The organism is Nocardiopsis ansamitocini, from assembly GCF_030268225.1.
Lineage (GTDB): Bacteria > Actinomycetota > Actinomycetes > Streptosporangiales > Streptosporangiaceae > Nocardiopsis_D > Nocardiopsis_D ansamitocini.
Genome location: NZ_BSQG01000011.1, coordinates 99,219 through 143,237, shown reverse-complemented (window position 1 = coordinate 143,237; position 44,019 = coordinate 99,219). Strand labels below are relative to the sequence as shown.

At 66.2% G+C, this 44,019-nt stretch carries 46 protein-coding genes, 3 tRNA genes and 1 pseudogene; 29 read left to right on the top strand and 21 right to left on the bottom strand.

Translation table 11 applies throughout. The features are described 5' to 3' along the window. The 3 genes from QSJ59_RS22225 to QSJ59_RS22215 form a co-directional block, all read right to left on the bottom strand. Window positions 1–1,207 (bottom strand): nitrate- and nitrite sensing domain-containing protein (locus QSJ59_RS22225; protein ID WP_285761678.1); only part of this gene is annotated, 1,207 nt, incomplete at its 3' end. Between the two features lie 500 nt (window positions 1,208–1,707). Next, window positions 1,708–3,672, bottom strand: coding sequence for a sensor histidine kinase (locus QSJ59_RS22220; RefSeq protein ID WP_285761677.1), 1,965 nt, complete (start codon window positions 3,670–3,672; stop codon window positions 1,708–1,710). Next, entirely contained in the window at window positions 3,665–4,366 is a 702-nt protein-coding gene (locus tag QSJ59_RS22215; protein WP_285761676.1) for a response regulator transcription factor, read from the bottom strand. The genes QSJ59_RS22220 and QSJ59_RS22215 overlap by 8 nt, the downstream gene beginning before the upstream one ends. Window positions 4,367–4,656: 290 nt before the next feature. Here QSJ59_RS22215 and QSJ59_RS22210 point away from each other — a divergent pair, with 290 nt between their 5' ends. Together QSJ59_RS22210 and QSJ59_RS22205 are read left to right on the top strand one after the other, a co-directional pair. Next, complete coding sequence (locus QSJ59_RS22210; RefSeq protein WP_285761675.1) at window positions 4,657–5,394, top strand: L,D-transpeptidase; 738 nt, start codon at window positions 4,657–4,659, stop codon at window positions 5,392–5,394. A gap of 637 nt (window positions 5,395–6,031) precedes the next feature. Next, window positions 6,032–6,202, top strand: a complete 171-nt coding sequence (locus QSJ59_RS22205; RefSeq protein ID WP_285761674.1) for a hypothetical protein — start codon at window positions 6,032–6,034, stop codon at window positions 6,200–6,202. Window positions 6,203–6,226: 24 nt separating this feature from the next. Here the strand turns inward: QSJ59_RS22205 and QSJ59_RS22200 are convergent, their stop codons facing one another. After that, complete coding sequence (locus tag QSJ59_RS22200; RefSeq protein ID WP_285761673.1) at window positions 6,227–6,436, bottom strand: hypothetical protein; 210 nt, start codon at window positions 6,434–6,436, stop codon at window positions 6,227–6,229. A gap of 672 nt (window positions 6,437–7,108) precedes the next feature. Between QSJ59_RS22200 and QSJ59_RS22195 the strand changes: the two genes are divergently transcribed. From QSJ59_RS22195 to QSJ59_RS24440, 4 genes and pseudogenes are all read left to right on the top strand, one after another. Further along, entirely contained in the window at window positions 7,109–7,717 is a 609-nt protein-coding gene (locus QSJ59_RS22195) for a hypothetical protein (RefSeq protein ID WP_285761672.1), read from the top strand. Next, window positions 7,714–8,844 (top strand): PrsW family intramembrane metalloprotease, encoded by a 1,131-nt coding sequence (locus QSJ59_RS22190; protein ID WP_285761671.1) that lies wholly within the window; start codon window positions 7,714–7,716, stop codon window positions 8,842–8,844. Before QSJ59_RS22195 ends, QSJ59_RS22190 begins: the two co-directional genes overlap by 4 nt. An 843-nt stretch (window positions 8,845–9,687) precedes the next feature. Further along, window positions 9,688–9,987 (top strand): GIY-YIG nuclease family protein, encoded by a 300-nt coding sequence (locus QSJ59_RS22185; RefSeq protein ID WP_285761670.1) that lies wholly within the window; start codon window positions 9,688–9,690, stop codon window positions 9,985–9,987. 161 nt (window positions 9,988–10,148) lie between these two features. After that, a pseudogene (locus tag QSJ59_RS24440) lies at window positions 10,149–10,473 on the top strand (site-specific integrase); the annotation flags it as partial. Window positions 10,474–10,561: 88 nt separating this feature from the next. Here the strand turns inward: QSJ59_RS24440 and QSJ59_RS22175 are convergent. Then, window positions 10,562–10,642, bottom strand: a tRNA-Gly gene (locus QSJ59_RS22175). 563 nt (window positions 10,643–11,205) lie between these two features. Between QSJ59_RS22175 and QSJ59_RS22170 the strand changes: the two genes are divergently transcribed. From QSJ59_RS22170 to QSJ59_RS22115, 12 genes are all read left to right on the top strand, one after another. Beyond that, on the top strand, window positions 11,206–11,733 hold the full coding sequence (locus tag QSJ59_RS22170) for a hypothetical protein (protein ID WP_285761668.1): 528 nt from the start codon (window positions 11,206–11,208) through the stop codon (window positions 11,731–11,733). Next, a complete protein-coding gene (locus tag QSJ59_RS22165; protein WP_285761667.1) occupies window positions 11,730–12,167 on the top strand; it encodes a hypothetical protein in 438 nt (145 codons plus the stop codon). The genes QSJ59_RS22170 and QSJ59_RS22165 overlap by 4 nt, the downstream gene beginning before the upstream one ends. Window positions 12,168–12,204: 37 nt before the next feature. After that, window positions 12,205–12,999 (top strand): helix-turn-helix domain-containing protein, encoded by a 795-nt coding sequence (locus QSJ59_RS22160; protein WP_285761666.1) that lies wholly within the window; start codon window positions 12,205–12,207, stop codon window positions 12,997–12,999. 79 nt (window positions 13,000–13,078) lie between these two features. After that, on the top strand, window positions 13,079–13,477 hold the full coding sequence (locus tag QSJ59_RS22155; protein WP_285761687.1) for an ATP-binding protein: 399 nt from the start codon (window positions 13,079–13,081) through the stop codon (window positions 13,475–13,477). Between the two features lie 128 nt (window positions 13,478–13,605). Continuing rightward, on the top strand, window positions 13,606–14,448 hold the full coding sequence (locus QSJ59_RS22150; RefSeq protein WP_285761665.1) for a sigma-70 RNA polymerase sigma factor region 4 domain-containing protein: 843 nt from the start codon (window positions 13,606–13,608) through the stop codon (window positions 14,446–14,448). Between the two features lie 4 nt (window positions 14,449–14,452). After that, window positions 14,453–15,268: a protein phosphatase 2C domain-containing protein gene (locus QSJ59_RS22145; RefSeq protein ID WP_285761664.1), complete on the top strand. Its 816-nt coding sequence runs from the start codon at window positions 14,453–14,455 to the stop codon at window positions 15,266–15,268. Between the two features lie 127 nt (window positions 15,269–15,395). Further along, complete coding sequence (locus QSJ59_RS22140; protein ID WP_285761663.1) at window positions 15,396–15,815, top strand: plasmid replication, integration and excision activator; 420 nt, start codon at window positions 15,396–15,398, stop codon at window positions 15,813–15,815. Between the two features lie 114 nt (window positions 15,816–15,929). After that, on the top strand, window positions 15,930–16,178 hold the full coding sequence (locus QSJ59_RS22135) for a hypothetical protein (protein WP_285761662.1): 249 nt from the start codon (window positions 15,930–15,932) through the stop codon (window positions 16,176–16,178). After that, complete coding sequence (locus QSJ59_RS22130; RefSeq protein ID WP_285761661.1) at window positions 16,178–17,614, top strand: FtsK/SpoIIIE domain-containing protein; 1,437 nt, start codon at window positions 16,178–16,180, stop codon at window positions 17,612–17,614. Before QSJ59_RS22135 ends, QSJ59_RS22130 begins: the two co-directional genes overlap by 1 nt. Further along, entirely contained in the window at window positions 17,595–19,259 is a 1,665-nt protein-coding gene (locus tag QSJ59_RS22125) for a replication initiator (protein WP_285761660.1), read from the top strand. The genes QSJ59_RS22130 and QSJ59_RS22125 overlap by 20 nt, the downstream gene beginning before the upstream one ends. After that, window positions 19,259–19,486, top strand: a complete 228-nt coding sequence (locus QSJ59_RS22120) for a helix-turn-helix domain-containing protein (RefSeq protein WP_285761659.1) — start codon at window positions 19,259–19,261, stop codon at window positions 19,484–19,486. The genes QSJ59_RS22125 and QSJ59_RS22120 overlap by 1 nt, the downstream gene beginning before the upstream one ends. Then, window positions 19,486–20,667: a tyrosine-type recombinase/integrase gene (locus QSJ59_RS22115; RefSeq protein ID WP_285761658.1), complete on the top strand. Its 1,182-nt coding sequence runs from the start codon at window positions 19,486–19,488 to the stop codon at window positions 20,665–20,667. The genes QSJ59_RS22120 and QSJ59_RS22115 overlap by 1 nt, the downstream gene beginning before the upstream one ends. Window positions 20,668–20,767: 100 nt before the next feature. On the opposite strand, the gene QSJ59_RS22110 is transcribed toward QSJ59_RS22115, so the two are convergent. After that, window positions 20,768–20,838, bottom strand: a tRNA-Gly gene (locus QSJ59_RS22110). 152 nt (window positions 20,839–20,990) lie between these two features. Between QSJ59_RS22110 and dcd the strand changes: the two genes are divergently transcribed. Then, window positions 20,991–21,581 (top strand): dCTP deaminase, encoded by a 591-nt coding sequence (gene dcd / locus QSJ59_RS22105; RefSeq protein WP_285761657.1) that lies wholly within the window; start codon window positions 20,991–20,993, stop codon window positions 21,579–21,581. A 22-nt stretch (window positions 21,582–21,603) separates the two neighbouring features. Here the strand turns inward: dcd and QSJ59_RS22100 are convergent, their stop codons facing one another. Next, window positions 21,604–22,185 (bottom strand): rhomboid family intramembrane serine protease, encoded by a 582-nt coding sequence (locus QSJ59_RS22100; protein ID WP_285761656.1) that lies wholly within the window; start codon window positions 22,183–22,185, stop codon window positions 21,604–21,606. A 537-nt stretch (window positions 22,186–22,722) separates the two neighbouring features. Between QSJ59_RS22100 and QSJ59_RS22095 the strand changes: the two genes are divergently transcribed. The 3 genes from QSJ59_RS22095 (at window position 22,723) to QSJ59_RS22085 (ending at window position 26,248) form a co-directional block, all read left to right on the top strand. Next, a complete protein-coding gene (locus tag QSJ59_RS22095) occupies window positions 22,723–23,979 on the top strand; it encodes a quaternary amine ABC transporter ATP-binding protein (RefSeq protein WP_432707523.1) in 1,257 nt (418 codons plus the stop codon). After that, the gene (locus tag QSJ59_RS22090) at window positions 23,976–25,235 is read left to right on the top strand and encodes an ABC transporter permease (RefSeq protein ID WP_285761655.1); all 1,260 of its coding nucleotides are present in this window, start codon (window positions 23,976–23,978) and stop codon (window positions 25,233–25,235) included. The genes QSJ59_RS22095 and QSJ59_RS22090 overlap by 4 nt, the downstream gene beginning before the upstream one ends. Before the next feature lie 71 nt (window positions 25,236–25,306). Further along, entirely contained in the window at window positions 25,307–26,248 is a 942-nt protein-coding gene (locus tag QSJ59_RS22085) for a glycine betaine ABC transporter substrate-binding protein (protein WP_285761654.1), read from the top strand. Between the two features lie 96 nt (window positions 26,249–26,344). Here the strand turns inward: QSJ59_RS22085 and QSJ59_RS22080 are convergent, their stop codons facing one another. From QSJ59_RS22080 to QSJ59_RS22070, 3 genes are all read right to left on the bottom strand, one after another. After that, on the bottom strand, window positions 26,345–26,824 hold the full coding sequence (locus QSJ59_RS22080) for a hypothetical protein (RefSeq protein ID WP_285761653.1): 480 nt from the start codon (window positions 26,822–26,824) through the stop codon (window positions 26,345–26,347). A 467-nt stretch (window positions 26,825–27,291) separates the two neighbouring features. Then, a complete protein-coding gene (locus tag QSJ59_RS22075; protein WP_285761652.1) occupies window positions 27,292–27,621 on the bottom strand; it encodes a hypothetical protein in 330 nt (109 codons plus the stop codon). Window positions 27,622–27,815: 194 nt separating this feature from the next. Beyond that, complete coding sequence (locus QSJ59_RS22070; protein WP_285761651.1) at window positions 27,816–28,217, bottom strand: hypothetical protein; 402 nt, start codon at window positions 28,215–28,217, stop codon at window positions 27,816–27,818. 641 nt (window positions 28,218–28,858) lie between these two features. On the opposite strand from QSJ59_RS22070, the gene QSJ59_RS22065 reads away from it, so the two are divergent. The 5 genes from QSJ59_RS22065 (at window position 28,859) to QSJ59_RS22050 (ending at window position 32,291) form a co-directional block, all read left to right on the top strand. Continuing rightward, on the top strand, window positions 28,859–29,638 hold the full coding sequence (locus QSJ59_RS22065; protein WP_432707521.1) for an NAD(P)H-dependent oxidoreductase: 780 nt from the start codon (window positions 28,859–28,861) through the stop codon (window positions 29,636–29,638). A gap of 139 nt (window positions 29,639–29,777) precedes the next feature. Beyond that, window positions 29,778–29,945 (top strand): Rv1352/Rv1906c domain-containing protein, encoded by a 168-nt coding sequence (locus tag QSJ59_RS24435; RefSeq protein ID WP_490247823.1) that lies wholly within the window; start codon window positions 29,778–29,780, stop codon window positions 29,943–29,945. A gap of 484 nt (window positions 29,946–30,429) precedes the next feature. After that, entirely contained in the window at window positions 30,430–31,128 is a 699-nt protein-coding gene (locus QSJ59_RS22060; protein ID WP_285761650.1) for a carbonic anhydrase, read from the top strand. 439 nt (window positions 31,129–31,567) lie between these two features. Next, window positions 31,568–31,762, top strand: a complete 195-nt coding sequence (locus QSJ59_RS22055) for a sigma factor-like helix-turn-helix DNA-binding protein (RefSeq protein ID WP_285761649.1) — start codon at window positions 31,568–31,570, stop codon at window positions 31,760–31,762. An 82-nt stretch (window positions 31,763–31,844) separates the two neighbouring features. Beyond that, window positions 31,845–32,291, top strand: a complete 447-nt coding sequence (locus tag QSJ59_RS22050; RefSeq protein WP_285761648.1) for a hypothetical protein — start codon at window positions 31,845–31,847, stop codon at window positions 32,289–32,291. On the opposite strand, the gene QSJ59_RS22045 is transcribed toward QSJ59_RS22050, so the two are convergent. Beyond that, window positions 32,288–33,043: an alpha/beta fold hydrolase gene (locus QSJ59_RS22045; RefSeq protein ID WP_285761647.1), complete on the bottom strand. Its 756-nt coding sequence runs from the start codon at window positions 33,041–33,043 to the stop codon at window positions 32,288–32,290. The genes QSJ59_RS22050 and QSJ59_RS22045 overlap by 4 nt on opposite strands. A 71-nt stretch (window positions 33,044–33,114) precedes the next feature. On the opposite strand from QSJ59_RS22045, the gene QSJ59_RS22040 reads away from it, so the two are divergent. Continuing rightward, the gene (locus QSJ59_RS22040) at window positions 33,115–34,269 is read left to right on the top strand and encodes an MFS transporter (protein WP_285761646.1); all 1,155 of its coding nucleotides are present in this window, start codon (window positions 33,115–33,117) and stop codon (window positions 34,267–34,269) included. 93 nt (window positions 34,270–34,362) lie between these two features. Here QSJ59_RS22040 and QSJ59_RS22035 read toward each other — a convergent pair whose 3' ends face one another. The 4 genes from QSJ59_RS22035 to QSJ59_RS22020 all read right to left on the bottom strand — a co-directional run bounded on the left by QSJ59_RS22035 (window position 34,363) and on the right by QSJ59_RS22020 (window position 37,355). After that, window positions 34,363–34,965, bottom strand: a complete 603-nt coding sequence (locus QSJ59_RS22035) for an HD domain-containing protein (protein ID WP_285761645.1) — start codon at window positions 34,963–34,965, stop codon at window positions 34,363–34,365. A gap of 153 nt (window positions 34,966–35,118) precedes the next feature. Then, window positions 35,119–35,610 (bottom strand): SRPBCC family protein, encoded by a 492-nt coding sequence (locus QSJ59_RS22030; protein WP_285761644.1) that lies wholly within the window; start codon window positions 35,608–35,610, stop codon window positions 35,119–35,121. Then, complete coding sequence (locus tag QSJ59_RS22025) at window positions 35,607–35,951, bottom strand: ArsR/SmtB family transcription factor (RefSeq protein ID WP_285761643.1); 345 nt, start codon at window positions 35,949–35,951, stop codon at window positions 35,607–35,609. Before QSJ59_RS22025 ends, QSJ59_RS22030 begins: the two co-directional genes overlap by 4 nt. 360 nt (window positions 35,952–36,311) lie before the next feature. Beyond that, window positions 36,312–37,355, bottom strand: coding sequence for a DUF5954 family protein (locus QSJ59_RS22020; protein WP_285761642.1), 1,044 nt, complete (start codon window positions 37,353–37,355; stop codon window positions 36,312–36,314). Between the two features lie 351 nt (window positions 37,356–37,706). Here QSJ59_RS22020 and QSJ59_RS22015 point away from each other — a divergent pair, with 351 nt between their 5' ends. Continuing rightward, complete coding sequence (locus tag QSJ59_RS22015) at window positions 37,707–38,636, top strand: ferritin-like domain-containing protein (RefSeq protein ID WP_285761641.1); 930 nt, start codon at window positions 37,707–37,709, stop codon at window positions 38,634–38,636. Between the two features lie 603 nt (window positions 38,637–39,239). Here the strand turns inward: QSJ59_RS22015 and QSJ59_RS22010 are convergent. The 6 genes from QSJ59_RS22010 to QSJ59_RS21985 form a co-directional block, all read right to left on the bottom strand. Continuing rightward, window positions 39,240–40,181 carry a transketolase family protein gene (locus tag QSJ59_RS22010; protein ID WP_285761640.1) on the bottom strand — a complete coding sequence of 314 codons (942 nt, stop codon included), beginning with the start codon at window positions 40,179–40,181 and terminating at the stop codon, window positions 39,240–39,242. Further along, the gene (locus QSJ59_RS22005; RefSeq protein ID WP_285761639.1) at window positions 40,181–40,882 is read right to left on the bottom strand and encodes a thiamine pyrophosphate-dependent enzyme; all 702 of its coding nucleotides are present in this window, start codon (window positions 40,880–40,882) and stop codon (window positions 40,181–40,183) included. Before QSJ59_RS22005 ends, QSJ59_RS22010 begins: the two co-directional genes overlap by 1 nt. Before the next feature lie 895 nt (window positions 40,883–41,777). Next, window positions 41,778–42,026: a PLDc N-terminal domain-containing protein gene (locus QSJ59_RS22000; RefSeq protein WP_285761638.1), complete on the bottom strand. Its 249-nt coding sequence runs from the start codon at window positions 42,024–42,026 to the stop codon at window positions 41,778–41,780. Between the two features lie 87 nt (window positions 42,027–42,113). Continuing rightward, window positions 42,114–42,644, bottom strand: coding sequence for an HAAS signaling domain-containing protein (locus QSJ59_RS21995; protein ID WP_285761637.1), 531 nt, complete (start codon window positions 42,642–42,644; stop codon window positions 42,114–42,116). Window positions 42,645–42,693: 49 nt separating this feature from the next. Beyond that, window positions 42,694–43,005, bottom strand: coding sequence for a PadR family transcriptional regulator (locus QSJ59_RS21990; RefSeq protein ID WP_285761636.1), 312 nt, complete (start codon window positions 43,003–43,005; stop codon window positions 42,694–42,696). Window positions 43,006–43,410: 405 nt separating this feature from the next. Continuing rightward, window positions 43,411–43,483 (bottom strand) — tRNA-Lys (locus QSJ59_RS21985). Window positions 43,484–44,019: the final 536 nt, after the last annotated feature.

Here is a 44,019-nt window from a genome sequence, read left to right as displayed (position 1 = left end):
CGACTTCGCCGATTTCGTCGTTGGCGACGTCGAGGTCGGGGACTTCGGTGTGGAGGTCGACGGGTTCGTTGCGGCCGAGGCGGTCGATGAGGGCGGGCAGGCGCCGGTCGGCCAACTCCTGCGTGCCTTCGCGAAGATCGCTCAACCGGCCGACCAACTGCTGGGAGGACCGCGTGGAGATCATCAGCGCAAGAACGGTTGCCGCGGCCACTCCCAGGCTGCCCAGCACGGCCACCAGCACCGACTGGTTGGCGAACCCCTCCTGGATGCCTGCCGACGCGATCGCCTCGTCGGTGCCCACCTCGGTGTAGTCGCGCATGACAGGCGCGTAGGCGCCGCGCCACTCCTGTTCGCCCACCGGCATGGACAGGTCCTCGTCTGACGCACCGGTGAACGGGTCGGTCGTGGAAGTGACCTCGCGGGAGGCGATCACGTTCGCGAGTTCGGTGAGGCGGACGTAATCGGGGTCCTCCCACATGTCCGAGACCGCGGTCTCGTGCTCGGGGGACAGGTACTTCTCCACCGTCTGCACCTGCTCGCGGTAGGCGCCGTAGAGCCGGATGAACTCCTGCTGGTCCTCGCGGCTCAGCTCGCCGGTGGCGAATGCCTGCGACAGTTGCGCGTCGGCCTGGGCGAACAGGTCGAGTGCGCGGAAGGTGTAGGTCGCCGTGATCGCCGGGCCCACGGCCGCGGCAGCCGGCACGGAGCGGGACTGCTCGTCGAAGAGGTCGGCCCCCGACGTGATCAGGCCGTTGTAGAACTCCAGGACCTCGGCCCGGGACGCCTGGCCGTCGTCAACGCGAAGACGCAGGTCCGAGATGGCCCCGAACTGCTCGTCCAGGTCGGTGATGCGTTGCTGGACCGGTTCCGGTGACAGCGGCAGCACCCCTTCGAATTTGCCGAGAACGTCGGTCATGAAGGCGTCGGAGGTCTCGCGGGCGCGGTTCAGGTCGTCCCCGGTCTCCGCGGGGGCCTCGATGTAGGCGATGGTCGCCGAGCGCTCGTCCATCACCGCCACGAGCGCATGCGCGGCCGGAACCAGGATCTCGTAGCTGCCCCGACTCACCGCGTACTGCAAAGCGGCGTTGTAGCCGAGGTAGCAACTGACGATCAACCACAGGACGACGAGGGCTGCCGTGGGCGCGAGGACGATTCTGCGAAGGCGGGACCTGATCGACTGGTTCCGTCGCGTGCGTGCTGACGGCACTGCGCTTTCCTCCAGACCTTGGATCGCCGGGCGCGCCGCGTCGCGGGGGCGGTCTGCGGCGCGCCGCGGTGGGGCGGCTGCGACCGATGCCGGTCCCGCGACTGTCGGGGGTTCGTCATCGGGTCGCTACCTTGAGTAAAGACCACCGACCCGGTGTGGCGTAGCCGATTTCGGTATCCGCTGGAATATGGGTCCGGTGCTGCGCCCGTGTCGTCCTTAGCAGAAGCGTCCTCGACGGGCCAATGGGCAGAGCGGAAAGTCATTCAATGGCGGGTTAAGTGTGCTTTGTTCCTTCTGGGGTCCGGCAGTCCCACTCGGCGCCGCCGTGCGTAATTTGGCTATCGACCTGCAATGAGTACAGAGAGTTTTTCAATAGTCACTCAAAGGGCTGATTTGGGGAGGTGAAGTCGAAGCGGATTGATAACCACTTCCGGAATACGTGACGACACGCTCAGGGCCCAACCGGAAACCCCCTCAAACAGCGGTACCGCCCCGGCCCGCTACCGTGCATCGGTGTCCACCGGTTCCGGGGTGTCGGCAGGCAGGGCAAGGGTGAACACGCTTCCCTCGCCGGGAGTGCTCGCGGCCGTGGCCCGGCCGCCGTGCAGCTCCACGATCTGGCGCACGATCGCCAGCCCCAGGCCGCTGCCACCGGTCCGGCGGCTGCGTGACTTGTCGGCCCGCCAGAACCGGTCGAACAGCAGAGGGAGATGGTCGGAGGCGATCCCCTCTCCAGTGTCCTCGACCTCGACCACGACCTCGCGGTGCACCCGGAAGGCGCGCACGGTGACCCGGCCGCCCGGAGGTGTGTGGCGCAACGCGTTGGAGACCAGGTTGCCCAGTGCCTGACGCATCCTGGACGGGTCGGCGGAGACGGTGACGTCGCCGCTGTGGGTGCCGGCCAGGTTCACCGAGCCGCTCTCGGCTCCCCTGCGGTGTCCCGCGACCACCTGGGCGACGATCTCGCTCATGTCGACGGGTTCCGGATAGAGCCGCAGTTTCCCGGCATCGGCCTGCGCCAGATCCTGGAGGTCGTCGATGAGACGTTGCAGCAGCAGGGCCTCACCGATGAGGGTGGCCCTGCGCGCGTGGTCGAGGTCGGCCAACCCGTCCTGCGCCGCCTCCAGCCAGGAACGGATGTTGGCCAGCGGTGTGCGCAGTTCGTGTGAGATGTCGCTGATCATGTCCTTGCGCTGGCGTTCCAACCGGGCCAACCGATGCGACATGTTGTTGAACGCCTCCGCCAACTGTCCGATCTCCCCGCGATCGGACACGCTGACACCGGTTGCCCCTTCGCCGGAGCCCACGCGCTGCACCGCGTCGGTCAGGATGCGCAACGGCCGGGTGAGACGGGAGGACAGCATGATGCTCGCCCCTACCGCCAGGGCGAGGACGACCGCCACGAGTCCGACGATCCGCGTCATCCCCTCCCGGGACAGGGCCAGCCCCGAGGATTCCTCCTCGACCGGGTCACTGATGAACAGCAGCGCGGCCGGTGCGGTGAACGGGCCCAGCAGTTCGCGCCGAGCCGACTCCACGCACGGATCGGACGGGTGGTCGCTGCTCCCGGCGTCGGACGGTTCCAGCAACGGCAGGGCATCGGCCAGGTCCAGGGCCGGGGTTCGCGCCTCCGCTCCGACGCACTCGGAGAACAGCGCATTCAACTCCTCCAGAGCGTCGCGTTCCGTTGTGGTGGGTAAGGCCAGTTCGGCCAGGCCGTCGTTCATCGGGAACCCCTGGACCAGGAGATCTTCGTCGAATTCCGTCGGCTCCTCCGGTACGGGTACCACGGGGAGGGGTGAGGCCACCGGAAGCGCCTCGACGCAGTGGCCCGGCGGCGGACGCTCCGCCGCCTCCGCAACGGTCCGCCGAATACCGCTCAGCGACGTGGACCGGGTGTCCACGCCGGGACGCCCGCTGGGGTTGACGACCACCCGCGACTCGACGCCCAACAGTGTGAGGCAGTCGACGATGGCCTCGGCCAGCTCCAGTTTCTCCGCCCTCTCCTCGTCGGTCAGGGCGAACGGCCCCACCGCGCGGGAGTCGATGGGCGACGCCTCCGCGACCAGGGCCGCGTCGACCGCCAGCGGATCGAGCACCGAGGACACCCGCCCCCGGAGAGGAGTCCCCTCCACTGCGGAGTCGGCGATGGTCCGTCGCTCCTGCGTGGTCAGCGTGATGCGGCGCCCGGTGTCGTCCGCCAGTTCCGACACGAGTCCGCCGGAGTCCGCCCAGTCCGAATGCGTTGCCGCGTACCCCAGCAGCTCGTCGTAGATGCGGGTGTCATCGGCCAGGGTCTGGCCCTGCTCGGTGAGGATCGCCCCCGACGTGCCCTGGACGGCGACCCACGCGGTGGCGGTCACCGAGGAGACCGCCACCAGTACGAAGCCGCCCATCAGCCGGACGGAGAGCCGGTTGTGGGGGCGGGGACCGGGCGTTCGCGTACGGGGCCGGCGTCTACGCATGTCCGGACTCCGGGTCCACCAGTTTGTAGCCGACCCCGTAGACGGTCAGCAGGCGCACCGGCCGTCGCGGCACGGGTTCGATCTTTCGGCGCAGGTTCTTGATGTGTGCGTCGACGCTGCGTTCGGTGATGTAGAGCGCCGCCCCGTGCACGCGCTCCAGCAGCTGGGCCCGGGTGAACACCCGCCCGGGCTCCGCGCACAGCGCCTCCAGCAGCTGGAACTCCACCGGCGTGCAGCCCACCCGGCTCCCCGCGACCTCTACCAGGTGACGCACCGGGTCCACGGTCACGGCGCCGACCCGAAGCGTGCGGTCCTCGGGGCGCTGGGTGCGCCGCACCCGACGCAGCAGTGTCCGCACCCGTGCCATCAGCTCCCGCGGATTGTAGGGCTTGGTCATGTAGTCGTCGGCGCCCAGGTCGAGCCCGGCGAGCAGGTCGTCCTGGGTCGAGCGCGCGGTCAGCATCAGGACCGCGACGTCGGACTCCGCGCGCAGGATCCGGCAGACCTCCAGGCCGTCGGTCCCCGGCATCATCACGTCCAGGACCATGAGGTCCGGACGGTGTCGGCGGGCCGCCGCGATCGCGGCGTGGCCGTCGTGCACCACCAGCACCGCGTGGCCGTCGTGCTCCAGGTAGCGCCGGATCACCTCCGCCTGCATGGTGTCGTCCTCGGCCACCAGCACGTGTGCGCACACGCGTTTTCCCTTTCCGCTTTCCGGGACCGCGCCGGGGGAAGGCCGAGCGCGAAACCGATCGTATGTTCCCAAACGTGCGGATAACCGGCGTCGGGCGCGAACGCACGGGTTGCGCACGCTTTCCTCGCGGGTTCTTCACATTCATCGGTGAAGCTTCCAGCGGGCCGGAGGAAACCCTCCCGGCAGTAGAACCGAAATTGGTCCCGCCGGCCGTCGAGCCTTGTGCGACACGGCTGTAGCGGCAGTGGCACCCGCTCGACCGCTGTGGTCGCCGACCAGATTGGACCCCCATGCCCACCAACCGCTTCCCGCGTTCCGCAGGAGCCGCGGCCGTGCGAACCGTCGCGGGACTGCTCCTGGCGCTCACCCTCGCCGCCTGCGGCGCGCAGTCCGAGGCCGCCCCCGTCGAGGAGTCCGCGCGGCAGGGTGAGGAACTCTCCGTCGAGATCGCCACCGTGACCGGAGACGGCATCGATGTCCACACGGAGAAGGGGGGCGGTGAAGTCACCACGATGGCCAGCCCCAACGAGTACGGGGCGCCGCTCACGTTCCTGGTCGGAGCCACCGATGGGGACTGGTTGAACGTGCTCCTGCCGGTGCGGCCCAACGGCAGCACCGGGTGGGTGAAGGCCGCCGACGTCGAGCTCGTCCGGACAGACCAGCGTCTGGAGGTCGACCTCGACGAGCACCGCTTCACCGTCTACCAGGGCGACGAGGTGATGCGGGAGGGCGACATCGCCTCCGGAGAGGAGGAGACGCCCACCCCGCCCGGGACCTACTACTTCACCGAGCTCATCAAGCCGCCCACCGACGACACCCCCTACGGCGCCTACGCCTACGGGCTGAGCGGTTTCTCCCCGACACTGGAGTCCTTCGCCGGCGGTCCCGGCCAACTCGCCGTCCACGGCACCAACGAGGACGACGCGCTCGGCGGACCTGCCAGCCACGGGTGTGTACGGGTGACCAATGCCGACATCACCTGGATCGCGGAGAACCTCGGACTGGGGACCCCGGTCGTCATCAGCTGAGCGCGCCGCGGCCCGGTCCGCGCGACACGCTCCACATACCTTCCAGGACGCCGGGGCGGGGTCTGAACCCCGTCCCCTCCACCCAACACAGAAGCACAAAGGACAAGGACACATGACACTCAAGTCGACGTTGGTCAACGGCGCAGCGATCGTCGCCCTGTGCGGCGGCATGCTGGGGTTCGGCGCACTCGGAACCGCTCTCGCGGAGGACTCCGCCCCCCGTCCGGTGGCCGAGTCGGAGGAGCCTACCCCGGTTGAGTCGGAGCGGCCTACCCCGGTTGAGTCGGAGCGGCCTACCCCGGTTGAGTCGGAGCGGCCTACCCCGGCCGAGCCGGAGGAGCCTACCCCGGTTGAGTCGGAGCGGCCTACCCCGGTTGAGTCGGAGCGGCCTACCCCGGCCACCCCCGTCGAAGACGTCCCCACCTACACCGGCTGACCCCGAACCGAACAGAGTTGCCGACCGTGGGTCGGGCGGGCCTCCTAGCCGCCCGACCCGCGGTTCCCTGTCGTGTGAGCGGGGATGGTTGGCCGAGAGGCCGACCGGTGTGCCGGTCGCAACGGCGGGTCATTCGCAGACGGTGGCCGCTGAGGGCGTTGGAGAAGAAGGTCCGGTCCCCGTCAGGAGGAAGTGCGACGGGTGTTGTCGTACCCAGCCGTCGGCGCTTCCGATCCATCAGGCGAGCGCTTCGAGGCAACGGTGGAGGCCCGGGTTCTCCCACTCGTCTCCGCGCTCCTGGTGGTCCCGGCCGAGCCGGAGGGCGAACGCGGCGAGGTCGTCCCGGCGGCGAACGACCCGCGTCCTCGGTGAGGGCGTCGCCGCCGCGCCCCCGGCCTACGGCGCGGGCTGTTCGGGATCGGGCGAGCCGGCGTGATTGCGGTGCTTGATCCACTGCGTGACGCCCAGGAAGACGAAGATCGCGGAAACCGCGAACGACAGCCACGTCATCCAGTTGGCCTCGGACAGCCGCATCACGCCGATCACCAACCAGGCGAGACCGACCGCCAACAACATCACCGCGGACTGCTTTGTCTTGTCGCGCACGCTAACGAACCTGTTTCCCATCGCATGATTCCTGCCGGCAAGAAGAACCCGTGCCGCACTGATCGGCAAAAGCACTCGCGCCGAGCGTAGAGCCCAACCCCTCGCACGGGAAGCCATCAAACCGATCGTTTCCGGCAAAAGGTGCACTTGGCGAGTGTCGCCGTGCCATCCCGACCCGGTGGTCGGGGTGGTCGCGCATCGGGGGAGCGGGCCGAGAAGAACCCGAACCGGGTGGTGGGGAAGAGTCGACTCGGCCTTCCGGACGAGAACGACAGCGACTGTCCATGGCCAGGCCACCGCTGTGTGCGCCTGGGGCTTCACGGTGCACGCCGCTGCCCGCCGTCACGTTTCCCGGTCAGCCGCCGACGTCGCGTCGGTCCTGTGCGCCGACTGGGGTACGGAGTCCGTTGGGCTCCGGCCCGGACCTCTGATCCCGGTCAGCCGCCGACGTCGCGTCGGTCCTGTGCGCCGACTGGGGTACGGAGTCCGTTGGGCTCCGGCCCGGACCTCTGAACTTTTGTTCCCATGCGATCGAGTCTCCCGATCATCGATCGATTCGCCATGAAGAAGTGAAATATGCGCAAAAGGCGCCGTGTCCTTTTGGGCTGATCGCTCCACGGTTGTCTCCTCAAAAAACGGAAGCCGGTAACCGTGTGGATGGAGGAGCACAGCATGGCGCAACCGACAGAGTCGGGCACGCGGTCGACGGGAAGGCAGTGGGCTGTGATGGGTGTGGCCCTGGCGGTGGTGGTCCTTCTGGTCGGGGGCGCCCTCGCGGTCAACACGATTTTGCCGGGGACCAAGCCCGTGCCCGTCGGGGCGGAGGTCGTCCTCGAAGAGGACGCGCAACGCCGGATCTCCCTGACCCTGGCCGAGGGCGGTTGGGTGCGCGATTTCGACGCCGAGAGGTTTACGAACGAAGCCCAACTGTTCGTACGGGGGCCGCTCCGACTTCAGGTCGTTCCCGTGACTCTGGCCGGGGGGACCACAGCCGACGCCGCCCGGTTGTGGAAGGGCATGGGAGACATCCTCCGGACAAAGGCTCCCGGAACCCGATTGGCAACGCCTTCACCGATCACCTCCGACCAGGGGGTGGAAGGGCTCACGGGCGCGGTCCGGGGAGGCGGGCACGAGGCGGTAGCGGTGCTGTATCCGGCCCCTGACGGTGAAGCGGCCGTGCAGATGCTTCTCAGCGCGCAAGAGCACTCGACGGACGTGGAAGAGGTCCTGGGCGCAGCCTCCAGGTCCGTGGTCTTCGCCGACAAAAAGGAGGATGCATGAGCCAAGCGCAGGAGAACCCCTTTCTCCCCAGGGACACCGTCGATGCGGTTCCCGGCCCGCGAGGCGACTTCCCCGTCTCCACCACGGAACCGGCAGGCACCGAAAAAAGCGACGTTGAGGGCCGGACGTCGGTGGCTCCGGCCGCGAAACTCGCGCTGGCATTCCTGTGTCTGTTCAGCGCGGGAACACTGGCTTTCCAGTTCTGGGGACAGATCCGCGTCTTCCCCGGCGTTGCCGCCCTGGCCTTCGTGGTCTGCGCCTTGACCCTGCTCTTCGGTTACTGGGTACTACGGCGGATCCGACCGGTCCGCCCTCCCGCCGCGAGCGTCTCACTGATAGCGGTGGCCTGGGGTTTCACGGGTGCCGCCGGTCTGGCCCTAATGGCCAACAACGAGCTGTCCGGGATTTTGGCCAAACTCGACGGTGCAACCGCGTGGGAGGCGGCGCTGACCGGTCCTTTCAACGAGGAACTGCTCAAGCTTGTGGGGATCGTCCTGATCGCTCTCGCCTTCCCGCGCGTGGTGCGCGGGCCGGTGGACGGGTTTGTGATCGGGGCCCTGGCCGGTTTGGGTTTCCAAGGCGTCGAGAACTTCCTCTATGCGCTCATCTCGGTTATCCAGACCGGAGCGGTGAACGGTCTTCTCGCGGCGACGCTGTCGTCGGTCGTGCGGGTGCTGGTCACCGGGCTGGGTACCCATTGGGCGCTGTCGGCTCTTACCGGTACGGCCGTCGGACTGCTGGCCGCGAGCGGTTGGCGGCCCGATCCCCGCCGCGCGGTGACTGCGGCCCTGTTGGTGGTGACGGCGATCGGCCTGCATTTGCTCTTCAACTCGCCCCTGTTGCCGGATGGGGCAGGCATCCTGCTCAAGGTGCTGCTCAACTTCACGGTCGTGATGGTCCTGTATTTCGTTATCCGTCGCTCCTATCGTCGTCGTGTTCTCGCGGCCTTGGCCGAGGAAGGCGAGAAGGTCGGCATGGAACGTTCGCACGCCCTGGCTTTGGCGCGAAGGGGCAGCCGACGCAAGGCACTGCGCACCGTGCCCGAAAGCGGGCGTGCCGAGGCTGCGAGGCGTCAGGAACAGTTGATCGACGCGGTCGAGGCTCGCGCCGTCATGCGGAGCGGCTGACCGGCGCAACGCGATCTTTCACGGAGAGTCGGCGCACACGTCCGGATCTGGTTTCAGCCGACCTGGTGGAGCGCCAGATCGGCTGAAGGGTTCGGACCTGTCAGGGCTCGCCGCTGATCCCTCGCGTCCGGTGTGTGGCACGTATGTGGCACGGAAGCGCTGAAACGCCCCTGGAACGACGAAGGCCCAGGTTCGGGAAACCATCCCTGACCTGGGCCTTCGTGCTGCGGAGCGGATGACGGGAATCGAACTGCCCGCCGGTAGCGGCGTGAACTGCCAAAATACGAGAATCCGCAGACGGCGGCACTGCGCATCCCCCGTTGCGCCGAGTTCCTCCACGTTGCACTGGACCCCGTGCACCCTCCGGGTGTACGACCTGCGCCGCCCAGGTCACCCTCACGGGTCACAGCTTGAATCGAATATTCAATTGACGGAGTGCTGTGTGGAAAGGAGGTAATGGGAATGATGCTCGTTTCGTCAGTTTGGATAGCCGGAAACTCTTCTGGAGGTTTCCAGTGCGCTTCGTTTCCTGAAGCGATTTTCTTTAGTTCTCCGCTATGGCCAATGTCCCCGTTTTTGGCTGCCAGGTGTGGCATGGACTCACGGGTTCGGTGAGAAACGCACGTCTCTCCTAAGCGGGAGGAAGAGGCGAGCTGGAACCCTGCTGCCAGCGGACAGGCGCCACCATCTCGTTCCCTCAGGGGTCTGGCGTGAACTCTGTGAGCGCAACGGGATCGGTCACATTTCCAAGGCCCATCGGGGTGTGAGCCCTCTGATGCCGCTGGTGGTCAGACTGTCAACCGCACTGGGGTTTTTGTCAGCTTGGGTTGTTAAAGTTATCGCATGAAGGTCATTTACAAGATCACTTATCCCAACGGGAAAATCTATGTCGGTTCAGATCTCACTGATAGTCGACTGACCTACTTTGGGAGCCCTTCGAAGGAGTTTCTTTATCGAGACTTCGACCATGCCGAACTTCAGGATTTCGTGATTCGCAAACAGATTCTTTGGCAGTCCGAGACCGCCACAGATGGCGAAGTTCGTCGACGTGAGAACGTATTGATCGTCGAACACGGTGCGAACAACCCGGAGTATGGATACAACCAGCGGCCACGGTACCGGGAGGCTGGTGAAATGGGATGATTTGACGGCGCGGCTTGGGTCGAACGGATGCCACAGCCGCCAACCGAGGCCTGCCAAAGGTTGGACAGTTTGCCAGCAGGTGTTGGTCTTGCCGGTTGCGGAGGAGTCGGCAAGGACAACCAGCCCGCTTCCTCCTTCACCTGCGGCTTCGGTGTGTCCGATTCGTTGATGTGCGCGGTAATCGGCTTCGTCGGGTCAACTTCTCGAAGTACTGGGGGACGCCTGCACGGCCGTGGGCCTGGAGGACGTCCGCCCCCGGGAACACCTACGCGGTAGAAGGTCGGGGCGTTCGTGTGCGAACTCGCGTGGCGGATGGGTCACTCCAGCACGCGAGCGGCTCTGGTCTACCTCCACGCGCGGGACGACCGGGCTCGGGAACTGGCCGACGCGCTGGGGGAGCGGGCCGAGAAGGAGCTGAACCAGTGGCGCGAGAGTCGGCCCGACCCGTCGGAAGAGGACGGCGGCGACAGGCCATCGGGCACGTAGCGGGCACGCGGCCCTGAAAACGCCTCTGGAACGACGAAGGCCCAGGTTCGGGAAACTATCCCTGACCTGGGCCTTCGTGCTGCGGAGCGGATGACGGGAATCGAACCCGCGCTATCAGCTTGGGAAGCGTCCTACGGACATCAGTGCTGACCTGGTACTTCGCTGAACTGCGGTTATTTGAAGACGTGTCTGCTGAGTCCCCGCCAGTCACCTTGTTTGGCCGCTGCATCTGGCAAGAATCTGGCACGACGACAGTTCCAAGTGATGTCACCCACTGTGTATAGCCTTCTCGGAAGGGGGCGGTGCGGTGAGCGAACGGGGATGGGCGACGGGAACGGTCACCCGTGCTTCGGGTCACCACAGCGGCGGCTCGCCACGGCCTCGGGGCGTGGTGCTCGGTCGCGCTGAGGACGGAACCACAGACAGACAGTGTCGCGCGAACGAGTGCCACGCGATCCGAGGACGCCATCAGCCACAAGCGGCCACAGCAGACGTAGAGCTTGCAAGAAACGTCAGTTTTAGCGATGCCTTGGCGTCAAGCAGAGTGCTGGGATGCTCAAAAAACCGAATAAACCATTTACGTGGGGCGGCTGGGCCCAGGACCGGGCGGCAGCCCGCAGCCTGGGCCCAGCCGCCCCACTGCGAAGGCGCGAAGCGCCGGAGCCTTGATTTCATATAGAATAATTCGGCAGACTTCGATTTTAAATTACTATTTGATTGGATTCGGGGAATATGAAAGAAGATTTTCATAGAGAGAGAAAGGGGAGTTTTGTTTCGAATATAAGTAAACGTCGAAAAATCTGGGAAATGATTTTACTTACAGGCTTCCTGCTTGTTTGCTCACTTTCTCTTCTTCTAGCTAATCCGGGACCAACTTTGAGTGCCATGCTTCAAGTGGCTTCAGCAGTGGCGGGAGCACGCTTGGGGAGCACTTTTCAAAAAGACAAGACTTCTGAAATTATCTCAAGTCATGTTCAAGGTTCTATTAGGCATCTATTTGACGTCCTACTTTATTTGAAAAAGATTATAAAAACAGTTCAGATTGGACGAGCCGATTTTCTGGAAGGTTTTAAAGAAAGACAGATTATGCTAGATAGAATTAATAATATTTTAGAAAGAGTTGGATCTGATTTGGATAACGTCCATCATCAGACAACGACTGCAATCCAAAATTGGGGAGATATTGCTCCCGAAGCTCTTGATTATGCCACTCGCGAACAAGAATTGCGGCTAGAGAAGATGAATGGAGAGCGAGAATGAGTAATTCGATTTCTGGAAAAGTAGTCCGGATCCTTAGTGAGAGGGAGATGCTGATCAATAAGGGGGAAGAGGACGGGGTCGACCTTGATTTTGTATTTGTTGTCCTACCTAAAGAGATAGAGGTTATTGAAGATCCAGATACTGGAGAAAAGCTTGGGGGGATGCGTAAAGTCAAACTCCCACTAAGAGTAGTCAAGGTCTCTGCAAGAATGGCGCTACTTCGGACTTACCGGTCGGAAACCGTTAATGTTGGCGGAAGTGGTGTGGCGATTAGTCAGCTATTCTCTTCGCCAAAATGGGAGAAGAGGGTCGAGCGGATTAATTCCGGGGTAGATTTTGAAGACGATGATATTGAGCCTGGTGATCCGGTTATTCTGGTTGAAGGGGGTGCAGCGGAGGTGCCTAGCGTCCTTTTTGTTGACGAAGAAAATTAGGATGAGTGAAGCTTTTTAACTGGCGGGAAGTTGAAATTTGGAAAATGCTGAACTTAAAAAAATAGGCGAAAAAATAAAGCAATTAAGATTGGAAGTCGGTTGGTCGGGTCGGGAGTTGGCTCGGCGGGCAGAAATTGACCAGTCTACGCTCTCACGAGTTGAAAATGGCTACAAAATTCGGTCTTTCAGAGTGCTTGATCGGATCATTTCGACTTTGCCGATGCGCGATCGGAGAATAGAGACCCTTTTCTTTGACGCTCGTTTGGTTTATGAAGCTAAAAATGTACGTCGAATTGATTCGGGTTTTTCTCTAAAGTCTGAAAATATTCGAGGGTTTGAGAAATCTGCCACCTTTGTGGCAGAATTTCAATCTGCCGTTATTCCTAGACTGCTCCGCATTTCTGAATATTCTGATTTGGTTAAAGCTGGCCGTCGAGTCGAATGGAATCTTTTTCGTGATCCTGATTGTTTTTTCGAATTTTTAGTTACTGAGGGTGCGCTTCGAACTTGGCCTGGTTCCGTAACAATTATGCCTGGTCAGATTGATTATCTAATTTCAGTTATGGAACAAAAATCTGTTTGGTTTGGGGTGATCCCATGGTCGGCGGGGTTGAACGTGGTGCCTCCGCATGGGTTCACGATCTACGACGACACGGCGGTTTCGGTGGAGACGTTCACGGCTGAGCTGACCATCACCGAGCCGGATGCCGTGGCCGACTACCGGGCTGCCTATGAGGCGATCGAGCCGTCCGCGTTGACCGGGGATGACGCGCGGGCGCTACTGCGGGAGATCCGGGACGACTTCAGGAAGCTCACCACAGTGATTCAGTGAAATCATTGAATCACTATCGTCTAGAGGTCTACGCTGCTGAGCATTGAACTGCGTAGTCCTCTAGACGATGGTGGTCGTGATGGATCGACAGTGGTCGCGGATGTTCCCTGCCTTGCTGGACAAGGTGGGCGAAGCGCGCTCGTTCGCCCGGGAAGTACTCGCCGGGCACCCAAGCGTTGACAGTGCCGAGCTGATCGTGAGCGAGCTGGTCACCAACTCGGTGCTGCACTCACTGAGCGGGGAGTACTCGGCTTCCTTCATCCTGGGGCTGGAAGTGCGCTCGGGTGTGGTGCGGGTGAGCGTGGTCGATCTCGGCTCCGAAAACGATGTGGACTTGAACCCCCAGCTCCCCCCAGTTGATCAAGAAAACGGCCGTGGCCTGGCCATCGTCGCCCTGCTGGCCAAGGAGTGGGGACAGGACTGTTTCCCGTCCGGACAGCGCATCTGGGCCGAACTGGTCGCTGACTCCGCTTCATGACCGGGCCTCCCATCCCTCGGCGCCGTAGGCTGTTCAAGGCGGTCAGTTCCTCATCTGGTGAGGTCGTCGACCCGCCACTGTCTAGAGCTCTAAGCTTTGAAGGAGACCGATTCAAAGGGGGAGCTCGCGTGTCGAGTGAGTACGAACGCATCGCGGCGATCGATGACCCGTTCGTTCTGCTGCGCGCGGCCACCGAACGCCTTGCCGAAGCACAGCAGGAAGTCACCGACCTGTCGCGGCTTCGTCGGAACATGATCCAAGACCTGCACGCTCAAGGGCTCTCCTACGCCCAGATCGCCGCGCAGGCGGGTCTGAGCCGTGGGCGCATCCACCAGATCCGCCACTCCGGCCCCGCTCCGGAAGGGGCGTTCTTCGGCTCGGGCACGGTCACCATCGTCACGCCACTGCGCCACGACCCCGACAAAGACCGCTCGGTGGTCTCGCTGGAAGACCTCAACACTGGCAAGCGCCTGGAAGACCTGGTGCGAAGCTTCGACCTCACCGTCACCGACGATCACGTCTCCGCTGCTGGTGAGATCGACCTGAACCGCCCCGGTCTGGTGGTGGTGTGTGGGCCGCGCATGTCTGAGGCGATGCGCCTCACCTACGACAAGGACCCCGTGTTTCGCTGGGAACGCGAAGACGGTCGGCCCTGGCAGTTGCGCGACACCCGCACCGAAACCGTGTATCGGGCCGGTTCGGATGAGACTCCGGCCCGCGCCGATGACATGGCCTATCTCGGTCGGCTGCCCCGGCCTGATGGCAAGGGCTCGATCCTGGCCATCGCCGGGATTCACCCGGTGGGCTCGCTGGGGGTGGCACATCTGCTGTCCACGGATATCGCGACGCTGTGGGGGCAGGTGGCCGGTGAGAACTTCTCGGTCCTGGTGCGCACCGAGTACGACCCCCACACCAGCGAACCCGTGAGGACCGAGCTGGCCACGCCCTTGTACCGCCACGACCAGGACTGACCCGTTGCCCTACCGCCTCGCCACCGACCCCGGCCGCACCGACCGCGACAACGAGGACTTCGCCGCCGTGAGCACCAACGCGGCGGTGCTCCTGGACGGGGCCGGCGCACCTGAGCACATCGATTCCGGATGTGTTCACGGGGTGGCCTGGTACACCCGCACCCTCGGCGCGCTCCTGCTTGCCACGACTCGGTCTGATGGGAAGCTGGCCGACGCTCTGGCTGAAGCGATCACCGCCACCGCGTCCCTGCATTCCCACACCTGCGACCTGGACAACCCCGACACGCCTTCGGCCACCGTGGTCCTGGTCCGCCTCACCGGTGAGCACCTGGACTATCTGGTGCTCTCGGACTCGGTGCTGCTGCTGGACGTGCGCGGCGCTGACCCGGTAGCCATCACCGATGACCGCCTGGGCCAGGTCAGCCGCGAACTACGGCGACACACGCCCCCCTCCGCCGGGCATGAACAGGGCCAAGAGCGCCGCGACTACGAGACCGGGCTGTCCAAACGCCGCAACGCCTCCGGCGGGTTCTGGGTCGCTGCGGCCACGCCCCACAGCGCCTACGAGGCGATCACGGGAAGCGTGCCACTCGCGGACCTGGACGGGTTCGCGCTGCTCTCCGACGGTGCGAGTCGCCTCACCGACCGGTTCGGTCTGGCTACCTGGCGCGCCACCCTCGACCTGCTCGCCGCAGAAGGGCCACGCGCCCTGATCGATCAGGTACGCCACGCCGAGAACTCCGACAACGACGGTGAGCGCTGGCCGCGCTCCAAACACCACGATGACGCCACCGCCGCCGTCTGGCGACCCGGCAACTGACTAGCCCCCCTGGACAGTCGCTCGGGTCGTTTGCTATCTTCACTGTCCATACCCCCTAGACAGTCTGTCTTGCGGCGCACGGTTCGCACTGTCGAGGGGGGTGAACAAAGAGTGGAGATGCTGACTGATGGCGATTCAGGGTGCGTTGCCGGTGGAGTTCGGTGTGGTCTTCCCCAACGGTGCCTACGCGCTGGGGGTGGAGGCGATCACGGACTTCGAGACGAAGAAGCCCCAGACCGACAAGGACAACGGGTTGCCGTTGTGGGCGGTGGATGTGATCGACGCCGATCCCAACGCGCGGGGCAAGGCCAAGAGTGTGAAGGTCAAGGTCGCCGCCGAGCACTGCCCGACCCTGCCTGATGAGGTCCCGGGGTTGCCGTTTCGGCCGGTGGAGTTCGAGGCGATGGCGGTCATGCCCTACGTCGACGACTCGGGGCGTCGTCCCCGGGTGGCCTACTCCCTGCGCGCTCGCGGAGTGAAAACCCCCGGAACCTCGGGTAACCGCCGCTCCCCGGCTCCGCCCGCTGCGGCCAAGGACGCCGCGTAAGCCCCCGTACACGCGAGTGGGGCGGTCTGATGCGCCAACACCAGACCGCCCCGAAAACCCTCTCAAAGCTCCACGGTCTCCCAACCGAACAACAAGAAGAGGTGCCTACAGGCTATGACGTCCCCCCAACACCCGCGCCCGGTGACCGCCAGCGACATCGCGGACTTCCTCACTGACGTGCAGACCCGCGCCGCTCGAACCGACCTCACCCCCACCGACAACCTCGCGTTCTTCCAACGCAAAGCCGACCTGATGGACCGCATCGCGCACGAGTCACCCGACCCCGACGCGATCCGGGTGGCGGCCAACGCACGCGCCCAACTCACCGCCGCACGCGCCCGGATCAACGGGGAGGGGTTCTGATGCTGTCCAACAAGCCCGGAACCCATCAGGTCACGTTGACCGCCCCGGTTCCCGCCCACGCGTTCCGCTTCTCCACCCCCGTTGTTGAGACTCCGGGAATCCTGATCATCGGGCGCTGGATCGGCCGCATCGTTGCCTTCCTCGCCCGCCTGCCCTTCCGTTTCCCCGTGGCTGTGGGGACCGTGACGGTCTCGGGGCTGGTCGGCTACTTCCTCGGGTGGGGCGCTTTGGCGGCCCTGTGGTCGGTGGTCGATATCGGGTTGTTGGTGTGGTGGCGGCGCTGGCCCTCGACGTTTCGCACCCTCCTCGGCCTTCGGGTCGTGGCGGCGTGGCGGTGGGTGTGGATCTACCGGCGCCACTGGCAACCCGTCCTGGTCGTCGCCGGGTTGGCCGAGACCTACGCCGAACGCCAATACCTGCCCCGCATCCGCCGGGTCACCTGCTCGCAGTGGTCCGACCGGGTTCGAGTGAGGTTGGTAGCCGGCACCACACCCGCGCACTTCGAGGAGCGCGTGACCGAGCTGGCCCACGGATTCGGCGCACCCTCCTGCCGCGTCACCACCCTCGGTGCCCGCGACATCGTGTTGGAGTTCCCCCGACGCGACACCCTCGCCAACCCCATCGACGCCTTACCCGTGCCTGAGGTCCCCGACCTGGACGCTCTCCCGGTCGGCCAGCGAGAAGACGGCACACCCTGGCTGCTCAAGCTGCACGGGACCCATGTCCTGGTGGTCGGGGTGACGGGTGCGGGCAAGGGCTCGGTGATCTGGTCGGCCATCCGCGCCATGCTCCCCGCCCTCGCGGATGGAACCGCGCAGGTGTGGGCCATCGACCCCAAACGAATGGAACTGTCCTACGGCCGCACCCTCTTTGCCCGCTACGCCGACACCGGCGAATCCGCGGTGACCCTCCTCGAAACAGCGGTCACCGACATGCAGGAACGAGCGGAACGCTACGCGGGCAAACAGCGCTCACATACCCCTACGGTGGCTGACCCGTTTGTGGTCGTGGTCCTGGACGAAGTCGCGTTCCTGACGGCCTACCACCCCGACCGTGACGTGCGCCGACGTGCGGAGAACGCCATCGCCACCCTCACCAGCCAAGGCCGCTCGGTCGGCTTCACCGTCCTGGCCGCACTCCAAGACCCACGCAAAGAGGTGATGAACCTGCGCAACCTCTTCCCCGACAAGATCGCCCTACGACTCGACGAAGCGACCCAGGTCGACATGGTCCTCGGAGAAGGCGCACGCGACCGGGGAGCCAACGCCCACCTCATCGACCCCGACCTACCCGGCGTGGCGTTCGTGCGCCTGGAGGGCTCACCCGTGCCGGTGCGCGTGCGCGCGGCCTACGTCTCCGACGACGACATCACCGCCATGACCAACGACTACGGCGCGACCGAGACGGGGAGTGTTGATGCCGACTCCGACCGGTAAATCCACCCGGGCCGAGCGTATGGCCCAACCCCTGGCGCGGGAAGTGGCCGAGCAGATCGCCGCCGACAAGGGCGTGTGCATCCGCCCCGTCTCCCTGCGCCGTACCGACCTCGACACCGGGGCCACCTCCATCGTCGATGTGCCGTGCGGTGCGACGCTTGAATCCCGGTGCCCAGCGTGTGCCAAGAGGAAACGCTCGATCCGGCGCACCCAGTGCGAAGAGGGCTGGCACCTCACGAACGAGCCGGTCATCACCCCCGACGACCCCACGCAAGCTCAACAGGAATGGGTGGCTAAGCGGGCCGTGGTCACCGCTGAGCGCGACCAGCTCGCCGCGACCGGACACGCCACCCCCGAGGACCTGGCCGCACTCGATGCGGCGATCGCGGACCTGGACACCGAGATCAGCGCCTCGGGCCTGCGCGGCAAAGCCGGACCTTCCCCCGATGCCCCGCCCAAGTCGCGTCGCACCCGCTCCACCCGACGCCGACAAGACGTCCCCGACCTGCCCAAACGACCCATGACCAAGAGAACCGTGGGACAGACCTTCACCGACCCCGAATCGGGTGCGACCTTCCGGCCCTCACTGTTCATCACCCTCACCTGCGACACCTACGGCCGCGTGCGCTCCGATGGAACCCCGGTCGACTTCTCGACCTATGACTACCGGCGCGCCGCACGCGACGCCCTGCACTTCTCCAAGCTCATCGACCGCTTCGTGCAAAACCTGCGCCGTGTCGTGGGGTTTGACGTCCAGTACTTCGCGGCGGTGGAACCCCAACGCCGCTTGGCTCCCCACCTGCACATGGCCACCCGGGGAACGATCCCCCGATCGGAGTTGAAGCAGATCGCCGCCGCCACCTACCACCAAGTGTGGTGGCCCACCACCGACGAAGTGGTCTACGCGGGCGAGAACCTGCCCGTCTGGGATGAGGCAGGGGAGACCTACCTCGACTCTGCGACCGGGGAACTCCTGCCCACTTGGAATGACGCCCTGGACTCCCTCGACGCTGACGAGGACGCCGAGCCCATGCACGTGGTGCGCTTCGGACCCCAGGTGGACGCCAAAGGCGTCCTGGCGGGCTCGGCTGATGCCGACCGGTGTGTGCGCTACCTCGCCAAGTACCTCACCAAGGACATCGCGGGGTGCCACGCGATCGAGACCGACCGACAGGAACAACACGTTGACCGCCTCGTCCACGCGCTGCGCTTCGAACCGTGCTCACCCCGGTGTGCCAACTGGCTTCGCTACGGCGTACAGCCCAAAGACGCCAAAGCCGGAATGCGACCCGGCTACTGCTCCTCCAAAGCCCACAAACGCGAATACCTGGGATATGCCGGACGCCGGGTCCTGGTCTCGCGCAAGTGGTCGGGAAAGACCCTGGCCGACCACAAGGCCGACCGCCTCGCCTGGGTCCTGGACACCCTCGGCATCGACCCCACCGCCGACAACACCGACACATCCGTCCGATTGGCCACCACCGACCGCAACACCGTGTGGGAACTGGCCCGACCCACCGACCCCGACGTTCCACCCCGCGAACACCGCCTACTACGAGCAGTCGGGGAGTCACTCAAACGCCGCGCCCAACTCGACCAAGCGAGACAAACCAACGACCTTTCGGCAACCAGGGAGGCCGCCTGATGAGCGCCACGCCCGATCAACTCCCCGTCGGCCGCCTTCTGACCGTGGCGCAGGCGGCCGAACGCCTGAACACCAGTGAACGCTACCCGCGTCGCCTCATCGAGGAACGCCGCATCACCTTCGTGAGGATCGGCCGCCACATCCGTATCCCTGAAACCGCCCTGGATGACCTGATCGTCTCCGGGCTCGTCGAACCGGTCCGGTTGAAGACGGGAAGGGCGGCCTGATGGGTGGCAACAGCAAGGGGTTCCGCCGCCAGTTCGGGACCGTTCGGCAGATCTCGTCAAGGCGTTGGCAAGCGCGCTACCGGGGCCCGGACGGTGTGGAGCGTCCGGCTGATCGTACGTTCGCCACCCGAAAGGACGCCGAGCGGTGGCTGAGCCTCAAAGAGGCCGAGATCGCTCGGCAGGAATGGGTGGACCCTGACGCAGGGGCGGTGCCTTTCGGCGTCTACGCGGCTGGCTGGCTGGACGAAAGGGAGCTGAGCCCCAAGACCGAACAGCTCTACGAGGGGCTGTTGCGCCTGCACCTGAACCCGACCTTCGAACACATGCTGATCAAGGACATCCGGGAAGCCCACGTGCGCACGTGGCGCACCTCCCGGCGGAAGTCCAAGGTCGGCAAGAGCACCGTGGCCAAGGCGTATCGGCTGATGCGCGCGATTCTCAACACCGCCGTTGGAGACGAGTTGATCCGCAAGAATCCGTGTCAGATCAAGGGTGCCGGCCAGGAGTACGCCGAGGAACGTCCGGCGCTGTCGGTGGGTGAGGTGTACAAGCTCGCTGATGCGATCAACCCCCGGTACCGGGCGCTGGTGTTGCTTGCGGCGTTCGGCAGCCTGCGGTGGGGCGAACTCGCGGGACTGCGGTGGCGCTGGCTGGATCTGGACGCGCGCACCGTCACGGTGCGAGAGACCGTCTACGACATGGCGACGTTGGTCAAGGGCACACCGAAGTCCAAGGCGGGCTACCGCACGGTCGCTCTGCCCTCGCTGGTGATCGCGGACCTTCGGCGGCATCGCAAGACGTATGGAAGCAACGACCCTGAGGCGTTCGTGTTCGTGGGTGCCAGGGGCGGCCAGCTGCGGCGCTCCAACTTCTCCCACTACTGGGCGGCTGCGTGTGCGGCGGTCGGTCTGGAAGGGGTGCATCTGCACGACCTCCGGCACGCCGGAAACACGTTCGCGGCTGAGGCCGGGGCGTCCCTTCGGGAGTTGATGAACCGGATGGGCCACTCCAGCACGCGGGCGGCGTTGATCTACCTGCACGCGCGCGACGGTCGGGCGCGTGACATCGCTGACGCGCTGGGGGAGCGGGCCGAGGAAGAACTCCGGAAAGCTCGTGCGGCCGAGTCCTCCGCCGCCACGGACGGTGACGGGCGGGAACCGGGCCCGGGGCCCGTCGGCTGAGTATCTGGCAGGAATCTGGCACGCGGCCCTGAAAACGCCCCTGGAACGACGAAGGCCCAGGTTCGGGAAACTATCCCTGACCTGGGCCTTCGTGCTGCGGAGCGGATGACGGGAATCGAACCCGCGCTATCAGCTTGGGAAGCTGAAGTTCTGCCATTGAACTACATCCGCATCATCAAGCGGCTGACCGCTCGGAACGAAGATTACCTTACTCGGCGCACTCATGCGAAGAGATCCTTCGTGTGCGCCCTCACTGCGCCGGTGGCCGAGGTCGCAGGGGTGGCCAGGCCGGGGCGGGTCGACGAGCCGGTAGATTCGTCCCCGTGCTTCTCTCCGATCGTGACATCAGGGCCGCCATCGAATCCGGCCAGGTCAAACTAGATCCCTATGACGCCGGACTCGTCCAGCCGTCGAGTATCGACGTGCGTCTGGACCGTTATTTCCGGGTGTTCGAGAATCACAAATACCCCCACATCGACCCCGCCGTCGAGCAGCCGGGACTGACCCGGCTGGTCGAGCCCGACGGTGACGAGGCGTTCATCCTGCATCCCGGCGAGTTCGTGCTCGCCTCGACGTACGAGACCGTCACGCTTCCCAACGACATCGCCAGCCGGTTGGAGGGCAAGAGCTCCCTGGGCCGGCTCGGGCTGCTCACCCACTCCACGGCGGGGTTCATCGACCCCGGGTTCTCCGGCCACGTCACGTTGGAGCTGTCCAACGTCGCGACGCTGCCGATCAAGCTCTACCCGGGAATGAAGATCGGCCAGCTGTGCATGTTCCGGCTGACCTCGCCGGCCGAGCTCCCCTACGGTTCCTCGGCGTACGGATCCCGTTACCAGGGCCAGCGCGGTCCGACCCCGTCGAGGTCCTACCAGAACTTCGACCGCAAGGAGATCGTCCCCGGCGACGACTAGCGCGTTCCCCGTCCCCGGGGCGTCAGCGGTAGTCGAGGGTGGGCTGGGCGGCATTGCGTCGCGGCAGCATGTAGGCGGCGAGCAGGCCACCGATGAAACCGAACAGGTGTGCCTGCCAGGAAATGCTCTGTCCCTGGGGAAGTACGCCGAAGATCATCGTGCCGTAGAAGATCACGACGCAGATCATCACCACGATGTCGATCGTCTTGCGCTCGATGATCCCGCGCAGCACCAGGAAGCCGAAGTAGCCGAAGATCAGTCCGCTGGCGCCCACGGTGAGGGAATTGGGTGCGGCGAGCAGCCATACGCCCACCCCGCTGACCACGGCGATGATGAGCGACGCCCAGATGAACCTGCTCAGTCCGCTGAGGGCCACGAGCGAGCCCAGGACCAGCATCGGTACGGAGTTGGCGATCAGGTGCGCGAAGTTGGCGTGCATGAGGGGCGCGGTGAGCACCGTCCACGGTGCGTCGAAATCCCACGCGCGGATGCCGAAGCTGTAGTCCAGCGATCCACCCGCGAAGTAGTCGATGATCTCGAATACCCACATTGCTGCGGTTAGTACGACGACGGTCAGAACGGCGCTAATTCGGGACTGCGTCACGCCGTCAAGCTTATGCGACGACTGGCGTGTCGGCTCGGTGACGGAGAGTGGTGGTCGATCGGGGTGGCGTCTGGTCGTGCGAGGGTGTTCGTCCGAGTGGCGTAGGTCGCACTACAGGGAAAAAATCCTGAAAATAAGTGACCTACGTCACTTGTTTTTGATAGGTGACTCAAATCACATCTTCTTATGTTTGGGCTCCGGGTTTGCTTGCCGCAAGTCGGTGTTTGTGTTTTTTCGCTGTTAAACGCGTTATTTCCCTGTGATCTCTCCAAGGGAAACCCCAGGTCGGCGTCTGTATGGTGATCTATCTACCTAAAACGGGCGTAAGCAGCGCGCTGGTTCAGGTTCGCCGGGAAGTTTCGAAAGCAGTTCCTCTGTCGAGGTCGCGGTGGCCGCCACGAGCGCGCTCGCGTCACAAGGAATTTGCGCCGTGCGAACAAGCGGGGGCGAGGCATCCGTCAGGTCTCACGTTTCTCGCGGCAGGGCAGACCCGAAGAGGAGACCGTGCCAGCTGTACGTGCGACCAACCTGTACAAGGTGTTCGGAAGAAGGGCACCGAAAGCCGTCGAGTTGCTGTCCGACGGACGCCATCGCGACCAGATCAAGGAACTCGACGTCACCGCCGCGGTAATCGACGTGTCCTTCGAGGTCGAGCCGGGGGAGATCTTCGTCGTCATGGGGCTCTCCGGCTCCGGCAAGTCGACGCTGATCCGCATGCTCAACGGACTCCTTCCCCCCACCTCGGGGTCGGTGGAGATCGACGGCAGCGACATCACCAAGCTGTCCTCCCGGAACCTGCGCGCCGTGCGCAGTGAGAAGATCAGCATGGTCTTCCAGCACTTCGCGCTCTTCCCGCACCGCACCGTTCTGGAGAACGCCGCCTACGGCCTCGAAGTCCGGGGCATCGCCCGCGAGGAGCGCCACCAGAAGGCCATGCACGCGCTCAGCCTCGTCGGACTGGGCGGCTGGGAGAACCACGTTCCCCAGCAACTGTCAGGCGGTATGCAGCAGCGCGTCGGCCTGGCCCGCGCGCTCACCGCCGACACCGACATCATCCTGATGGACGAGGCGTTCAGCGCCCTCGACCCGCTGATCCGCCGCGACATGCAGGCCCAGTTGCTCGAGCTCCAGGCGACCCTCGGCAAGACGATCGTGTTCATCACGCACGACCTCAACGAGGCCATGCGCCTGGGAGATCGCATCTGTGTGCTGCGCGACGGCCGTGTCGCCCAGATCGGTACCGCGGAAGAGATCCTCAACGACCCGGCCAACGACTACGTGGCCCAATTCGTGGAGGACGTGGACCGCACCCGGGTCCTCACCGCCTCCTCGGTCATGGAACCGCCCATCCCGGTGATCAATCCCGGGCACGGGCCGCGCGCCGCCCTGCGCACCATCCGCGAGAACCAGACCACCGTCGCCTTCGTGGTGCAGCGCGACCGTCGTCTCGTCGGTCTGGTCAGTGAGAACGCGATCGGTGAGGCGGTTCGCACCGGCGCAGCAGACCTCAACGGCACGGTCGAGACCACTATCGAGCGGGTTCACCCCGACACCCCGATCGCCGAACTCTTCCAGCAGGCTGCTACCAGCCCCTATCCGCTGGCCGTCGTGGACGACGAGGGGCGTCTGGTCGGAGTGATCCCCCGGATCACCCTTCTGGCCGCGCTCGCTCCGCCCGAGAACGGGGAGGGCGAGGCCGCGCAGGGCGAGCAGGAAGCCGACCCACCGTCAGAGGAGCCGCCACCCGCTGACGAGCCCCGGACCGACGAGCAGAACGAGGAGGAGACGCGTTGAACGCCTACACCTGGCTCACGCCCTTCCCGCCGCGCCTGCCCATCGGTGACGCCTTCGAGGCGTTCAACCGCTGGCTCAAGTCGAACTTCGCCCCCGTCTTCGACGTCATCGGCGACACCATCTCCTGGTTGGTCAATCTCCTCAGCTCGTTCTTGACCGAGCCCCAGGCAGCTCAGCTCACCTTCATCGCAGCGGGAATCATCGCGGCGGCGCTGGTCCGGCCGCACCGGCTGCCGACGCTCATCACCACGGGCGTGGTCCTGGCCCTCTACATCGGTCAGTGGCTCTTCGGGCTGGGCAACCTGATCGTCAACCAGCTCCCGGCCCCATTGTTCCTGTGGGCCATGGGCCTCTTCGGTCAGGACTACGTCGACGCCAACCTCGTGATCGCCCTGGGCTTCCTCATCGCCCTAGTCGTGATCGCCGCGGTCAAGCAGACAGCACTGCGCCGTGCGGCCGTCGTCGGCGGTGGCTGGCTCGCCGTCATCCTGCTGGGCTGGCTCGCCTTCCCCGCGGTGCCGGACCTCATCGCCGACTCCACGGCCATGCTGATGGTGCTGCTCCTGAGCGCTCTGGCGCTTGTGGTGGCGGGATGGAAGCTGAGCCTGTTCTCCGTCATCGCGCTCACCGTGATCGTGGGTATCGGTCAGTGGGAGAACGCGATGTCCACGCTGTCGCTGGTCCTCGTGGCCAGCCTCATCGCGGTCGTCATCGCCATTCCCATCGGCATCCTGGCCGCCTACAACGCAGTGGTCAGCCGGATCGTCAAGCCGGTCCTCGACCTCATGCAGACGATGCCCGCGTTCGTCTACCTCATCCCGGCGATCTTCTTCTTCTCGCTGGGCGCGGTCCCCGGTGTCGTGGCGACGGTCATCTTCGCGATGCCCCCGGGCGTGCGCCTCACCGAGTTGGGAATCCGCCAGATCGACAAGGAACTCGTCGAGGCGGGCGAAGCGTTCGGGGCCCCCACCGGAAAGATCCTCACCGGTATCCAGCTCCCGCTGGCACTGTCCACGATCATGGCCGGCGTCAACCAGGTGATCATGCTCGGCCTGTCCATGGTGGTCATCGCCGGAATGGTCGGTGCGGGAGGCCTCGGCAGCCAGGTCTACCAGGGAATCTCCCGCAACGACGGCGCGCTCGGTTTCGAGGGCGGTATCGCCGTGGTGATCCTCGCAGTCTTCCTCGACCGCCTTACCGCGGCCATCACCAGCAACTCCCCGCAGGCACGAGCGGAGCGGTCCGCCGCTTCCTGACCTCGATATACGAACGATCCGTTCCTTGCCGCACGGGAACGGGAAACCGGCAGAGAAAGGGAAGAACAACCGTGACATTCTTCAGGCGTACCGGACGGGCAACCTCCATCGCAGCAGGGCTTGCCTCGCTGACCCTCTTGGCGACGGCCTGCGGTGGCGGCAGCGACCTGGCCGGCGGCGGCGACGAGGGCGGCTCCGACGCGGACAACAAGTCCATCAACATCGCGCTCATCCCCTGGGAAGAGGCCATCGCCTCCACCAACATGTGGAAGGTCGTCCTGGAGGACCTGGGCTACGACGTCACCATCACCGACGTCGACGTCGCCCCCATGTACCAGGGCGTCGCCAACGGCGACATCGACCTCTTCCTGGACACCTGGCTGCCCCAGACGCACTCCGACTACTGGGACGAGTACGGCGACCAGCTCGAAGACCTCGGCTACTGGTACGACAACGCCACGCTCACCGTCACCGTGCCCTCCTACGTGGAGGACGTGAACTCGATCGCGGACCTCGCCGACGACGCCGACCTCTTCGACAGCCGGATCGTGGGCATCGAAGCGGGGTCCGGTCTCATGCGCACGGTGCGGGAAGAGGCCATCCCCACCTACGGCCTCGAGGACTACGACCTTCTGGAGTCCTCGACCGCGGCGATGCTCGCCGAGCTCGACTCCGCGATCGCCGACGAGAAGCCCATCGTCGTCACCCTGTGGCGTCCGCACATCGCCTACGCCCAGTACGACCTCAAGGACCTCGAAGACCCCGAGGGCGCGATGGGCGAGGCCGAGAAGATCCACATGGTGGGCCGCGACGGCTTCGGCGCCGACTACCCGGAGCTGGCCGGCTGGCTGTCGGACTTCCAGCTCAACGACGACGAGCTGGGCGACCTCGAGCAGGCCGTCCTGGTCGACCACGAGAGCGACCCGGAGGCCGGCGCCCGCGAGTGGCTGGCCGCCAACCCCGAGTTCATCGAGCGCACGCTCGGTGACGCCGGTGCCGAGCTCGACTACTGATACGGGCATACGCATCCCGGATAGCCGAAGCGGGGCCGTCTCCTTTCCAGGAGGCGGCCCCGCTTGCGTATCCGAAGTCGGTCGACGTGTCGTGGTTCAGCCGCCCGACGAGATCGAACGGTCGCGCGGAGGGATGCCCGCACTGCTCATGAACGCGTCCACCTTCGCCGGGGAGGTGAGGCTGCTCAACGGTAGGTAGGGGCGTCCCGCGCGGCGGCCCTCCACCGAGGGGAAGGTCCACGGCCGCCCTGTGGAGTCGCACAGGCCCAGCGATCGGCTACGACCGGGCAATACGTAGTAGGAACCGATGTCGTTGAAGGGGATGCGCACGACGTAGCGTCCCCACGTGTAGCGGAACTCCGTGGCGTCCGCCTGGAGGACCGGTGCTTTGAAACGGGAGCCGTGCCACACCAGTACTGCTCCGCCGACGACGGCCAGGGAGCCCAGCACCACCGCCGCCCAGTTGGTGAGTCCGGCCACGATCACCACGATGCCCAGGACGGCCAACAGGGCTCCGCCCCACAGTTCCACGTGCTTGCGGCCCAGTGGGCAGACCAGGCGAACCGTTTCGGTCACGGGACATGCCTCTTTCGTGTTCTTCCCGGGCGGACAGCGGATGACGAGGAGCCTCGTACGGCCCTGCTCCGCTCTCCGACGCGCGGGTTGTGCGTGGCCCCTGTCGATTGTGCCTCGCGCGCGGGGGGCGTTGCCGATCGGGCCTTGAGGTCCGGGGCGCGAGGACGAATGGCGTGGTCGCACCCGTTGCGGGCGCTGTCGGGTGGACGGGTGTTCGGGGGAACCGGCCAGGCCGTCGCAGACCGGGAGTCCCCGCGGTGGCACCCGGGACACACGACAATCGTCCAGACGCCCGGTTGGTGCGGGGGTAACGGGAAATAGGTGGCGATCGCCGCTCGAAGCCTATCGGTTCCCACAGCTTTCGCAGCGCGGGAACCGGGGAGGGGAAAGCTGTGGGAACCGGGGGTCCGCTGCCGGCCCCGACGCCTGGTGCCCGGGCGATGGGGACCCGGATCCCTACCGGGGAGTCACCGCTGCAACGGCCCGGGGCGACTGTTCCATCGGGTTCCTTGGACGGGCAGCGAACAGGAGTCGATGAACGCGGCTTCCCCGTGCGCCGCGCACAGCTCGTCTCCCGTGACCCGCGACTGCACGCACGTCGGTTCGGCGCAGCGGTAGGGGCCCAGATCTGCACGAAGGTCCCGCAGATGGGTCGGGCAGTGCCCGATGCCGGGGTCGGTGAGTGCGATGCAGTCGGCTACCGCGCAGACCCGTTCCCTGTTCAGGACTCGGCACAGGCGGACCCACAACGGCCTGGCCGCGTCTTCGGATGCCTCTTCGACACGGTGTGCTCCCATGGCTCCCACGGTGAGTGCGGGATCGAAAGCCGACAAGTGGGTCGGCCGGTCCCGGTCGATATCGACCGGGGACGTTTGCCCGCCTTCCCCGGGTGCTTCGGAGGTTGAGCGGCCCAAGCACCGTCATGACGGTGTTGCGGGCGTGCGGTTCCTGTGAAATGGAGGGCTTTCGGTTGTTTTGGGGCGGTGTTCGCTCAGCCGCGGTAGTAGTCCCGGACGCTTCGTGGGCTGAGCAACCCGATCAGTAGCGCGGCGAAGAGGACGAAGACGATGCTGCCGTACCCGCCTCCCACGACGAGAAGCAGCCCGAACAGCGCTATCAGGATCTGGAAGGCCATGACGGTCCAGTACACGCCGAGGGAGCGTCTGCCCAGAAGCAGCGCCAGGACGAGCGAGATCAGCGAGTAGCCGGCGACGACACCGATCACGGCCCCCACGATCCCGGTGATGGCTCCTTCGCTGACGGCATACCCCTGGCCCCGGGCGGAGGCCTTCATGCCTTCCACCGCTTCGGGCACGCTGATGAGGAAGACGCAGAACGCGGCGATCAGGAAACCGATCACAGCGGCGATGATCATGAGCACGCGTACTGCCACCGACGCGCCCGGCATACTCGTCGGTACGGGCTGATAGCCCGGCCGTGCCCCGGATCCCCCGTACCCCGGGTATCCCTGGTAGGGCCCGTATCCCGCATATTCCGGCGGCGGTCCAGGGTACTGCGGTTGCCCCTGCGGGCCGGAGGGTCGGTCGGAAGGCGGTGGATACACCGGGGCTCTCCTAGCGTTGGCGGGCACGGTTGCGGCAGTGCTCCGAAGAAACGTCCACGCGGTTTCGGTGGCGCACCGACATCATTGCCCATCCGGACCCCTTTCCAGTCTTCCCCGATTGCGCAGCCGATGTGCCCGGCGGGTCGCCGCACGGGAGCATGCCCGGTGCCGGCGGGAAAGAGCAGCTCCCAGGGGGCAACAGCGGTGGCGAGCGGCGACGGCGCAACAGCGGATGCTCGCTGCGGTTCGCCACGCGCCCGAAACGGGCGTGTCCGTGCCGGCATCGGCCGTGTGCGAGCCGTCCAGGGGCACACCCGGTGTCCCCTGCCAGTCGCGCGGGTGGCCCGATTCTTTTCCATGCTGGCTTCCCGGCCACTGGTTCGGACGTGCCCGGCCCAGCATGATCGTTTTCACGGGCCGGCCGCTTCCCCGCAGGGTCAGCGGTGCCGGACGACAACAAGGACAAAGAGGTGAACGGCGTGAAGGTGCTATGGGTTTTCGCCCACCCGGAGCAACGCTCGTTGGGTGGATCGCTGCGCGACGAAGGCCTCCGGACACTGCGGGAACACGGTCACGAGACATGCCTGTCCGACCTCTACGCCATGAAGTGGAACCCGGTCGTCGACAGCGGCGACTTCGGACACGACCCGCGCGAGCGGCTGGTCGTGGGGACGGAGTCCCAGAACGCGCACGCGTCGGGCGGGTTGAGCGCCGACATCCGCGCCGAACAGGCCAAGATCGAATGGGCCGACACCCTGGTGGTGCAGTTCCCGCTGTGGTGGTACGGCATGCCCGCCATGCTCAAAGGCTGGTTCGACCGTGTCTTCGTCAAGGGCTTCGCCTACGGCGTCACCGAGCCGGGGCCCGACGGTCGGATCCTGCGCTACGGAGACGGCACGTTGGCCGGTAAGCGTGCGTTGGTCCTGGTGACCCTTGGCGCCCGTGCGAGCAGTGTCGGCCCTCGCGGGGTCAACGGAGAACTGGAAGAACTGCTGTTCCCGTTGCAGCACGGCACGCTCTGGTACAGCGGGATGTCGGTGCTTCCGCCATTCGCCGTCCACGGCGCGGATCGCCTCTCCGTCACCGGTTACGAGGCCATCACCGCTGAACTGCGCGACCGGCTCCGCACGCTTTCGACCGCAGAGCCGATCCCCTATCGCTATCAGAACCGAGGAGACTACGACGCCGACCTCGTGCTGCTCCCCCACCTGGCGCCGGGGGTGACGGGCCTCGGCGCCCACCGCACGTGAAGCAGTGTGCCGAGGCCGTTCTGCACCGCGGCTGCGATGGTACGGACGGCCTCGGCGCCGGAGTCCTGACCGAAGCCGGGCACACAGCGGTGGGCGTACGGGATTCTCTGTTTCCGCCGATGCGCAATGAGCCACTCACCTGCACCGCCACTGCCCCTCCGACACCACCCGCAGCAATGCCTACTGGGAACGCACAGCCACCTCCGGTGACATCATCGCCAACGACTTCGTCACCTCTGCGCAGAGCGTCACCGTGACTATCTCGTCCTCCGATGGCCAGTTCACCAGCCGTGGGTTCAGGTTCTAGAAGAGGGCCGGCTAACTCAAGGAGCAGGCGAAGTCCTCTACCTGGAATTTCTTCGGCGTCCCTCTTCGGCCTTCACAGCGGGAATCTTCTCAGGGGTGTCTGATCGCAGGTCCCGCTATACCTCGCGACAGAGGGCAAAGCACTCCGGGCCGTCCCGTCTGACGGGGCGGGCGAGTTGGCGCACGGTGGGGATGCGGCGCAGACGCCCACCGAGTGCCGGGTTCAGTCCCATGAGTCCAAGACACCCGATCCGCACCGGCTCTGCCGTCCCCGGTGACAGTCCTGGCCGAGGAGTCGTGTCCCACCCCTTTGGCCACTGCGGAAGCAATACCTCGCAAACGGTTTTCATTAGTGCCAAGACATCTATTCAGTTACAAAAAATCTCAAGTCATGAAATTTATTGCAAAGTCAAGAGGCTTAGGTCTATGGTTTCCTCGTTTTTGTGTCTTCTGCCCCCATTTGTGTGGCTGGATTGGGAACCTCCATGGCAATTTCACGGCGTACCGCTTTACGTGCTTCCATCGTCAGCGGTACCGGACTTCTGTTCGGCGGAGCGGCGACCGCAGCCGCCGCCGCTCCCCTCGCCCCCGTGCACGCCCCTGACGCCGACGCCGCCCTGAAACTGTTGAAGCAGGGCAACCGCCGGTGGCGGCGTTTCGAGCAGAAGCACCCCAATGAAGGCGCGCGCCGCCGCGGCCAGGTGCTCTCCGGCCAGAATCCTTTCGCCCTCGTCCTCGGCTGCGCGGACTCACGCGTACCCGCCGAACTCGTATTCGACCGCGGTCTGGGCGACCTCTTCAGTATTCGCTCGGCCGGCCAGGTCCTCGACGAATCGGTCCTCGGCAGCATCAGCTACGGCGTCGAGCACCTGCACATCCCCCTCATCGTGGTTCTGGGCCATGCCGGCTGCGGTGCCGTCACCGCGGCGGTCGAGACCCACCGCGGAGGCGAGCTGCCCGAGGGCCACATCGGCTACCTCGTCGAGCAGATCCTGCCCGTGGTCGATGCCACCCCCGACGACGGAGAAGACTTCGTCGACGCCTGTGTCTCCGCCAACGCCCTCCACATCGCCGAGACCCTGCGTTTTGATCCCGACCTCGTCGGGCACGTCGATAGCGGTGAGCTGCGCGTCGTCGCCGCCCGCTACGAATTGGACAGTTCCGAGGTCCGCTTCCTCGACTAGGAAAGTCCGTCAGCGCGCCCCGAACCGGAGCGCCGAAACGGTTCGGGGCGCTTCGCCCACGGCTCGGGAGTCCGCTCTGGTGTGACCGACCCCGCCGTGTTCACCGGCAACCGATCGGATGCCATCGGGAGCAGGGTGTTTGGCCGCCCCCGTGCCGGGCAGGGCGGTCAGCAGCACCAAGGCGCTGCCCGATGGGAAACCCGGCTCCGGAGTGCAGACCCCACGGCGACCAGCCGCGGTGTCGGTGCACACGGCGCGGTAACGGTGAAGAAGTCCGTCTCTTTCCACTTGACAGCCGATCCGCCAAGTGAAGAGAGGACATCTCCACATGACAACCTTGGGCACGAGGATCACCGCACGGCCCGCACACACCGCCGGAACCCGACAGTCAGGGGACCGGCGTGTCGGGGAAACCGGTCCGAACCCGTTTTCCCAGGCGATGACCCGCGAAGCGCTCCAAAGCGCATTGTCCCTGTTCAGCGCCCAGGAGCGCCGAATTCTCCTGCTGTGCTTCTTCGGTCAGAAGACCCAGGCCGAGATCTCGGCCGCAGTCGGCGTCCCCGAAGAGGACGTCCGCCAGATCATCGAGCACACGCTCAGCCGACTTCATGCCGAACTGGTCGTCACGACCTGAACCACACGGCTTTACTTCCGGTCGCACCGAGACATTCGTCGACAACGGGGGCGGTACGCCCCCTGATTGCAGGCTTTTGAACATGATCGATGACGTTCCGGACAACGTTCGCCCGATCGAGTCGGCCCGCACCGTCAGGGAACGGCGAAAACGCCATGAGCATCGCCAGCGCGAAGAAGCCGATCGTTTCGAGGAACACGCACAAGCCGTCGCCGAAGAGCTGCGGACCCACGGAGCCACGGTGATCGCCTGCGGAGAGGCCGAGCGGGTACGGATCCGCAGGGTGGGTCGGCGCGCCGGGAAGATCATCGGCCGAGCGGTTCGCATCACCGTCGTCGACGGTCTCATCGCGGTGTGGGACGAGGAACGCGGCGACAACCCCCTCCAGGTCCTCATCGACCGGGTCCGTGCCGAGAAGTTGATCGACCAGGCGCCGAAGAGGCGTGGTCCCCCCGGCGACGAGGGGTTCCCTTTCTTACCACGCGCTGATCCGGTACCCCGCCCCGAGGACCGGACAGACCGCCCCTAGGCGACTCTTCGACCACGGTCGAGCCAGGTCCGCACACGGGCGTTGAAGTCGTCCGGGGTCTGGAGCGGGATGCCGTGCCCGAGACCGGGCGCGACGTAGAGCTCGCTGTCGGCCGCTCGCCGGTGCAGTTCGCGGACGGAGTCCAGCAGCGCCTTCGGTTCGCGGTCGCCGGCCATGATCAGCGACGGTACGTGTTGGACGTCCCACTCCTCGGGGATGCGGAAAGAGAAGTTCTCCCGACCGATCGCGGCCAGTGTCGGCCGGCTCATCGCCCGTGAATCGCGGAAGTAGTCCTCAAACCGTTCGTCGGGGAGCCGGAGGGCGCGGGCCTGGGCCCGCGCGAAAAGGCGATTGCGCGCCAACGGCGCGGTCACCGCCATCAGCCCCGGCAGAAGAGGGCCGACCCGCACCGGTCGGGCGAGCGCACTCACGATCACGGCACTGTTCACCAGGTGGGGAAACCGGCTCACCAGTTCGATCGTGACCTGGGCGCCGATCGAGAAGCCCACGACGGAGGCGCGCCCCCCGTCGGTGCGCTGCGCGATCAGTTCTGCGAGCGCTTCGGCTGCGGCGCGGTTGGACGTGTACGCCTGTTCCGCGCTCCTGCCGTGTCCCGGGAGGTCGGGGACCAGCACATGGTGGTCGGCGGAGAAATGCGCGCGCTGGTGTTCCCACATCCAGCCGGCGACACCACCACCGTGGACGAACAGCAGACCCGGCCGGCCTGGGGTGCCGCTCTCGTCAACATACAACGGGGGAGTCCTCTCGCCGGGGTGCACGTGACTCCAATGCTAGGGAACGCGGCGGCCCAGGGCGTTGCGAGGTGGTGCGTCCGCCTCGGCCGGCGGCGATCCTGGCCCAGGTCGCCGCCCAGTCGACCCTGTCGGTACTGATCTACCAGCGGACCCACTCGCCCTTACCGTCGGCGCTGGTCTTCGCGCTGGGCTTCGTCCCCTACCTCCTCGGCGCAGTGCTGCTCGGTGCCGTCGCCGATCGTTTTCCGGTCCGTCCGGTGATGGTGGCCACCCAGTGCGTGAGCGCCGGTTTCCTGGCGTGCATGGCGGTGCCGGGCCTGCCGTTCCTGGTTCTGCTGCTGCTCCTGATGGTCAACGGGACCATCGCGCCGATCTTCCAGGGGGCCAGAGCCGCCGCGCTGCCCGACCTCCTGCCCGGTGGGGGCTACCCACTGGGCCGTGCCCTGCTGCGGATCGCCGTACAGACCGCGCAGATCGCCGGGTTCGCTTTCGGCGGGATGCTGTTGACCCTCGTCCCGACCACGACCGCCCTGCTGGTCGCGGCGGGCGCGATGGCGGCCTCCGGCCTGGTCCTGAGACTGGGCGTGCGCGCCCGACCCGCGCGAAACAGTGCCTCCACCGGCGGGGGCTCCATCGTCGGACACTCGGTCGCGGGCGTGGCGACCGCGTTTCGGCTCCCACTCCTGCGCTGTCTGCTGTTGTTCGCTTGGCTGCCTCCGGCGTTGGCGGTCGCCCCGGAAGCGCTGGTGGTCGCCTTCGTCGGCCGCATGGGCGGCGGGCCGGCCCTGACGGGGATACTGCTCTGCGCGTGGCCCACCGGAATGATCCTCGGCAACCTGCTCGTGGGCGTCCTGTTCGGCGCGCGACTCAGAGATCGGTGCACGGTGCCCATGGCGCTCGTGGTCTTTGCCCCCCTGCCGTTGTTCCTCCTCGACCCGGGGGCCACGGTCATAGCTGTGCTGCTGGTGGTGTCGGGGACGGGGTTCGGTTATCTGCTCGGCCTGGACCGGCGAATCCTGGATGCCATCCCCGATGACGCGCGCGGACGCGTCCTGGCGCTGGCCTCGGCCGGATTGATGCTCGCCCAGGGGCTGGGGTTCGCCGCTGCGGGGGCCGCTGCGGAGTTCTTCGCCCCGCACCGGGTGGTCGCCGCCGCCGGGGTGGCGGGACTGGTCCTGGTCCTCACGTTGGGACGCGTGGTCTCCACACGGTCGAACCGGTGACGAGGACAGCCCGGCGCAGCCCCGAAGCCGCCTCGGGTCCGGCACTTCTTCGCCCCGAAGTTCAGCTGCGCTGCCGGTGGTGGTGAGGGCCGCTCATCCGCTCTTTCCGGGGAGGACGGGACGTTCCAGGGCGGTGTGCATCCAGTCCAGGGAGTCGGCGCGCAGGGCTTCTTCGGCGAGGCGTTTGGCCGAGGTGGTCTGTAGCGCGGCCAGGGACGTGTCGATCCAGGACTGGGTGTTGGTGTTTCCCTGGGCACGGTACTCCACCGCCTGCAACAGGCACTCCAGCTTGTCGGCGTCGCGCGCACAGCGCGCTTCCAGGGACTCCTTGGCCTCGTACTCGCCCACTACCCGGCCGACCATGTCGGCCACCGCCGCGGGAAGACCGCTGACCTGGTCGGCCGTCACCTCCTCGTTGGATGTCGCCGAGAGGTAGCGTTTGGCGACGTAAGGGATGTCGGTGATCCGGGTCTCCTGGGTGTCGTGGAACAGGGCCAGGAGTGCTGCGCGGTCGGGGTCGGCTCCTTCGAGTGCGGCGAGTGCGGCGGCGATGACACCCGCGCGAAAGCTGTGGTCGGCGATGCTCTCGGGGTTGTTGATCCCGGCGATGTGCCATCCGGTGCGCTTGTAGCGCTTCATGAGCCCGGTCTCGTAGAGGAACCCGGCCAGCTGGGAGAACTCGGTCTCATCCGCCATTTCCGCTCCTTCTCGACGCCGGTTGGACGTCGTTAGAGCGTAGATGACTTCGCGCCGTCTGTCCCGGAAAAGCCGTTCGGTGCGGATGCCGGCCGGCCGTGGCGTCCGACACCCGCGCCGAACGGGCCCCTTCGATAGTGGTGTCCTTCGCGTTCATCCCGCTTTCGCGGTGCCGGCGAGCACCTCGGCGAGCCGGTTCATGGAGTCGGTCACGCCGCGTTCCATGTCGCCCGCGACCATCGCGTCGCGGTCCTCGACGGACTGGAACACCGAGTGCGTGACAAGCCGGGTGCGGTTGCCGCCGATGTCCTCGAAGGTCGCCGAGTCGAGGCTGACATGCCCGGGAGCGCCCCCGAACTCGAACGTCTGCACCAGACGTTCGTCAGGGACGACGCTGTGGAAGACGCCCCGGAAGTCGTAGCCGTTGCCCTCGGGGTCGTAGTGGGTGTAGGACCACGAACCGCCCTCGCGTACGTCGAACTCGGTCAGCTTCATGGTCAGTTCGCGGGGGCCCAGCCAGCGCACGACCAGTTCCGGGTCGGTGTAGGCCCGGTAGACGCTGGCAACGGGGGCGTCGAACTCGCGCACCACGTCGATGAACGGAACATCGGGCCGTGCGGTGATGGTGACGGGCTTGTCGGTCATCGTTCTGTCTCCTTGAGAGTGTCCAGTACCGAGTCGAGTCGGCGGAACTGCCGCTCGGCGGTGAGCCGGTAGGCGTCGATCCAGGCGGTGAGCGCTTCGAGCGTCTCGGGGACCAGGTGGCAGGGGCGGCGCTGTGCGTCGCGCGACCGGGTGATCAGTCCGGCGGCTTCGAGCACCTGCACGTGTTTGGACACGGCCTGTTTGCTGATCGAGAACGGCTCCGCGAGTTCGTTCACGGTGGCCGGTCCGCGGGACAGTCGCGCGATCATGGCCCGCCGCACCGGGTCGGCCAGTGCCAGGAAGGCCCGATTGAGTCGGTCGTCGGACTCGTCGGATCGCATTGTCAACCTTTTCTTTTATCAACCATTTAGTTGACTACAATTCGACGATACCCCCGCCCAGTGGGGGAGTCAAGCCGTGGGAGCTTCGACGGCCGGGGCGTATGTGTGTTGCCGGCCACCCGTACCCGCTCGGATCTGGGCCGTCGGACGGCCAACGTGTCGTCGGCCCGGGTGGAGCGGGACCTGAAGAGCCGTGTCGACCGGGCACGGGCCCGCCTCGGAGAGGAAGCCGTCAGCCGTCCCGACGCCAGGGGCCGTGCCCGATTCGTGGAACCGGCCCGAACGATCGAGGAGAGCCTCGGCGGCAGGGCGCACGTGGTGCGGCCGGCGGCCGGTCGACCCCGCGGATGCCGCAGCGGCTCACGTCCGGTCCCCGGGGAGGAACCGGCGCGCCGCCCTGCCCGGGCGCGGGGGCGGGCCCTCGTCGTAATCGTCCAACAGCCCCTGCTCCCGGGCCTCCTGCTGCTGTGCGGCCGGAGGCTGATAGGGATCGGGGTCGCTGTCCCGGGGCGGCTCGGGGCCGTCGAATCCGACGCGTACGACCCGGATCACCCGGGCGATCCGATAACGCAGCGGCAGCACGTCGATCGAGTCGCCCGGTCCCTCGGCCCCGCAGCTCTCCAGGGCTTTTCGGTAGGCGTTCCGTTCCTCCGGGGTGCTGTCGGCGTTCCACTCGTCGTCCTTGCGGCTCCGGTGTTCTAGATGCCGTAGCAGGAACTCGCGTGCTTCCTCGGGAACGGTCCAGCTGTCCCCGAACGGATGCCACGCGCGGTCGTCCACGCGATTCACCATCGGTTGGAAGTCCGGAGGCAGTACGACGACCTCCGGGTAGGCGAGGTGGCGCACCAAGGCGTCCTCGGTGACCTCGCGAGGAACCGGGCCGCCCGCTGGAACCAGTCCGCATACCGCAGCGCGCACGGCGTCCGGATCGGACTCCAGTTTGGTGTCCGCGGTCAGGTCGATGCCGTAGTTCATGGCGCTGCGCACCGATTCGTTCTCAGGGGGTGCGAACGGCGCCGCCGGCTCGGTCGGGAGGGGCAGGTCGGGCTCGTCGTCGACGAACCGCACGTAGCGTTCGATGCGGACCACCCGGTAGCGGTGGCCGAGGACGAGAAGTTCGTCGTGGGCCTCCCAGTCGAGCAGATTGGCGGCATCGGTGAACTCGCGTTTGCGGCCGGGGTCGCGCTCCACCTCGTGGCTCTGTTTGAGGAAGTGGTGGGCCAGGGAGTCGCGGCCCTCTTGGGGATTGTTGCCGGGATAGGTGCGGGTCGCCCACCGGCCGCCCACTTCTTGTGCGGGCTGGTAGAGGGGGAAAAGGATCCGCATGTCCACCGGCTCCTCGCCGGGGCGGCGGTCGGGGGGCGCGGGAGTGCGTGGCGCAGCTGGGTCGTCACCGTCGTCCATGCCCCCAATACTTCTGGATCGCCGACCCCCTGTCAGGTGGTTCGGGTACTGATGCGCCGTGTTCGCGGGGACGAAAACGCGGGGGCGCGCCACGTGGTCGCGCCGGCCGTATGGCCGATTCCCCTGTTGAGCAGGCTTTCCAGCACCTGATCCCTGGGCTTGGGGGGACACGGTAAAAAACGTTTGTGCTTAAGGTAATCGCTTGATCACTCTGAGCAATATCATGTGGCCTGCATGGTGCTTCCACGGGTGCAAGGACACCCACCTGCGTGACCCCACGCTGCCCCTCCCGGAGCCGGCCCAAGCCGCGAGAAGCACACGCATGCTGACAGATGGTCCAGGAGAGGCGCAGTGTTCAACAAGTTCTTCATCACGAACGCGATCAACCGGAGCTCCGAGAACGGTGTTGACCGGCGCCGGTTCTTCCGTGCCGCCAGTGCAGCGGGGATGGGTACCGCAGCGGTCACCCTGTTGCCCGCCGCCGCCATGGCCGACACCACGAAGGGGCCCAGTGATGCGGCCGTCCTCAACTTCGCCCTGAACTTGGAGTACCTCGAAGCCGAGTTCTACCTCAAGGCCGTCACCGGTGCCGGATTGCCCGGGAACCTCGTGGGCGGCAGGGGCCGCCCCGGCGCCGTCTCGGGCGGACGCCAGGTGAAGTTCACGACCAAGTTGGTCCGCGAGTACGCCCGGGAGATCGCCAACGACGAGAGGGCGCACGTCGCGTTCCTGCGTGAAGCGTTGGGCTCGGCTGCCGTGTCGCGTCCGCGAATCGACATCGATGCCGCGTTCACCGCTGCCGCGCTGGCCGCCGGACTCGTCAAGCCGGGGGAGAGGTTCGATGCCTACGCCAATGAGGACAACTTCCTGCTGGCGGCCTACGTCTTCGAGGATGTCGGCGTGACCGCCTACAAAGGCGCGGCACCACTCGTCAACAACAAGGTGTTCCTGGAGGCCGCAGCCGGCCTGTTGGCGGTCGAGGCCTACCACGCGGCCAACATTCGCACCACGCTGCTGGCCCGAGGACTGACGGTGCCCTCGGTGAAGATCTCCGATGCCCGCGACAGCCTCGACGGGCGTACCGATCTCGACCAGGGAGTCGTCGACGGCAGCGGGCGGGCCAATGTCGTGCCCACCGACGGCAACGGCCTGGCGTTCAGCCGCAGCGCCGGTCAGGTGCTCAACGTCGTCTACCTGACCCCGAAGAAGGCGACGGCGGGCGGGTTCTTCCCGCAGGGCGTGAACGGTGAGATCCGGGAGAGCGCCGACAGCACCCGGTAGGGGCAGGGGAGGAGCAACCGTGGGGGCGGGGTGGCGGCCGGTTCGGCGCGGCCCCGCCCCTCGCGGCGTTTCAAACAAATTCTTCCCGCCGGTTCCGGTGGTCGACCGGGGAATCCGTCGCTCTGCTCCAAGGGCGGGGAATCGGCTTTTCCGTGCCGAGAATTCCGCTGATGAATCTTATTCATTCAACTGGTTCGACTTTCCCCGGTGGAGAGCTCCCGTGCCTGGTGGACGTGCTGTTTGCGGTGTCCCGACGAAAGAGGCAGGGGACGGTAAGAATTTCGACGACGGGCAAGAACCGCTGCTTCCCGACCAATCCGTTCGGTCTTCGGCGGCGAATTGGTGATGGAACCCGAAACGGTAGGCGGCCCCGGACAATCATTTCCACCCGGGAGGAAAAGGAGTGTGCGAGGCCGGGCCCCGGCCGGGTTCCGACGCGCCCGCAGGTCCGTGCAGGCGCGTCCTTCGGCCCCGTCCGTCCTCGACGGGGAAGGCGGGCGCACCCCCGCAGAGTGGGTGCTCCGTGGGGTGCGCCCGTCCCCGCAGGCAATCCGATGCCTGCCGCTTCCCGCCCCGGGCAGGGGCGGGCGCACGCGGCCATGATCAGTGGTGGCGGCCGTCGAGCAGGAACCCCGCGATCGCACGGCGCAATCCTTCCTCGTCGAGCCCGTGCAGGCTGTCGTGCTGGTGCGCGGTGCCGTAGCGACGCAGCTCCTGCTGTCCCACGCCGAGTCCCACCACCCGATGCCGCACCCCCCGTAGCGCTCGGGACACCTGGGCCGACGAAGTGTCGCGCAGGTAGGGCTCGACCAGTACCACGTCCGGTGCGTCCAGTGTCGCGCGGAGCGTCTCGTCGTCGAACGGGCGGACCGTGGCCGCATAGAGCACGGTGACGTCCAGATCGGTGGTCGCGGCGAGGGTACGGTCGGCCATCGGGCCCACAGCGATCACCGTCCCGCGGGTCCCCCGGCGCAGCACCCGCATCCGTCCGTCGCCGGTGTCCAGCGCACGGGCGTTGCCCTCGGCCGCCAATCGCAGGTAGACCCGGCCACTGCCGTGCGCTGCGCCGCGCAGCAGGGCCTCGGCCTCGTCCGGGTGGCCGGGTACGTGCACGGTCCAGTTGGCCAGCAGGTCCAGCAGCGCCACGTCGCGGTGGCCGAAGTGGGTCTCCCCGCCCTCCGGCCAGTCGTAGGATGCTCCGGCGCTGACGAGGACGGCTCCGACGTCCTGATGCCCCAGGTCCAGTTTGACCTGCTCGAACGGCCTTTCGAGCAAGAACGGCGCGAAGGTGTGCACGATCGGTCGCAGGCCGGCGAGTGCCAGTCCGCCCGCGACGCCCACCATCAACTGTTCGCGGATGCCCACGTTGACGACACGATCGGCGACCGGGGCCACCGTTGTCGGGTCCAGATAGCCGACACCGATCTCGGCGAGCACCGCCACGAGTCGGTCGTCCTCGGCGAGCAGGTGCGGGAGCAAGCGGTAGAAGCGGTCGCGCTGGTTCTCGGCGGCCGTCGCCGCGGCCGTCTCGATCATGGTGCTCATCAGGAGTCCTTCGGCTCGACGTGGGCGACCACCGCGTGTGGGCGGTCGCCGGGGGCGGTGGTGAAGGCCCTTTCCAGGGCGATGGGATCCCGGCCGTCGACGTCGACCGTCGACCAGCCCTCAACGGCGAACCGGGAGGCGATTCCGCCCGGCCAGCCCAGGGACGCGGAAGAGTTGTCGATGACGACCGCGGTGAGCCGGTGCAACCCGGCGCGGGCCGCGTACTGGATCGCCTCGATGTTGCTGCCCTCCTCCAGTTCCGCGTCGCCGGTCATGACGACGACACGCGCGTCCGGATGCCCGGTGGTCCGAAGCCCCAAGGCGGTACCCACGGCCAGACCGAGCCCGTGCCCCAGCGATCCCGAGCCGATCTCGACACCGGGGACGAGGACCCTGTCGGGGTGGTAACCCAGGATCGAGTCCAGCGAACCGAAGTCGCGCAGGTCGTCCGGGCCGATGAAGCCCTTCGCGGCGAGAACCGCGTAGTAGGCCATCGGTCCGTGCCCCTTGGAGAGCAGGAAACGATCACGTTCCGGGGCATCGGGCCGGGCCGGGTCGACGCGCAGCACCCGGTCGTAGAGCACCCAGATCGCCTCCAGCGTGGAGGTGGCGCTGGCATCGTGCTTCTCGTCCCCTGTCATCAGGGTCAGCAGGGCGGGGAGATCGTCGTAGCCCCGAGCCGTTCGTACTGTTGGTCTCATGGATCGATCGTGCAACCTCAAGCATGGTTGAGGTCAACTGTCCGCTTGCGGTCGGTCGGGCGAAGATCCCGCTTCCCCATCCGGCGCACCGGTCGGGGCGGGTCACCCGCCCCGAGGGGCCGAACGGGATCGAACGCCGGTGTGCACGGAGGGAACGGGAAGTTCGGGCGGAAAACGTGATCGGGGACGTACACCGTCTCGACGTCTCGCAACCGGTCCGGGGTCGCTTTGGGAGGACCCGGTGGAGGACCGCGAAGTTCTGACTGCGGTGCGCGTACGCGGTGGCCACCGGATCGGCGTCGTTCACCGTTCTGACGATCGCCCGCACCCGTGCGCCCGGGATGTCGCCGTCGCACAGCGTCGCGGTCGGCGAGCCCGCGGCCTTTCGGGGTGAGGTACTCGACGAGCGCGGCCCGGCCGATGAGGGCCTGGGCGATCGCCGGGTTCGCTCCTCGTGCGGGGACGAGGGGAGGAAAGCCGTCAGGGGGAGGGGGCTGTTCCCGACGAGTGGGCCCCCGTGTCACAGATGGTCAACGGTTCGGGTGGCGCCGTGGACCACGGCCGCGAACGCGAAGACCCGTCGCGGACCTCGGCCGCCCCGATCTCCAGCGGCGTCACGATCCCCATGCCGGCCCGATCCCGTGCAGCGCCCACAACAGGTCCGGGTGCTGGCCGGAGTCCGCGCGTACGCCGAGCCCCGTGTTGGGGCTCGTGTCCCACGCCTGGGGACAAGGCCGTCTGGTTCGGGATTTTGTTGCACGGCGAGGATGAGCAGCGGGCCTCCCGGGCGGGGCACGGTCTATGGAAGCGGTGCCTCTCCGTCCCGGTCCCGGTTGCGAAGAGCCGAGGGCCGGTCGGCCCCATGGCCGACCGGCTCGTTCCTCGACGGCGGTCCTTATCTGCTGAAGCTGACCTGTTGGCGGCCGATGAAGAACCACAGCAGGGCTCCGATCAGGGGTGCGCAGATGATGAAGATGATCCACACCACCTTCATTCCGCCGCTCACCTGCGAGCCCAGGATGCTGATCAGGGCGGCGATGATCAGGATGATCACGGCTGCGGAGATCGCCAGGGATCCCGCCATGAGAAGGAGGGGGAGGAGGGTTTCGGCGGGGGCGGTGGAGGTGAGTGAGGTGACAAGCACGGGTGCGCTCCTTTGCGTTGGGTGTGAAACGCGAGGGTGGCGTCGTCGTTGGAGTTCGGGCGGGGGCGGGTGGGTGGTTTGGGGTGGTCAGTTCCGGGTGCGGGCGGCGGCGACGAGTAGGTGGACGCAGACCGCGATCAGGATGATCATCGCGAGGACGGCCATGAGGAAGACGGCGGGGTGGTTGACGAAGTTGAGGGTGACGACGGTGCCCAGGGTCAGGGTGGCGGTGGCGGGCCAGGCCAGGGTGCCGATGATCTTCTGGGTGACGTTCCAGCGGGGGCCGTTCCAGAGCAGTACGACGCCGGCGATCCAGCCCAGGAAGGGGGCGACGAATCCGCCCGCGAGGAGGGTGAGCACGGTGGCGATGTCGTAGAGGCGTTCACCGGGGGTGCGGGGGTTGGTCTCGGTGCGCGCGGCGGCGGCGATTTCCTCGGGGGTGCCCAGTTCGTCGAGGGCGTTGCGGATCTGCACCTCGTCGGCTCCGGTGGTGGTCTCGGCCAGGTGGGTGCGGACGTTGTCCAGGAGTTCGTTGCGGGTGCCGGCGGGCAGGTCGGTGGATGCGTCGCGCAGGCGTTGGAGGTAGCGCTGGACGTGGGCGTTGTCGGTCTGTTCCATCTGACTGCTCCTTGTCGTGTGCGGTGTGATGGTGGTCATATGGGGCCTCCTAGGTCTTCATGAGGGTGTCCACGGCGTCGCTGAACTGGGTCCATTCGCTGCGGAAGAGTTCCAGCGACCCCCGTCCCTCGTCGGTGAGGGAGTAGTAGCGCCGGGGTGGGCCGTTGGGCGACTCCTTCCAGTGGGTGGCGACCAGGCCGTCGCTGCGCAGACGCGACAGCAGTGGGTAGATCGTTCCCTGGCCGGCGGCCAGGGCCTGGTGCGCGGCGAGTTCGCGGACGAGTTCCACGGCGTAGTGCTCGCGTGCGTTGAGCAGCGCCAGTACACAGAAGCCCACGGTTCCGCGTCGTAGCTGGCTCATTGTCTTGCGTGGAGGATCTTTAACCATGCACAACAAAGTACCATGCAATGCAAGGTACCTTGCAAGTGTTTCGTCGGGAGAATTGTGTCGACGCTCGTCGCGTTCACCGGTTGCAGGGGGTTTGAGCAGCGCAGACTCCGCGCCGTGCTGGTTTTCCGGGATACCGCTGATGCGGGCCGTGGAGAGGTGGGCCGGACAGGGCCACGCCGAACGGGGGCTGACGGGCCGGTCGTAGCGCAACGGCTGCCGGGCAGGAGGGCGGGGTCCGAAATCGGGTGTTTCACCGTCGAGGGGGCGTGCCCACGGGGACGACCGGTCGTACGCCCGGTGGCAGGTGAGGGGCCCGAGACGCAAAAAACCCAGGCTCAGTTTCCAGTGGAACTGGACTGGCCTGGGGATTTGGGGTGGGCCACCAGGGGATCGAACCCTGAACCCGCGGATTAAAAGTCCGCTGCTCTGCCGATTGAGCTAATGGCCCGTACGAGACTCTGATCAGGCAAGGGTTTCGCACACAGCGGCTACTTTACCCGAGCCGCACGACTGTTGCACAGCGGAGGATTCGGCCCATAGTAGCCACCCGGCGGTGCCGCCTCGGGATGCGGGGATTGTCGGTCCGGCGCGTCGACGGCAGGACGCCGGTCTCCGGGGTCGTAAGCCGTTTCCACCACCGTGCTGTGGGAGCGTGATCGTCGGCCGACGAACCGGGGACGCCGCTTCCCGCCCTTCGGCGTTTCGGCCGGGAACGCCCCGGAAAGTCCGTCGGCCCTCCGAGGGATCGGCCGGTATCGTCCGTCTCCCGACCCGACCCGAGTCGGTCCACCACACGGCACAAGGACCGCCGTCGCCCCTCGGCCGGAAGGGCCCCAACAAACCCCAGCCAGTGGCCGGAACGGGTCGCGAGTTGAGTACAAGTCCCCATGTGCCGTTGTGTTCCGAGCGGGCATGATTTGGTGCATGAGCAACCCCCCTGAGCAGCCTCCCAACCAGCCGTCCGGGCCGTATCCGGGCCAGGAC

Bases quoted from the DNA above. Each gene is read 5' to 3' on its own strand.
- QSJ59_RS22170 (WP_285761668.1), top strand. From the start codon at position 11,206: ATGAAAGAAGATTTTCATAGAGAGAGAAAGGGGAGTTTTGTTTCGAAT.
- QSJ59_RS22185 (WP_285761670.1), top strand. From the start codon at position 9,688: ATGAAGGTCATTTACAAGATCACTTATCCCAACGGGAAAATCTATGTC.
- QSJ59_RS22135 (WP_285761662.1), top strand. From the start codon at position 15,930: ATGACGTCCCCCCAACACCCGCGCCCGGTGACCGCCAGCGACATCGCG.
- QSJ59_RS22035 (WP_285761645.1), bottom strand. From the start codon at position 34,965: ATGGCGGATGAGACCGAGTTCTCCCAGCTGGCCGGGTTCCTCTACGAG.
- QSJ59_RS22195 (WP_285761672.1), top strand. From the start codon at position 7,109: ATGGCGCAACCGACAGAGTCGGGCACGCGGTCGACGGGAAGGCAGTGG.
- QSJ59_RS22010 (WP_285761640.1), bottom strand. From the start codon at position 40,181: ATGAGCACCATGATCGAGACGGCCGCGGCGACGGCCGCCGAGAACCAG.
- QSJ59_RS21990 (WP_285761636.1), bottom strand. From the start codon at position 43,005: ATGAGCCAGCTACGACGCGGAACCGTGGGCTTCTGTGTACTGGCGCTG.
- QSJ59_RS22120 (WP_285761659.1), top strand. From the start codon at position 19,259: ATGAGCGCCACGCCCGATCAACTCCCCGTCGGCCGCCTTCTGACCGTG.
- QSJ59_RS22055 (WP_285761649.1), top strand. From the start codon at position 31,568: ATGACCCGCGAAGCGCTCCAAAGCGCATTGTCCCTGTTCAGCGCCCAG.
- QSJ59_RS22050 (WP_285761648.1), top strand. From the start codon at position 31,845: ATGATCGATGACGTTCCGGACAACGTTCGCCCGATCGAGTCGGCCCGC.
- QSJ59_RS22155 (WP_285761687.1), top strand. From the start codon at position 13,079: ATGGATCGACAGTGGTCGCGGATGTTCCCTGCCTTGCTGGACAAGGTG.
- QSJ59_RS22190 (WP_285761671.1), top strand. From the start codon at position 7,714: ATGAGCCAAGCGCAGGAGAACCCCTTTCTCCCCAGGGACACCGTCGAT.
- QSJ59_RS22220 (WP_285761677.1), bottom strand. From the start codon at position 3,672: ATGCGTAGACGCCGGCCCCGTACGCGAACGCCCGGTCCCCGCCCCCAC.
- QSJ59_RS22025 (WP_285761643.1), bottom strand. From the start codon at position 35,951: ATGCGATCCGACGAGTCCGACGACCGACTCAATCGGGCCTTCCTGGCA.
- QSJ59_RS22115 (WP_285761658.1), top strand. From the start codon at position 19,486: ATGGGTGGCAACAGCAAGGGGTTCCGCCGCCAGTTCGGGACCGTTCGG.
- QSJ59_RS22125 (WP_285761660.1), top strand. From the start codon at position 17,595: ATGCCGACTCCGACCGGTAAATCCACCCGGGCCGAGCGTATGGCCCAA.
- QSJ59_RS22075 (WP_285761652.1), bottom strand. From the start codon at position 27,621: ATGGGAGCACACCGTGTCGAAGAGGCATCCGAAGACGCGGCCAGGCCG.
- QSJ59_RS22140 (WP_285761663.1), top strand. From the start codon at position 15,396: ATGGCGATTCAGGGTGCGTTGCCGGTGGAGTTCGGTGTGGTCTTCCCC.
- QSJ59_RS22060 (WP_285761650.1), top strand. From the start codon at position 30,430: ATGGCAATTTCACGGCGTACCGCTTTACGTGCTTCCATCGTCAGCGGT.
- QSJ59_RS22210 (WP_285761675.1), top strand. From the start codon at position 4,657: ATGCCCACCAACCGCTTCCCGCGTTCCGCAGGAGCCGCGGCCGTGCGA.
- QSJ59_RS21995 (WP_285761637.1), bottom strand. From the start codon at position 42,644: ATGGAACAGACCGACAACGCCCACGTCCAGCGCTACCTCCAACGCCTG.
- QSJ59_RS22130 (WP_285761661.1), top strand. From the start codon at position 16,178: ATGCTGTCCAACAAGCCCGGAACCCATCAGGTCACGTTGACCGCCCCG.
- QSJ59_RS22020 (WP_285761642.1), bottom strand. From the start codon at position 37,355: ATGGACGACGGTGACGACCCAGCTGCGCCACGCACTCCCGCGCCCCCC.
- QSJ59_RS22005 (WP_285761639.1), bottom strand. From the start codon at position 40,882: ATGAGACCAACAGTACGAACGGCTCGGGGCTACGACGATCTCCCCGCC.
- QSJ59_RS22030 (WP_285761644.1), bottom strand. From the start codon at position 35,610: ATGACCGACAAGCCCGTCACCATCACCGCACGGCCCGATGTTCCGTTC.
- QSJ59_RS22165 (WP_285761667.1), top strand. From the start codon at position 11,730: ATGAGTAATTCGATTTCTGGAAAAGTAGTCCGGATCCTTAGTGAGAGG.